Origin of the sequence: Paenibacillus sp. 23TSA30-6, from assembly GCF_014858585.1 — a bacterium.
Lineage (GTDB): Bacteria > Bacillota > Bacilli > Paenibacillales > Paenibacillaceae > Paenibacillus.
In genome coordinates this window covers 1-57,671 of the sequence record NZ_SLTL01000006.1, presented here as the reverse complement: position 1 = coordinate 57,671, position 57,671 = coordinate 1, and the positions used below count along the sequence as shown (strand labels likewise).

The window sequence follows — 57,671 nt, the reverse complement described above, 5'->3', positions numbered from 1 at the left end:
TCAAGCTGGATGATACGGCTGTACGTGGACTGCTGTCCGACTTTGGGGCCAAGCTGCATATTACGAAGCTGCACGATAGATACGCGCTTATCATTGAAGGCGACGCATTTACATTTGAAAAAGGCTTTTCACCGATTGAGCTGCTTCAACCTGAATCGTTCGAAACGGTGGCTGAGCGGCTGAAAGAGAAACGCTTGCAAGAAGACGAATTTGCCGATGGCGATACGCCGCCTTGGTAATCTGAGTAAACTGTTTACGATAAGCTGAACTCTTTATATGACATAATCAAAGGGCCTCTCAACGGTATTTTCGCCGCTGTGGAGGCCCTTTTTGTCTACAATTTCAGTTTGTTCATCTACAAGTTGAGTTTACTGATTTGATCTTTCAGCTTGTCCGCAGATTGGTGTAGCCCTTGACGTTCCTTGTCATTCAGTGGAAGATCCAAAATTTCACGTACCCCGTTGTGATCTACGATACTCGGAACACCCAGATAAACGTCAGACACTCCGTTATAATCTTCCAGCAAGGTGGACACATTAAGTACCGACCCTTCGTCTCCCAGAATGGCGGCTACGATCCGGTCGAGAGCCAGCCCGATGGCGTAAGAAGTCGCGCCTTTGGCATCTATAATTTCATAGGCTGCATTTTTGGTGCTTTCAAAAATCTCATTTTTTGTTTCTTCGCCCAGCTCCAATGGAGTTCCTGCGATGTTGGCCGTGCTCCATACAGGCAGTTCGGAGTCGCCATGTTCTCCAATAATATGGGCGTGGATGCTGCGAGGGTCAATGCCCTTTTGCTTACCAATCAAATAACGGAAGCGTGCGCTGTCCAGCAGCGTTCCCGAACCGATAACTCTGCTCGAAGGCCAGCCACTACGTTTCCAGGAAATGTAGGAGAGAATGTCCACTGGATTGGTTGCGATCAGCAAAATGCCGTGTGTGTTTACCTTGACGATATTATCAATAATGCTTTCAAAAATTTCGGCATTACGCTTGAGCAGATCAATGCGTGTTTCTCCCGGTTTTTGTGATGCGCCCGCTGTAACAATGACGATATCCGCATCACGGCAGTCTTCATAATCACCTGCCCACACTTTGACACCGCCGAGAAAGGGAAGCCCGTGGTTCATATCGAGCATTTCCCCCTGCGCCTTTTTGACGTTTACATCGATAAAGACAAGTTCTGACATGCGTTGGCGTAGCAGGAGGGTGTAACCGGTCGTTGTACCGACCGCTCCCATGCCGACAATGGCCACTCTGCTTCGTTTGTAAGGTTTTAAGCTCATAAAATCCTCATCTCCTTCTCGGGTTGAATACCTTTTCAATTTTAATAATACAAAATTTATCTTTCCAACTTAGTTTACCGTATATGTGCCCTCCACTGCAAAGAAATATGACATTTCTCCTTGACTTCAAACAGGGACTCGCCAATAATTAATCGAGTGACAGAAACACACACTAAAGCGTTGCAGTAGCAATATTAGCGTAGGACACTATGGAAAGAGGATTATGATTATGGACTTATTTCGAAAAAAGACAGGGATGCTCCCGCATGGGGAAAACGGAACGACGGGTCACTTGAAGAGAACGATGGGCGCCTTCGATCTGACTATGCTGGGTGTAGGATGTATCATTGGTACCGGGATTTTTGTGATCACAGGCAAGGCAGCAGCGGAAAATGCGGGTCCTGGCCTGATGATCTCCTTTGTTATTGCAGGAATTGCCTGCGTGCTGGCAGCCTTGTGCTATGCGGAGCTTTCATCTACGGTTCCCGCTGCCGGCAGTGCTTATGCGTATAGCTATATTGTGTTTGGGGAAATTCTGGCCTGGGTGCTGGGTTGGGACTTAATTCTGGAATACGGGGTGGCGGCTGCCTCTGTGAGTAGTGGCTGGTCTGCTTATTTTCAAGGCTTGCTGGCCGGCTTCGATATACATTTACCACTGGCTCTAACCGCAGCCTTCGATTCAGCCAAGGGAACCATTATTGACCTGCCTGCTGTGTGTATCATTATGTTGATCACACTGCTGCTGAGTCTCGGAGCCAAGGAAACGGTCCGATTTAATTTCGTTATGGTTTGTGTCAAAGTCGGAGTTGTGCTGCTGTTTATCGGAATCGGAATTTTTTATGTTAAGCCTGCTAATTGGACACCGTTTCTCCCCTATGGTTTTTCCGGTGTTTTGAGTGCTGCGGCAATCGTATTTTTTGCTTATTTGGGCTTCGATGCCATTTCAACGGCAGCAGAGGAGGTACGTAATCCGCAACGGAATATGCCAATCGGTATTATTTCCTCGCTTGCGATTTGTACAGTGCTGTATATAGCGGTCTCGGTTGTACTTACTGGAATGGTACCTTATACGCAGCTGGGGGTAAATGATCCTGTTGCGTTTGCTTTGCGCTTTATTCATCAAGATTTTGCGGCAGGATTGATTTCTGTCGGTGCGATTGCCGGGATGACCACGGTTTTACTCGTGCTGTTGTATGGTCAGACACGGCTAATCTTTTCGATGTCCCGTGATGGTCTGTTACCGATATTTTTTTCTAAAATCAATCCCAAAACTCAAACACCCATCCGAAGTACCTGGCTGGTCGGAAGCATCATTGCATTGGCTAGTGGATTTTTTCCATTACATGCACTGACGAACCTGACGAGTATCGGAACCCTGTTCGCTTTTGCCGTTGTATCGGTTGGGGTGATCGTTCTGCGGAAGAGACGTCCGGATTTGAAAAGAGGCTTTACCGTACCTTGGGTTCCGTTGCTCCCGCTTTTGAGTGCCCTGGTTTGCGTCGGTTTGATGCTTCAGCTTCATATCAGCACGTGGATTGGATTTATCGTTTGGCTTCTGCTGGGGCTACTGATTTATTTCTTCTATGGATATCACAAAAGTTTGTTAAACCGTAAATCCTAATTTGTCTGAATTTTAAAAAGCTGGCATCCTGCACTTATGTGGAGGGTGGCCGGTTTTTTTGTATGAGTGCGCGAAAAGTGTCACTTAAGGTCGTTTATGGTATAATTCTGTTTCAGATAAGCTTTTGGCACGGATTACCGCATGCCATCGAGGGAGGATTTTTATATGAAACTGCGCTGGCGTGCGCTCCTGGGGGGAGTATTGCTGCTAACAGGCATTCTGCTGGCTGGCTGTTCTTCCGAACCCACAGAAACCGTAACCAAACCTCAGGTTGAGGAACCGGATGACCAGGGACAAACGATAACTATTAATCCATCATTGACGCCGAAGGTTGGCGATCCCAATGCCAAATATGTAGTTCAGACACGAATAGCTGATTTCCATCTGATTGATGATACCAAAGGTTTCGTATGGGGAGTTACTCATAATGAGCTTCGGCTCTATTATACGCATGATGGTGGAAATACCTGGAATAATATTTCTCCTTCCGAAAACGTTCAATTTCAAGACAAGCTTGGATATGGGAAGGATATTAGCTTTACCGATTCCCGGCATGGATGGGTTGTCCGTCAAAATCTGGACAAAACCGCAACCGTCATCCTCAGAACCGCTGATGGGGGACAAAGCTGGGATATTTCAGCGCTCCCAAGCGGGGAGCATGTGAGCGCGATACAATATGTAAATCCGTCTACCGGATGGATTATGGCGTCTACAAACCTGAATGAGCAGGATCAACAAAAGTTGTTGTATCATACCACTGATGGAGGGGCCACATGGAAGAAGGTTGCGCAAAGTTCTGGCATGTCATCCAATGAGTCAAGCTCGGGACTGCCCGATCAGGGCAGCATGGCGGGAATGAGCTTTGATGGCAACAAGCAGGGTTTTGTTGCGATTAATCTGGATAGCAAAGTTAAGCTTTATAAGACTTCGAATCAAGGGAAGACTTGGACCCCGGTAGCCAGCAAGATGCAGGGTTGTCCTCAAGCAGAAGCCGAAGCTCCGCAGTCTTTTAAAGGAAATAGTTCCTCGTATTGGATTCCTGTTCTCTGTTATTTAGACAGCGGTACAAAGTATAGCGGACTGTTTACTGCTGATACAGGCACGCAATGGAACAATGTGTCTTTGGGGCTAAGCGGTAAAAGAAACTCCATTATTCCCGGCCGCACCTTTCTAAATGATAAGGAAGGGTGGATCATAACCCCAGCCGGAATGAGCCGAACAATGGATGGGGGCAAGACGTGGACAACCCTTACTGGCAGCAAAGTGCTGCCATCGAAGCTAAAGGATTACCCGCGATCGGTCAAGCTCCGTTTTGCTTCTTCTAAGGTAGGTTGGCTGCTTCTGGAACGATTGGATGACAAGAAATCACTGTTACTTAAAACGACGGATGGCGGTGCCAACTGGAGGATCCTATAACCTTCACCAGGGTGATTACCCTGTGCTTTTCCCCTCATTTTGCACGTCCTCAAAAGGTCATGCAGATTTGGGAAGAGGCACAGGGCGTTTTATTTTTAAAAAACTTAAATTTTATATGACAATATGTGAAAAAAATCACAATCTACCGGATGAGTCGCTGTTATACTGAACCTGTAAACAACGATAGGAGTGATAATCATGAGAACGAATCAGGATCATATGTTAACTCAATACTACCTTCAATTTTGTTACACTTGCCAGGATGCCTATGGTTGCACGACTGAAGAGGATTGCAAACAGTGTGCAGAGCGTTATGCGGAAACAGAAGAAAATGAAGTTCTGGATGAGACACAACGTTATCTCCAGCTTGTACATGTATAAACAGATGCGCCATTCTGATATCGCCATATGTTGAGCCTCCCGGATCATTCCGTGGGGGCTCTTGGCGTTCTTGAGGGTTGCTATCAAATTTGGGCAGGAACGTACATATACTATTACAGAAAGCTTAGGTCATGTGAGGATGCCCGGCCGTTTCCCTGTGGAATGCCTGGCGGAGAGGAGTGCGGTGCATGGGATTTGAGTCATTATGGATGTTCGATTGGCTGGGTACGGTACTGCCCGTTTTTTTCGTAGTCGTGTTGGGTATTGTCGTACTGTCTGCGGGCAAGGAAGTCATGGAATGGAGCCGGAATAAAAGGCAGCCTGTATTGACGGTCGGTTCCCGAATTACGGCCAGAAGGACACATCTCCAACAGAGGCGGCAGGAGGAACAAGGGACTCGTACCTATACTTTCTATTATGTAACCTTCGAGGTGGAGAGTGGTGACCGGATGGAGTTCAAGGTAAGCGGGGAAGAATATGGTCAATGTGCCGAGGGAGATGAGGGGCGGCTTACCTTTCAGGGTACACGGTACATCGGGTTCCAGCGTCTCAATCGCTATAGCTTGGAACAGGTTAAAATGTAGACAGCAGCTTATTTTCCCATTCATTCATAGGCAGCCCCCTGCAATACAACAGGCCAGGGGGCTGTTTTTGTTTCTTGTGCAGCACATTTTGGTACATATATACTAGGGAAATGTATAGAGGAGGAAAAGCCATGTTATTTGAGGGACAAGTTGTTATCGTAACAGGAGCGGCACATGGAATCGGAAGAGAGGTCGCTTTGGCCTACGCTGGCAAGGGTGCCAAGGTCGTATTTGCCGATCACAATGAGGAAAAAGGGGCAGCTGTTGCGGCTGCGGCACGGAATGAAGGACATCAGGCGATCTTTGTTCCCTGTGATGTGCGTAAGGAAGAAGATATTGTTGCGCTGATCCGTGCCACGGAAGAGGAATATGGCACCATTCATACGCTGATTAACAATGCAGGCGTGTCCAAATGGAAATCTCCGTATGATTTAACGGTTGCGGAATGGGATGACATTTTGAATACGAATGTACGCAGTTGCTTTATTGCGACACGAGAAGCGGCCAAGGTGATGAAACGCAATCCGGAAGGCGGCTCTGTGGTCAATATGACTTCAACACGGGCTTTTATGTCAGGAACCGGATACAGAAGCCTATGCGGCGTCCAAAGGAGCCATTGCAGCCCTTACACACGCGATGGCCATATCACTAGGAAAGGATGGCATCCGGGTCAACTGTATTAGTCCGGGTTGGATTGAGACAGGGGATTACGGGCAACTGCGTCCTGAAGACCATCAGCAGCATCCATCCGGTCGAGTGGGAACCCCTGCCGACATCGCGCGGGCGTGCCTGTATTTAACCCAACCTGGCAACGACTTTGTTACAGGCACGAATCTGGTAGTGGACGGCGGGATGACGCGTAAAATGATTTACGAGCCGTAAGCTGCCTGAAGAAATAGTCCCGAATTTCGGGGCTATTTTTTTATCTTTTTTTCGCTGGAGCTGTCACCCCTTGGGCATTTGTACCATACGATATGATATGTGATGGAGAAGCAAGGAGGGGACGCGATGGCTGTTATCAAAGCCAACTCAGGAGATGTGAGGACACTTGCCCGGCTCATGCGGGCTGAGGCCGAAGGAGAAGGAGAGCAGGGAATGCTCATGGTCGGTAACGTTGGTGTGAACCGGATTTTGGCCAATTGCCTGGATTTCCAGGGGATTCGTCTCATGAATGACATGGTATTCCAAAGCCCCGGCGGGTTTGAAGCCACTCAAAAAGGGTACTTTTATCAGAGAGCCCGAGATCGGGACATTCGACTTGCAACACGTGTAATCAATGGAGAGAAAATACGTCCGGCATCCAATGCGTTATGGTTTTTCAGACCTTCCGGGGACTGTCCGGGTACCTGGTATAACCAGACTAACACCGGCCGTTACAAGGCCCATTGCTTCTTTAGTCCAACTGCACAGGATTGCCCTGCCGTCTATTAATGCGTAACAACATGAGTTTGTATGATTTAAAACCATTTTAGGAGGAATTAACATGATTTCACAGCAAGCTTACCGTCCTGTCTCTTATCCTGCTGGCGGCGGGTTTCCCGAATGGCCTAGGTTGGCTCCAATGGGAACCATGCAGCCCATGAGCAGCTTTCCCCCTCAAGTCAATAGTGGTAGCGCAATGTCACCGACTGGCACAGTGGTACAGACTCAGACTCCACAATATGAGCAATCTTATATTGAAAATATTTTACGCTTGAACTTGGGTAAAACAGGAACCTTCTATATGACGTATGAAAATAACCGGGAATGGAACGCGAAAATATTCAAAGGTATTCTGGAAGCGGCAGGTCGTGACCACATTATTATCAGTGATCCGTCTACCGGAAGACGCACCATTCTGTTGATGGTGAATCTGGACTATGCGACTTTTGATGAGCCGCTGCTGTACCAATATCCTGGCGTCATGGGTAATCCGGGCTCGTCTCCGGTTCGATGATGTCTTCATATATATAGTTTATCCCCCAATCCTCTGCTTTACGGCGGGGGATTTATTTTATTTATATTCTTTCTCAAATATAGTAGCTTCCCTTGTGGTAAGAGGCGGAAAATGGCGATTTCCGGTCAAAATGACCGCGTTAGCCGATTTTTCTGACATACCTTGCGGATTGACTGTGTAGTGTATAACTATATAATTGAATATAAGCTGATGAATGGCTTCGTCATTCATGCGAAAATATGGCTTGTGAAAGCCGGAAGGAGTGATTGTGTTGGGAAGTTGACGCTGCTTATGATGTGTTATCGTTCTGTCTATGATGAAATTATCCGAAGGAGGTGCGCCTGTCTGCCGTAATGACGGCTGATGGGGAGCATATTGAGTGACCCTTTACCGAGTATGTTTAACTTATTTATTGTTTTTGCATTAGTATTATTGAACGGTTTTTTTGTATCTGCAGAATTTGCAATGGTGAAAGTCAGAAGCAGCCGTATTGACACATTGGTAGAGGCGGGCAACAAAAAAGCCGTATATGCCGCGAATATATTACACAATTTGGACGCTTATCTGTCTGCCTGCCAGTTGGGCATTACACTGTCTTCGCTGGGACTGGGGTGGATCGGAGAACCGGCCATTGCACATTTGATCGAACCTGTATTTACAGCCGCCGGGCTGGGACCGGTATATGTACATGGTACTGCTGTGGTCATAGCATTTATTGTGATTACGATTCTGCATATTGTGCTGGGTGAATTGGCGCCCAAAACAATAGCCATTCGTAAAGCTGAAACCATTACGCTGTATTCGGCCATGCTGATGACTTGGTTTTATAAGCTGATGTATCCATTCATATGGGCGTTGAATGGCATGGCGAACAGCCTGCTGCGTTTATTCCGTCTGGAGCCGGTATCCGAATATGACGATTCCGCGCATACGGGGGATGAAATACGCATTCTGATGAAAGAAAGCAATAAGAGCGGACTAATTGATAATACGGAATTGGCGCTTGTTGATAATATATTTGATTTTACCGACACGACCGCCAGGGAAATCATGATTCCGCGTACCGAGATGATCTGTTTGTACAGCAATGAGTCCACAGAGGAAAATCTCGCGATTGCGACGGAGAGCATGAGAACGCGTTATCCAATCTGCGCCGAGGACAAGGACCATATTATCGGCTTTATCCATATCAAGGATCTTCTGCGGGCGAACAAACTGGATACCCGTACGATGATCCGTCCGATTCTTGCCGTTCCTGAATCTACGCAAATTAGTGATTTGCTCAAACGCATGCAGCGTAGCAAGACACAAATTGCGATTCTGATTGATGAATACGGTGGTACCTCAGGTATGGTGACGCTGGAGGATATTATGGAAGAGATCGTTGGTGAAATTCAGGATGAGTTCGATCAGGAGCGTCCGGGTTGTGAGCAGATTAATGACGAGGAATTTTCCATTGACGGTATGCTGTTAATTGATGAAGTGAATGATCGCTTTGGACTGGATCTGGATCATGAGGATTATGATACAGTAGGGGGCTGGCTGTACTCGCATGTTGAGGTCATCCCCCCACAGCCGGGTCAGTCTGTAGAATTTGAAGGTTGTCTGTTCGTTGTAGAAGAAATCGAGAACAAGCGGATTTCACGTATCCGGCTGTTGAAGCAGCCAGTCCTTATGGAGGAAGCGGGAGTCTCGTAAATCAGGATTCACCAGATAAAAGAGTAGACATTCTATAATTGAACCATTCTTGAAGCGACCCTTGAACGATAGAGGGCCGCTTTTTTGATTTTGGCTTCTTTACACATGAGACATGAATTGATATGATGAACTATATTATTGTCAACCTATTATATTTTTATTTGGTTGACAATAAAAAAGGAATTTCGCCTGAGAAACGAATCTGTTAGCATGTTCATTAAAATAGGGAGGTATAACGTATGAAATGGTCCAATGAGGTTATGGATTGGTACTCGCTGGCTGAAAATGTGATCCACGGCGGCAATGTGACACTCGAAGAAGGGTTGGCGGTGCTGGAAGCGGACGATGAGGAAATTTTACCGATTATGCAAGCTGCATTTCGGGTGCGTCATCATTTTTACGGTAAAAAGGTAAAGCTCAACATGATTATGAATGCCAAAAGCGGTCTGTGCCCGGAGGATTGCGGCTATTGCTCACAATCGATCGTATCCACGGCACCTGTCAGCAAATACAGTATGCTGGACAAGGAGTCTCTGCTGGCCGGAGCCCGTGAAGCGTTAGCAAGGAAAGCAGGTACATATTGTATCGTAGCTTCCGGCAAGGGCCCAACGAATCGAGAGCTGGATCAGGTAATTGAGGCGGTACAGGAAATTACCAGTACGATGCCACTTAAAATTTGTGCGTGCCTGGGGATTCTCAAAGGAGATCAGGCCCGCCGGTTAGCAGAGGCGGGAGTCCATCGTTACAATCACAATTTAAATACGAGCAAGGCCAACTATCCGTCCATTACAACCTCACATACATACGATCAACGTGTCAAAACGGTTAAAATGGCTCAATCTCACGGGATGTCACCATGCTCCGGCGTGATTATCGGAATGGGGGAAACGAATGAGGAAATCGTCCAAATGGGTTATGCGTTAAGGGAAATCGGTGCCGACTCCATCCCAGTCAATTTCTTGAATCCGATCCCTGGAACCCCGCTGGAAGGAGCAAAGCGGACATCTCCGATCAGAGCATTAAAGGTACTGGCGCTGTTTCGGTTCATTTGTCCATCCAAGGAAATTCGTGTCGCAGGCGGACGGGAGCTGAATTTGGGGACACTGCAACCCTTATCCCTGTATGCAGCCAATTCGATTTTCGTAGGCGATTATTTAACGACAGATGGACAAGAAGTCACAGCCGATCATCAAATGATTGAAGATCTGGGGTTTGAAATTGAGATGTGTGCTCTTCCGACTGTATAATAGGAATTGTACAAACTTGGAAGGGAGCGTTGAACGATGAGCGAAAAAGTATTTATTAGTCCGGGTAAATATGTGCAAGGGAAAAATGTGATTGATAAAACGGGTGAATATGTCAAGCCATTAGGTCATACTGCTCTGGTTATTGCCGACAAGCTGGTATGGGGTATCGCAGCCGACCGGGTAGTGAAAAGTCTGGAACAGGCGGGGATTACATCGGTAAAGGTGGAGTTTCAAGGGGAAGCGTCCAAAAACGAAGTGAACCGTATTGTTGATCAGGGACGAAGCGGGCATGTCGATATTGTCATTGGTGTAGGCGGCGGCAAGACGCTGGATACCGCCAAGGCGGTTAATGAGGTGCTTGGTTCCTCGGTAGTCATTATCCCAACGACAGCCTCCACGGATGCTCCGACCAGTGCGCTATCTGTCTTGTACACGGATGAGGGTGCATTTGATACGTATTCTTTTTTCAGTAAAAATCCAAGCTTGATCCTGGTCGACACAAAGGTTATTTCCCAAGCACCACCATTGTTCCTCTCTTCCGGCATTGCGGATGCGATGGCAACATGGATTGAAGCTCGTGCCGTCATCGAGGCCCGGGCGACAACGATGGCTGGCGGCTTGCCAACCTTGGCAGCCGAAGCAATTGCGGCCAAGTGCGAAGAGGTTCTATTCGATTACGGGCTGCAAGCCTATGAATCCGTGAAGCGCAAAGTGGTTACACCTGCGCTTGAAGCAGTGGTAGAAGCCAATACGCTGCTGAGTGGGCTAGGATTCGAAAGTGGCGGCTTGGCAGGCGCACATGCGATACACAACGGTTTTACAGTGCTGGAAGGGGATATTCATCACTTGACGCATGGTCAAAAGGTGGCTTTCGGCACCTTGGTACAGCTTGCGTTAGAAAAAAGACCTTTGGCCGAGGTGGAACGGTATATCGATTTTTATCTGAAGCTGGATCTGCCTGTCACGCTGGAGGACGTCAAGCTCCAGGAAGCCTCCCGTGAGGATCTGTACCGTGTAGCTCAGGCGGCGACGAAAGAAGGCGAAACTGCTCATAATCTGCCATTTGCAGTAACAGCGGACGATGTGCTGGATGCGATTTTAGCTGCTGACCAGTATTCCCTTGCTTACAAAGCTAAAATTGGACATACGAACTAACACCAATACAATATGAAATACACGAAGAGGTCGCTAATAAGCGGCCTTTTTCCATTATTTAACTTGCAGCTTATGTTATGATTTTTACAGTACATAATTAGGAAATGTCGGAAGTATATCTACGGCTAGCCTAAAACTTGAGAGGAGTAGGGCAATGGCAAAATGGAATGTAGAAGATAATGGAACTCAGTATGAAATTGAGTACAAGCGTAGCCTCGGCGGAGGGAAAATTATTGTGAATGGAAGCGTACAGAAGGTTAAAAGCCAGAATGCTTTTTTGAATTTGGTCGATTTTCCCATTAGATTGACGAATAAAGCTGTAAATGTTGTCGTCATCGGCAACAAAGCGGATTTGGCCGTGGATGGCGTATATCTGGGTTCCAATCAGCCTTACGTGCCTGTGGCTAAAGTTCCCGGCTGGAGCTGGGCTTTTGTAGTGGTGAGCTTGGTCATAGGCTGGCTGTTTGCAGGTATCTTTGGTTTGTGCTTTGGGATATTGGGCAGCATGTTTTATGTAAAATCCGCTTTATCTATGCACCAATCCACAAATCGAAGAATCGTAAGCTGCCTTATTGTCTTTTTAATCATCAGCGTGGTACAAATTGTTTTTGGAATTTCAGTAAATCAGTGGCTTCATAATTTGTAAAATATCTGTGACTTAACCCGTTGAATGAAGAAAAAAGGCTCCTCCGCATGACAGCGGCGTGAGCCTTTTTTGTCTTTTTAGATCGCCCAGTTTCCTTTGCGGAAGATGGGTTCCTCGGTACCGTCCTCGGTGACGCCGTTAATGTCCATTTCACCTGAGCCGATCATAAAATCGACGTGTGTCAGACTGGAATTCAGGCCGTTGGCTGCCAACTGCTCCTGATTCATGTCCTTGCCGCCTTTGAGGTTAAATGCATAGGCATTGCCGATGGCCAGATGGTTGGAAGCATTTTCATCAAACAACGTATTATAGAACAAAATGTTCTTATCCGAAATGGGGGAATGGTGAGGCACAAGAGCGACTTCGCCCAAGTAGTGGGAGCCTTCATCCATTTCAACGAGATGCTGAAGAGTCTCCAAGCCTGTTTCAGCCTGCACATCGATAATGCGTCCGTTTTCAAAGGTTAGCGTAAAGTTGTCGATAATATTTCCGCTGTAGCTGAGCGGTTTGGTGCTGCTTACTTTGCCATTCACTCCGGTTTTGAGCGGGGCAGTAAACACTTCCTCGGTAGGCATATTGGCTACAAAGGTATGTCCTTGCTGATTGACGCTTTCGGCTGCAACCCACAGGTGATCTTTAGCCAATTCGATGGTTAGATCGGTACCTGGGGCCAGATAATGCAGCTTTTTATAACGTTTGGCATTCAAAATATCTGATTTGCTGGAGAGTGTTTTCAAATGCTCTTTCCATGCTTCTACCGGGTTGTCCAGATCCACACGCACGGTGCTGAAAATGGCTTCCCACAGCTTATCCATTTGTTCGGAAGCTGGCAGATTCGGGAATACTTTGGCAGCCCATTCTTCGGAAGGGTAAGCAATCAGAGCCCAACTGAATTTGTCGGCCATTTGTAGTTCGCGGTATTGGCGCAATTCATGTGAACGCACACGCTGAGCTGCAGTAATGCGACTGGACGGGATACCTTGAAGCAAATCAGGATTTTCTGCTATGATATGCAGTACCGCTGCACCGTTCTCGACCTCTTCGGTCATTTCAGCCGCATACCATTTGGGAGGAATATTAAAAGTCTCATCAGGAGCCAGTTCATATTGCAGGCGAGTGATGGCTTCGTCGCTCCATTTTACCTTAACCAGCTTGGCTCCGACGGTATACGCGGATTTGACAATAAGCCGCACAAGTTCAGCGGACAGGATGGGAGCATGAACGATGAGTGTTTGCCCAGGCTGGACATTAGCCCCCACCCGAACAGCTAACTCGGCATATTTTTGCAATTTTTGTTGAAAATCTGACATGTAACTTTCCTCCATTTCACGAAAAGGCCCTTAACAGGGCTTGGGGTTGCCTGCGCAGTTTTTTGCAAATTCCACACACGGCTTATATATTGTACAATGTAACGAAAAGGTTCACAAATCCATTTTGGTACATTTTGGCGAAAATGAAAGGGCGGATAGATGAATGACGGATCAAAATGCACCTCAGGAAGTACAGGAAGTACATATTCAGCAGGCACAAATGACTAGAGATGAGAATGGTGCATACTTGGGTCAGGTCGTGTTTGGAGTAGACGGACAGACTTCTGTATACGAAATTACGTTCCATAGCAAAAGGGGCAAGGAGTGGGATTACAGTCTCCATTTTGCAGGGGAGCCACGGGTAGAGGAAGAGATGCTGCATATGGATGCATGGATTGAAGAGAATGATGATTTGTTTGATTATTTGCTTGATGCGGCATGGAGTAAATTACCCGAGTAATGTAAACATGGTCTATTTTCGTGACAAGCGGATTATATTTAGCAGTGTCCGCATAATCTGCCGACAAGGGGGAAGCCTATAGGTCGATAATGACAGCAAATTCCATGTGAATGGGGAGGATGACGGTTTGGCAAATCATCTGTTCACCGAAGGAATGACGGCAAATGAAGAGGCTGCTCCCGATCTTCTGAGCTTACGGACGCTGTTTGTAAATGTGTGTTTTATCGGGGAGCCGGGAAGTCGATCCTGGGTACTGGTGGATACGGGGATGGCGGGGTTTACAGACTCGATTATTCGCTTGGCTGAGGAACGGTTCGCTGGCCCTCCCGTTGCTATTGTGCTCACTCACGGGCATTTTGACCATGTGGGATCGGTCATTGAACTGGTTCAGCATTGGGGTACCCCTGTGTATGCGCACCCGCTGGAGCTTCCTTACTTGACGGGGATGAAGGATTACCAACAACCTGATCCCAGCGTGGGTGGAGGTCTGCTGTCGAGCGTTTCCTTTTTATACCCCAATGATGCCATTGATCTGGATGATCGCATCACCCGTCTGCCTGAGGATGGCAGTGTGCCTGGTGCGCCTGGGTGGAAGTGGCTGCATACACCTGGACATACGCCGGGTCACATATCGCTTTTTCATGAACGCAGACGGTTGCTAGTAACTGGAGATGCTTTTATTACAGTAAAGCAGGAATCGGCGCTGGCAGTTATTTTACAGGAAAAAGAAATACACGGTCCGCCTGCATATTTTACGACAGATTGGCAGGCTGCGCAGCGGTCAGTGGAACTGCTGTCCGGTTTGAAGCCAGAGATTGCTGTTACGGGACACGGTCACTACATGCAGGGTAATGAGCTGAAGACCCAGTTGGAACGACTGGCGGAGGATTTTGAGCACATGGCTGTACCCAAGCAGGGGCGCTATGTGTAGTGACGTGGAAAGGACGATGCCTTACGGGGCATCGTTTTTTTGTGTTGGCATGGAATTTTTTTGCTCAGCATGGTATAGTCAAGCCAAAAGCTAAACGCTTTCATTAAAACATCGTCATTCATCAAGGAGGATTTTTGATGACACATCAGCATGCTGCAATTGGTGACCTTTATTATGGAATACCGGCGATTCGCCTTAAATTCGGGCGTTATGAAGCGGTAGCCCTGCCGGGAAACGGCGCAAATCTGATTTCTTTTCGTGACAATGAGACAGGATATTCATTTCTCCGCGAGCCGGAAGCTGACAGCATAGAGGCTTTTAAACAAAGTCCGTCAGTCTATGGGATTCCTTTCCTGTTTCCTCCGAATCGGTATGAGGATGGCAAATTTCTGTGGAATGGAGTTACATATGAACTGCCGATCAATGAAACGGCGACCCACAACCATTTGCACGGCTTTTTACACACCGTCCGGTGGGAGGTTGAGGACTACGGATCTGGAGAACAGGGCAGCTATGTGGTAATGAATCAGCATGTGAGGGAAGGACATCCCATGTTCCGCTATTTGCCGTTCACCTTTACCATCAAGCTGACATACAGCTTGGACGAATTTGGACTGCATCAGCGTTATGTGATCCACAACGAGGGTGATCAGCCGATTCCAAACCTGTATGCCTTTCACACGGCAATTCGGGTTCCATTCGTACCGGAGAGTTCGCCGGAAGACTACAAAATTAAGGTTACCATCGGTGAGCGTCGCGAGTTGACGGAGCGGTTGTTAGCCACAGGACAGTTCCAGCCATTGTCACCGGAAGAGGAACTGCTGAAGACAACGGGAGTGAGTCCCTATTTTGCATCGATGGACAATCATTACACGGTAGCTCCGCAAAATGGACGCAACTATATGGAACTGACACACAGTAAGACAGGCGCTACTCTCGTATACGATGTAGGCACGGCCTATAAGCATTGGATGATCTGGAATAACAAAGCGAACAAGGAATTCATCTGTCCTGAGCCGCAAATGAACATGATCAATGCACCGAATCGTCCGGACTTGCCTGCGGAGGAGATCGGATTGATTGCACTTGCTCCAGGCCATATTTTTGAAGCAACCAGCCGTTTATATTGTGTCACACCTGCACGTTCGAAATCCTAGCCTATATTTTATCGGAATAAGCCTGTATCGTGTCCAACGGTGCGGGCTTTATTTTGTTGATGGGAGAGGTGGAGAAGACAAATATTACAGGCAGAAGTCAGTTTAGTGAGGAAAGGAACATGAAAAACAGGTTGCAGGATGGCAAGTAGTCATAGTATGATACAAAACAGGAGATGATCAGATGAATCAGGAAATGATGCCTTTTCAAGCTGTCAAACGCAAGCAAATCGCTGATGAAGTGGCTGAACAGTTGCAACGAAAAATAGCTACTGGTGAATGGGATGTGGGTACAAAAATTCCGACAGAGCCTGAGCTGATGAAGCTTTTTGGAGTAGGACGTTCCACGGTGCGTGAAGCGGTCAGCGTTCTCGTACATGCCGGTCTATTAGAGAAAAAACAAGGACACGGAACTTTTGTATGCCAACCGACGACTTCCCAGGAGCCTCTTGATTACCGACTGAGTCGCGCTGAAATAATTGAAGTCTACGAGGTGCGGAGTGTGTTAGAGCTGGAAATTGCCAGACTGGCTGCTTTACGACGTAAGGATGAAGATTTACGCTTGATGCGCGAGGCGCTGGACCGTCGTGCCGTGACATTGGCCGCTGGAGATTTGAACGGGTATCTGGATGCGGATATCACTTTTCACTTGGCTGTTGCCGGGGCTACACGTAATAAAGTGCTTACAGATGTGTATCGCAGCTTTGTAGAGGCGATTCGGAAGGCGCTGAAAAATCTCGTAACCGATCCGGCGATGCAAAATCCTTTTACACTTCAGCATGAGAAAATATATGAAGCGATCCGCGATCAGGATGCCAAGGCTGCCGAGCTGTACAGTATTCAGCATTTGGATGGCACCAAGCTGGAACTGCAAAAGCATATGGGAAATTCATAATTTTTTTAATCTTAAACATCAGATGATCGGATGAATAAATTGAATTGTAAATCTTTTATATCGAACATCTCCTAAAAAAAACCAAAGGTGGGTTCTGAATGCGCAAAATATGGGTGTTGGACACAACGTTAAGAGATGGAGAACAATCACCAGGAGTTAGTCTGACCAGTACAGAAAAGGTGGAAATCGCCCTTCAACTGCAAAAATTGGGCGTAGATCGGATAGAAACCGGTTTTCCGGCTACCTCGCCAGGTGAGATATTCAGCATGCAGGAGATTGCCAAACAGGTTACCAACTCAACCTTGGTTGGTTTTGCACGTTCGAAAGAGCAGGATATAGATGCGGTCAGAGAGGCACTGCGGGGAGCGGAGGACGCCTGTCTTCATCTGTTTTTGGCTACCTCACCCATTCACCGCCAGCACAAGCTGCGAATGGATAAGACGAAGGTACTGGAGACCGCAGCCGCAGCCATTCGTTATGGACGAAAGTATTTTGATAAGGTGGAATTTTCGGCGGAGGATGCCAGTCGTACTGAACTGGACTTTATTTGCGAGGTCGTGGATATGGCGATCCGTGCTGGAGCAACGGTCGTCAATCTGCCGGACACCGTTGGGTATGCTTCGCCGGATCAGTTCGGCGAAATGTTCAGAATCGTAAAAGCCCAGGTGCCGGGCATCGAAAAAATACAGCTCAGCACCCACTGTCATGATGATCTCGGCATGGCAACAGCTAACACATTGGCGGCCATCCGTAATGGTGTAGATCAATTTGAAGGCACAATCAATGGCATCGGGGAACGTGCCGGAAATACACCAGTGGAGGAGGTCGCGCTGGCCCTTGATACCAGAACCGAGCTTTATGATGCAAAAACGGATCTCATTCTGGAGGAATTGTATGCCACCAGTCGCCTGGTGAGCAAACGCACGGGGATGTCCGTACCAGGAAACAAGGCCATTGTTGGAGCGAATGCTTTTGCTCACGAGTCCGGTATTCACCAGGACGGGATGCTTAAGGAGCGTACGACATATGAAATCGTGTCCCCGGAGCGCATCGGCTTGAAGACGAGTAAGCTTGTACTCGGCAAGCACTCGGGGCGGCATGCGTTCAAGGAAAAGCTGGCGGATATGGGGTTTGATGCTTTGACAGAGGAGCAGCTTCAGGAGGCGTTCCGTAAATTCAAAGCCTTGACGGACAAGAAAAAACAGGTGCTGGATGAAGATTTGCTCGTCCTGATGGATGAGAGTTGCAGTGCCTCCCCACAGATTTACACGCTGGATGCCATCCAGGTATCCTATGGCAATCAGTCGATTCCGGTAGCATCCATTCGACTGATTAAACAGGATGGAACAGCTATTGATGAAGTGGCGATGGGCAACGGCTCCGTAGACGCGATTTTTCATGCTATAGACAAGGCCAGTGATGAAGAAGTGGAATTGGAGGATTATTCGATCCAATCTGTAACGTACGGTAAGGATGCGCTCGGAGAAGTGCATGCTGTTCTGAGACAAGGAGAATACACCGCCCGTGGAAGAGGCACAAGTACAGATATTCTGGAAGCCAGTGCCAGAGCTTACATCGACGCGCTGAATAAGCTGCTGGGCAGAAAAGAAGTTCGAGCTAAAGGCAACATCACCATTAGCTGAACCGACCTCCCCGGTATGTCGCTGACGATACATTCCTCCTCCGGCCTAATCGTAAAAAAGCGCTTGCAATATATATGATAACCTTTGAAATTTAATGTATAATAGGCAAGGAAGTCACCATATTTTGTCTGAATTACATAGGCCAAGAGGAGGAAATGAATTGAACTACCGCATCGAAAAAGATACGTTGGGTGAAATCAAAGTACCGGCAGACCGTCTGTGGGGAGCGCAAACACAGCGCAGCAAGGAAAATTTTCCGATTGGCTCGGAGAAAATGCCGTTAGAGGTTATTCAGGCGTTCGCAGTGCTCAAGAAGAGTGCAGCGATCAGCAATTATAAGTTGGGCAAGCTGTCACAGCAGAAGCAGGACGCTATTATTTATGCGGCGGACGAAATTCTTGCTGGTCGGGTCGATGACCATTTCCCATTGGTCGTATGGCAGACAGGAAGCGGTACGCAATCCAATATGAATGTGAACGAAGTGATTGCTCATCTTGGAAGCCAATGGCTGCAAGAGCAGGGACAGGATGCAACGCTGCATCCCAATGACGATGTGAACATGTCGCAAAGCTCGAATGATACATTTCCGACGGCGCTTCATGTAGCAGGTGTCATTGCAGTGGAGGATCACTTGCTGCCTGCTATTGATAAGCTGAAAGAAACCTTCCGGCAGAAGTCAGAGCAATTTAAGGATATTATTAAAATCGGTCGTACTCATTTGCAGGATGCCACGCCGCTTACACTGGGTCAGGAAATCAGCGGCTGGTATGCCATGCTGGACAAAAGCAAGCGAATTATCATCGACACGGTGCAATATATGAAGGAGCTGGCGATAGGCGGTACAGCCGTGGGCACGGGTATTAACGCTCATCCGGAGTTCGGTGACCGAACCTCTGCGGAAATTTCCACCTTCACTGGCAAAATGTTTACGTCTGCACCAAACAAATTCCATGCGCTGACCAGCCATGATGAAGTGGTTGCCGTACACGGAGCAGTTAAAGCACTCGCTGCTGATTTAATGAAAATCGCCAATGATGTTCGCTGGCTGGCAAGCGGTCCGCGTAGCGGCTTGGGCGAAATTACAATTCCTGCCAACGAGCCAGGCAGCTCAATCATGCCGGGCAAGGTCAATCCGACCCAGAGCGAGGCACTTACGATGGTTGTAACGCAGGTCATGGGTAATGATGCCGCTATCGGCTTTGCTGCGAGTCAGGGGAATTTTGAGCTGAACGTGTTTAAGCCAGTCATTATTTATAATTTCCTGCAATCCGTGAATCTGCTAGCCGATTCAATTGTTGCCTTTAATGACAACTGCGCGATTGGTATTGAGCCGGATCTCACTAAAATTGAACACAATTTGAACAATTCGCTGATGCTGGTGACAGCATTAAATCCGTATATCGGATATGAAAATGCGGCTAAAATCGCCAAACTCGCGCATGCCGAAGGACTGTCTCTCAAAGAAGCAGCTCTGCGTAGTGGATTGTTGACCGAAGAGCAGTTCGACCAATATGTCGTACCGGCGAATATGATTCAGCCTAAAGCATAAAGGAGAATTTCGCAGTTCAAGCCCTATAAAATCAAAAAATCCAGCTCATGGAGTGCCGATTAGCACAGCTCATGAACTGGATTTTTTGATTTTATATATATTTTTTTATCTAAGATTAGTAATCTGTGTGATTTGAGGGTATATAGATAAAAGGCGAAAAAATGAACATCTATTTTCAAGATAGGAGAAGCCGTCGTATGGAACAGACAACTATTATTAATTTTATTGTGCTTTTGCTGTCCGGCTTGCTGCTGGTCGGCGTACTGACTACCAAATTTTCCAGTCGTTTCGGCATGCCTGCGCTCGTATTGTTTATTGCCGTCGGCATGGTGCTCAGTCAGTTTATTTATTTTGACAATGCGTTTATTACGCAATTGGTGGGGATTCTCGCGCTCATCGTTATTTTGTTTGAAGGCGGGATGCAAACGAAGTTTGCAGATGTTAAGCCAGTCATTCGACCTGCGATGTCATTATCTACGCTTGGCGTCATTATTACGACGGTGGTCATTGGCGTTTGCGCCAAGTTTATTTTAGGCGTGAGCTGGATGGAATCCATGCTGTTCGGCGCTATTGTCGGATCGACGGATGCGGCAGCGGTGTTTTCTGTTTTAGGTGGTAAAAACATCAAAAAACGAATTACATCCACGCTGGAAGCGGAGTCCGGCAGTAATGATCCGATGGCCGTATTCCTCACGGTAACATTGATTGAGCTGATACATCACCCTGAGCAATCCATTTGGGTACATATTCTACTATTTTTGTGGGAAATGGGTTTTGGTCTGGTCGTTGGTTTTGTGCTCGGACGCATAGCTGTATATGCCATTAATAAAATGAATTTTGATTCATCCGGTCTGTATCCCGTCATGGCGCTGGCATTTGCGGTCTTAACGTATGCGGCGGCATCCTTACTGGAGGCAAGCGGCTTGCTGGCAGTATATGTCATGGCCATCGTGCTGGGTAATTCGGACCTGACCTACAAGCGGTCAATTATTCATTTTAACAACGGCTTCGCCTGGATGGTGCAAATCATGATGTTCGTCCTGCTGGGACTGCTGGTTTTTCCCGATCAGTTGCTCGGTATTGCGTGGCAAAGTTTGGCGCTTTCCTTTATTCTGATGCTCGTAGCCCGTCCAATTGGCGTGTTCCTGAGTCTGCTTTTCTCTCGATACTCTATACGCGAAAAGACGCTGTTATCCTGGGCAGGGCTAAGGGGAGCGGTACCGATTGTACTGGCTACCTATCCACTGCTGGATGAAATGGATGTGGGGCCGATGTTTTTTAATGTCGTATTCTTCGTCGTGCTTACCTCCGCCATTATACAAGGTACGACCATTTCGTGGCTGGCGGTGAAACTCGGCTTAATGGACCCTAACGAAACGTCATCACCTTCGCTCTTGGAATTGGTATCTCTAGGGAAAACCACATCGGAGATCAATCACATTCAAGTGCAGGAAGGGATGTCCATTGTGGGCAAAGCAATTCAGGACATGCAGCTTCCCGATGACATTTTGTTCACCGCTATTATTCGAGAAGAGCAAATTATAGCTCCGAGAGGCACAACTGTAATTAAGCCGGGAGATACCCTGTATGTGCTCAGTCCGAAGCTCAAGCGACAACAAATGAAAGAACTGTTTATGCTGCTTGAACCAGAGGCAGCACCGTAAAAGGGATTGCAATGGCAACGAAACAGGTTGCGAACCAACGTGATTTCTAACGTAATTTTCCAAATAGTCCTTCACATTGATGTGGAGGGCTGTTTTATTGTGTTCTTTTTCGGTATGATGAATCTGTTAAAAAATTGACACTATCATTCTACAAAATTAGTTTATGATATTGTCGTTAGATGTCGCTGCCGATATGTTACCCTCTGAGGATAAGAATCAGCAGCAATGGCTGTCCTGAAAAACAAACCATATCAGCTCATTGAGAGAACGGTTATATTCAAGGCAGAAGTCAGCATACAGGAGAGATGGCGAATGAAACCGGAAGTCTTGCCACAGCGTGCAACAGCTCGCAGGCAGAAAAACAAAAAAAAGAAACGAAAAGGAAAATTTGGTCGCTTTATGGGGCGGCTTTTTATTGTACTACTGCTCGCTGGAATCGGGGGCAGCGCGTGGCTGTTTTTAACACCATCTGGCAAGGACATGCGCTACTTGGCTGCGGATACGCTGATCACTACACAACATCGTCACTGGGCAAAATATTTTATTGGTGAGGCGGAGGCGCAGAAGCGAGTGGCCGAATATTCGGCCCGTTTCGAGCAGATGGGCGAGGAGAAGGACAGACATACGATCAAGCTGCCTGATCTGACACCGACCAAGGTGCAGCAAACGCCACTGGTTGAAGTTGAAGAGGTATCTGGCCGCAATTATCACGGCTATGTAATGACGGTGCCTGACCCGACTAAAATCAGACTCGGGATTCCTGCCAATATAGGCAAGGGAGAAAGAGTATCCAGTATGGTAGAGCGCTTGGGAGCCGTTGCAGGCGTAAATGGTGGCGGCTTTGCCGATCCTAACTGGAATGGGAATGGCTTTAAGCCGATCGGCGTTGTTATTTCACAGGGCCAGCTATACTACAACGATATGGGAAAAAACGCTTCTGCCCAAATCGTAGGGATTGATAAGCAAGGCAAAATGGTGGCCGGGCATTACTCGCTGTCCGAGCTAGCCAAAATGAACGTGCAAGAAGCAGTTACCTTTCAGCCACGCCTGATCGTGAACGGTAAAGGTCTCATTCGCAATGCAAGTGAAGGATGGGGAATTGCTCCCCGTACGGCAATGGGGCAAAGAGCAGACGGCGCGATTATTTTTGTGACCATCGACGGCCGTCAGCCGGGTTACAGCATCGGTGCCAATTTGTATGATATGCAAAACATTTTACTTAAACACGGAGCGGTTATCGGTGCTAATCTGGATGGTGGATCATCGACTGTGCTCGTCAAGGATCATGCCATTGTGAATAAACCTTCTTCTGAATACGGCGAGCGGTATTTACCGACAGCGTTCCTCGTATTCGAGCATCCCGAGACCGTTAATATTCCGAATATCTGGCAAGGTTTGAATCCTGGAGACATTGATGCAGCCAAGAAGAGATAGAATTGGAATATAATAAGTGCGTACCGTGGAAGTGAAAAAACGACTTCCCGGTACGCGCTTTTTTTGATGAAATTTAAGCGTCATTCTCTGCTTCGAGAAATACAGAAATCAAAATACGGGCGTTGTTTTCTCCAATGTTTTTGGCATAATGCGGAATGGCTGCTCTCCAGCTAAAGGAATCTCCTGCTTCGAGGGTAGCCGAATCCTCGCCTTGCTCCACATATACCGTGCCTTCCATAACAAAATGAATCTCATCGCCCGCATGAGCATGCTCTTCTTCCGTGGATGAGCCTGGCGGCATGTCCACCAGCATCATTTTGACGTTACCCTGCCCCCCCAAATGGTTCACTTGAAGCTTATTTTTGCCATAAACCGTTTTGCGGCGCTCGTCCTTCCGAATCACTTGCATTCGTTCCTCTTCTTTGAGCAGCAGAAAAGCGAGGGGTACCTTAAGTGCATTAGCAATGCTGTCCAGTGTAGCAATGGAAGGGGAGGTTTTATTGTTTTCTACTTGACTCATAAAGCCTTGAGATAATCCGGTTCGTTCGCATATTTGCTGGATGGATAAATTTTTACGTTTACGCGCGGCGCGTATGTTGCATCCTATACCCATGGAGTGTTCCTCCTTCAAGGAAATATAATGTATACTAATTTATTATTTATTATACCAAATATTTTGTTGACAGACTATAGTTTCTTATGATAAATTCACATTACAAAATAATTATTCCTATTACTAATAATTTGAGCTTGACTCGTACTTATATAAGTTACAACTTAGAGCAAGATCATTTTATTTTTTTACCCAAATTATTAGTAATATAAAATAATTATTATTATGTGCTCATACGAGTGCAAAAAAATATTCAGAATGGAGAGATAAATATGAGTTCAGCAAGCAGAAACATTTCAACAATAATGAGGGTGGCTTTGGGTATCTTGTTTTTGGCGCACGGAATTGCTAAATTTCAAATGGGGCTGGGCAATGTAGCTGGCTGGTTTTCCAGTATTGGTGTCCCAGGATTTTTAGGTTATGTCGTTGCAGTAATTGAGTTAGTCGGAGGAATTGCTTTAATTCTTGGGTTGTTTACTCGTTATGTCTCTGGACTTTTTGTTATTGTATTGATCGGAGCGATTTTCACAGCAAAATTGTCCGGTGGTTTGATGGGTAATGGGCAGGGAGCAGGTTATGAGCTGGATATTTCCTTTATTCTGGTAGCTCTGCATTTGGTATTTGCACCAACGACTCGTTTGTCACTGGATTCTTTGTTTAGCCGTCGTACCTCATCAGAACAGTAATTTATCATTAGCGTAGTCCTCCAATCCATGTAGAAAGAGGGAAATCTCATGACAGCACATATTCATGACAACACCAGAATCGGGCAGGTTTCATTAAAGGTTAGTAACTTGGAGCGCTCTATTCAATTTTATACCGAGGTCGTTGGTTTTCAACTGCTGCGTCAAACGGCGGATACTGCTGAATTGACAGTCGACGGAAAGCATCCGCTGCTGACCCTTAAGTTTATTGAAAATGCAGTTATTCTTCCACGCCAATCCGCAGCCGGATTGTATCACTTTGCTATTCTTGTACCGAACCGCGTGGCTCTGGGCCTGTCACTGCGTAATCTGCTTGCTCATGAGATTGAAATCGGACAAGGGGACCATGATGTAAGTGAGGCTCTGTATATCCATGATCCAGATAATAACGGGATAGAGATCTATGCGGATCGTCCTCGTGATCAGTGGAAGAAAGATGCTAACGGATATTACATTATGGGAACAGATCCTGTGGATGCAGAAGGCTTGGTCGCTATTTCCGAGAATTTACCTTGGCAAGGGTTGCCCGAAGGAACGGTAATTGGGCATGTTCACTTTCATGTGTCTAATTTGCTCAAGGCGCAGCAATTTTATTGCGATGTGCTCGGTTTTGATATTACATGTCGCTATAGCTCGTCTGCTTTGTTCGTATCCGCAGGTGGTTACCACCACCATATGGGCTTGAATATATGGGCAGGGGAAGGGGCGCTCCCAGCTCCCAAGCATGCTGCAGGCCTGGATTATTTTGAACTGATTGTGCCGAATCAAAAGGAACTGGAGGCCGTTGTCGTCCGTTTGACTGCGGCAGGATATGGAGTGGAGGAACGCGATGGTGCCAAATACGTAGCTGATCCGTTCCGCATTCATATCAAACTGGTTACCGACGGCCAAACCGTTTAACATATCAGGAAAGTAAAGGAAGAGGGTATTCCCGTAAGCCACATAGGCTGGGAATACCCTCTTATTCGTGAACTAAAACAAGCTCCAATCCAAATCCCGCGACATGGTCTCCAGCAAGTGTACACCCGCTGTACTGTTACCCATGCGGTTCAGAGAAGGTCCGACCAGTCCAATGCCATATCGTCCGGGCACCATCGTCATAATGCTGCCAGATACGCCACTTTTGGCGGGCAGTCCGACCTGAATAGCGAATTCTCCGGATGCGTCATACATGCCGCATGTGGTCATAAAGGTTTTGGCGATCTGTACATAGCGGCGGGGAAGCAGCGGTACACCCGTGACCGGATCACGTCCATTGTAGGCTAATACGAGTCCCATGCGTGCCAAATCCGTACAATTCAATTTTACAGCGCAATGCCTAAAGTAAACCTCCAGCACATCCTCAACATGTCCGCGCAGAATTCCCTTTTCCATCAAGAAATAGGCAAGGGAACGGTTCAAATGGCCTGTAGCAGATTCCGAATCGTAGACATCCTGGTCATATTCCAGCTTGTCATTACGGGTAAGCAGACGGAAAAATTGCAGGACACGGGCAAACTTCTCTTCAGGACTGTTTCCGCGAATCAAAGAGGACACGGCGATGGCTCCGGCATTAATAAGCGGGTTAAACGGGATGCCCGGCTCGACCAGCTCCAGCTTCAGCATGGAATTAAAACGGTCTCCGGTAGGCTCCATACCGACCTTGGAGAAGACAACATCTTCACCATTATCCATCAAGGCCAAAATAAGCGTGAATACCTTCGAGATGCTTTGCATCGTAAAGCTTATTTCGGTATCTCCGGCTACCACGGTCTCGCCGATTCCGTTCATCACAACAACACCCAGCGCGTCGGCCGGGGCTTTGGACAATTCGGGAATATACGCTGCCACCTTGCCATGAATATACTGATGACGGCTTTGTTCCACCCATTCCGGCAGTTTGGTCTGTAGTCTCTGCCACTCCGATGTCATTTCTTTTCCTCCAGTCGAGTAACCATCCTGTGGTATTGTTATTGTAGAGCAAGATGTGATAGCTATACGCCTATTCTAAAGATATTTCTGGTCGAAAGACAAGATATTATTGAACACAGTGAAAGGAGGCAGTTGACTTGTCATCTAACAATGTACACCTGCTGTTCTCTCAGTCCGCTGCTGGCTCGATGAAAGTAGGCCTTTCGGGAGCAGGATTGCGTTATGAGAGTGAAGTACTGTCTTTTAATGACCTATTTTCCATAGGGCCGTTATGGAAGCTGGAAGCACCAGAAGGACAAGAGAACCGTCACAACTGGTTGGCTGAACGGATCGTGGATTATGAATTTTTCCATTACGCAAATTGGGAGCACCGCATTGAACAGATGACGGCTACTCTTACTGCAATTTCTGGTGATAAGTCGATCACGATCTGGTGCGGCTCTAATGCTCACGAGCAGATCGGATTACGTTTTGCATTATACCTTTTGCGGAATAGAACTGCTCCTATCGGGGTCGTAAATGTAACAGATTCCATGGAACGGGAGCCGAGTGATCCTCTATACATGGAAAGTAAGTTTCCTCTATCCATGAACGTGGTGTATTCGAAAGAAATTGCACGGTTTATAACGCAAAATAAAGATAAAATTCATGCTTTAAGCATGGAAGATCGACATCGACATGAACAAGATTGGCTGGAGCTTAGTGAACAGGAAAGTGTGCTGAGATTATGGGAAAATGACCATATCGATCATGTGCCAGAAGATTACTTTGATCAGGCTTTGCTGGATTTGATCGGTCAACTGCGGGTAGAGGATAATCGGCAATATGTACACGCGGGAAAAATAATAGGTGAGGCTTTAACACAATGGCCACAGCTAAGAAGCGATACTTTTTTGGAATACCGGATTCAACAGTTGATCGCTCAGGGCAGACTCGAATTTCTGGAAATGCCTGAAATGTCGGGAATGCAATATTGCTATGCTGTGAAAATAAAAGCGTAAAACGAAGGGAAAAAGCATACTATTCTGTCACCTGATGTCATTTCTTCATCTCCAGCTAAATTCTCATTTTAATGTAAAGTTGTGATTATAGTTATCCATAAACGACTTCTACGTTCCATACATACTCTTTTTTTTGGCATAAGATTATACAAAATTTTATAATTTTTTGCTGCATTCCCTATCAGTTAGTTTCGAAAAAGATGCCTGTAGAGCAAACCTTAAATCGTATGAATGTTAATGGGAGAAGGAGATGAGGCGGAGCATGTTACACGGTACGTTAGCGAATTACCCGCGGGATACAACGATTCATCAGTTATTTGAGGGGGAGGCCGAGCGCACACCGGAGCAAGTGGCCGTTGTATTGGGAGACAAGCACTTGACGTATGCTGATCTGAACAAACAGGCTAATCAGCTTGCCCGGGTTCTGCGGAACAAAGGCGTAAATAAAGGCGACCCCGTCGGGATTATGGCCGAATGCTCATTGGAAATGATCGTCGGTATTTTCGGGATTTTAAAAGCCGGGGGAGCCTATGTGCCGATTGACCCGGAATACCCCAAGGAACGTATACGCTATATGCTGAAAGATTCTGGTGCAAAGCTCCTGCTAACCCGGCTACCAATTGAACAACAAATGGAGTTCAACGTTCCTGTAATGGATTTGTTGGACAAGCGAAATAACAGTGAAGAAACAGGGAATATCACCTCCATTCATGGCTCAGATGCACTAGCCTGCATTATGTATACGTCAGGCTCTACGGGTGAACCGAAGGGAAACCTGACGATGCACTACAATATTACACGTGTTGTCAAAGAGACAAATTACATCCAATTCGCGGCAAAAGATCGAATCTTGCAATTGGCCAGTTTTTCGTTCGATGGTTCTACATTTGGCATTTACGGGGCACTGCTCAACGGAGCCACCCTCGTTTTGACCCCACAAGCCCACATCATGAATGCACGTGAGCTATCGAGTGTACTGCGGACACAACAGATTACAAAATGCTTCATCACAACAGCACTTTTTAATGCATTGGTGGATATTGATCCGGATTGCTTTGCCACACTTGAAATCTTGCTATTCGGTGGTGAAAAGGTGTCAGTCAGCCATGTGCGCAAAGCATTTGCCCGTCTGGGCTCTGGTCGTTTAATTCATGTCTACGGACCGACCGAGAGTACGGTATTTGCAACGTTTTACCGGATTGATCATTTGGATGAAGCTGCAAATACCGTACCGATCGGTAAACCCATCAGCAATACCTCGGTTTACATCATGGATCATGACCAGCATCCTTTGCCACAAGGAGTTGCAGGTGAACTGTACATCGCTGGCGATGGATTAGTGAAAGGTTATTTGAACCGTCCAGAGCTGACAGAGGAAAGGTTTATTCCGTTTCCAGGGGTGCCGGGGGGCAGGTTGTACCGAACCGGAGATTGGGCAAAAGAGCAAGCGGACGGAAACATTGAATATATCGGCCGGATCGACGAGCAAGTGAAAATACGGGGCTACCGAATTGAGCCGGGGGAAATTGAGGCACAGCTATTAAAAATAAAGGATATACAAGCAGCGGTTGTTATCGTGCGTGAAGATGGGAACGGACAGAAGCAACTGGGAGCGTACTTTAGGGCAAGCCAAAGGTTGACGGCAGATGAAATTAAAAACACGCTTTCTGCAAAGCTGCCGAATTACATGATTCCGTCTTTTTTTATGCAATTAGAGCAGATGCCACTGACACGGAATGGAAAGCTGGATCGCAAGGTACTGTTGTCCTTTGAAGACAATGGACATACCATGGCAGCAAACATTTCTCCTGAGGCAGGGCTAGAAGCCAAGCTGATGGAAATCTGGCAGGATGTATTAGGTATTCAGCAGTTCAGTGTTGTAGACAACTTCTTTGACCTTGGTGGACATTCTATTCATGCGCTTACGTTAATGTCAAGGATGGAGGGTGCTGGATATCATACCACTTTGACAGATATTTACCACTATAAGACGATCCGTGCGCTCGCTGCATATCTTCAATCGGCTCAAGAAAGTGAAAGAACCTTGAAGCAGCAGGGCACTATAGAAACCAAGCAAGAGTTGATTTCCTGGCTGCACCAAGAAACAGATGGCGTATACGATCTAGTGAAGTATCAAGTGAGGGATTTTCTTCACGAAGTGAGAGATATTCGGGTGCTTTACTTCAACTCCGTGGACGACGTTAATCCTGTCATGCGGATCATAAACGGGAAAGTCGCTAAAGAACTGCAGCCGCATTATATTGTACCACTGCATCAAAAAGTAAAAATGGATAATCAATACCAGGTTATCGATGAAGAGGAGTTTGTCCAGCGTCTGGACTTGAAAACCATGGACACGGATCAGGCGGCAAGGTTGCGCGAGCAGTTGGAAGACGATTATTTAAAAAGAGATCAGTGGGTTAAAACGGGGCAAGTGGCACAAGAATATCCGCTAAGTGGAATTCAACAAATGCAAATTTCATTTCATACACCGCCGAGTATTGGCCTATTTAGGCTGGACGAGTATGTGAATTATGATTTTTTGAATCAGGCTTATGCTCAATTTGTACAAAGTCAAGGATTACTGAGAAGCATTCCTGTGCAAAGAGATGAATGGACGTATTGGAGGGAATACGTCCTTCCCGACGTCGATTTGCCAACACTCACCATCCTCGACGTAACGGACTGCAATCCATATGGCCCCTTTATGGAAATGATAAATGACTACATGACGAATACCCGATACACCGGAGAGCATACTTTGTTTCAGATGTTTGTGCTAAAACGAAATCTGCGTGAGCATGTTGTTATTACGCTTTATCATCATGCGATATGCGATCGGGTGACTTCGGAAGTAGCTGAACGACAGGTAATGGCTTGCTACAGGAGTCTGCTTCAAAACGAATCCCTTCCTACGGATGAAGTAAAGCCCTATAAGGATTATGTAGAACAAATCCAAAGCGGACCCAGCGGAATCACTGAACAGGCATTGATATCCGACTTTCATCTGGAAGCGTTCCAGCAAAGCAAGCAGGACCTGTTACAAACTCCGAAGCTGAGAACGAGCACAGAAGCCTATCTGTTTAGCGTGAGCATCCCGGCTAAAAACCCATCCTTGGAGTTTGCGCTCTCTATCTTTACAAGGGGCTTGCAAATCTATTTAGGTATGGACCAGTTGCCATTGTTATTTTTATATGATGGAAGAAGGTACGATGAGGCGACATATTATAACACGGTCGGTGAGTTTATTGATTTTGTGCCTATGCTGATGGATATGAAGCAGAATCCGGATGAAATGCTGCTGTCTGTCAGAAGCAGGCTAGATTTATTAAAACGCCACACGATTAATTTTATGAACCTGCTTACAGGACCTGCCTATAAAAACAGGTGGGAACGTGCCAGAACACTTGTACAGTTTGGGAAGCAGTATGAGCAGCTAGATGTATTCATGTTTAACTATTTGGCCAATAGCGCAAAGGAAGGGTTGCAGTATAGCCAATTTTACGATGATACGGTCATAAAGCAACCGAATCCGCTGCCGATCTATTCGCTGTTCAACTGCATCGCTACCTCCTATACAGACGGTCTTATTTTTTCGATGCGGTGCAGTTACGAGATAGAGGTTGAGGAAGTCAGGGCTGCTTTTTATCAGGCCGCCGGTATAGCATCTCAGATAGGGGAGGTTCAATAAGTGATCCAACCTTACTTTCCTTTATTTTCCCATCGCAGGGGGGAAGCCGGACAGCCTGAAGACAAAGATCAAGTCCTTTACCATATTCGTTTGGAAACAAGACAGGTCAAAACGATCATGGAGTTTGTACAGCAGCATCAGTTGGGTATGCCTTCTTTTATCGCAGCCATATGGTCTGTGCTTTTATCCCATTACGCCAATCAATATACAGTACCTGTTTTATATTCCATGTTATCAGACAAAGAGGGGACACGACATTGTCAGGACTATCCGCTTTTTATCCATATTCAGAAGGAAGATCATCTTCTCTCCTTGATGCAAAAAATAAAGGCAAAATGGGATAAGCGAGATAGCAGCATTAAGTGGAGTGAGGATCTTTCACAGCACATGAAAGTGGATTCCCCATCAGAAAAAGATGAGGATTTTTTCAATGTGGGCATCGTAGAGACTTGTGGTGATCTCTCGCATTCAAGTTCGAGCACAAAAGCACTAGCTTCTCTATGCGGTATAAATCAGCCTGAGATTGCGCTCTGCTACCGTCATGGTTCGGAAAGATTAGAGTGCGCAATACAGTATGATAGCAGGCATTTTGGTAAAAAGCAGATCGCTAATCTCGCAGGCCACTTTCAGATACTGCTGGCCAATGCACTCCATCTTCCGGAGAAAGCGGTACTCCTTCACCCCATACTGACAACGAAAGAATACGAGCAGATACAACAATGGAATGATACGGAACAAGCATATCCTTTGGATAAAACCGTGGTTCAACTGATTGAGGAGCAGGCTGCCAGAACTCCCGATGCAATCGCATTGGAGTTTGAAGGGCAGAAGCTGACGTATTCGCAGTTAAATCAGCGGGCTAATCAAATCGGCCGCGTGATTCTAGAGTCGGTTTCCACAGGAGAGGATGGCGCTTTACAACCCGGCACGCTGATTGCCATCTTTATGGACAGAAGCGCAGATGTAATCCCGACAATGCTAGGAGTTATGAAGGCAGGGGCCGCTTATCTTCCGATCGATCCCCAATATCCTGGAGAACGGGTTCGATTTATTTTAGAAGATGCGCAGGCCAAAATGATTATCACGCACAGTCAACTGGTAAATAAGCTAAATTCATCTATGAATCAAATGAGTATGAAAGCGCATTCGCTTATTTGTGTAGATGAATGCCTGGTGCAGCAGTACGATCATCCCGACGAGAATTTGAATATTCAGGTTAAACAGAGCGACCTGGCCTATGTCATCTACACATCCGGCTCCACTGGAAATCCGAAGGGGACGCTTATTGAGCACGCCGGGCTGGTTACGTTAATCCCTTACCTTGTTGAAAAGTTTCGTATTACCCCTGACTCCAGAGTTATGCAATTCGCTTCCATCAGTTTCGACGCTTCGGTCTACGAATGGATCGGAACGTTAACAGTAGGCGGGACACTTGTTGTGCTGTCGAATGCGGAGCTGCCTCCATATGTGGATATTTCAGATGTACTCGAAGAGAAAAATATCCACATTGCCATGCTGACGCCATCTGTGCTGCGAACTATGAAACCAAGAGAACTGCCTGAACTGCATACAATCGTATCCGCGGGAGAACCCTGTACGCCTGATATTGTGAATTATTGGGGAAGAGGACGACTGTTTGTGAACGCTTACGGGCCGACCGAAGTGACGATTTTATGTTCCACCTCGGTATGCAAACCAGAGGCAGAAATCACGATTGGCAAACCCGCCTATAACAAACGATTGTTTGTATTCAATCCATTTGGTAATTCTGTGCCGGTCGGTGTTCCCGGTGAACTATGGGTGGGCGGCATAGGGCTTGCCAGAGGATACCTGAATCGTGAGGAGCTGACCCAGGAGCGTTTCGTTCACAAAGAGATGAGCATCGGAAATGAGTATTCACAGCGAGAGCGGTTATATCGAACCGGGGACGTCGTGAAATGGACGCCAGATGGTGAACTGGTATTTATCGGCCGTAGTGATGAACAGATTAAAATCAGAGGCTACCGTATCGAACTGGGTGAAATAGAGCATCAGCTTCGCCAGCACCCTGACATCCGTCAATGTGTCGTTCGAGCCTGGAAGGACGAGTCCTTCCATAAACTGGTGGCTTACTATACTGCCTTAAAAAGGCTGACTGAGGCTGAATTGGCCCAGTATGCAGGCTCTATTTTACCTGCTTATATGGTTCCTGCTTATTTTTGTCAGCTGGATTCAATCCCCGTAAATACAAGCGGGAAAGTTGATCGTCAAGCTCTTCCCGATCCGACCACATTATTTGTCCCTGCTGAGAATGCTGCGGAAGCAGGGGAGGGCAGTTTCGAAAAGCGACTGCTTTGCATTTGGCGACAAATTTTAAAAAGAGGAGATATCGGTGTAAACGATCATTTTTACGCGGCCGGGGGAGATTCAATTCTTGCCATTCAGGTCGTCTCTATGGCCAGAGATCACGGTATGATGCTGACCCCAAGACAAGTTGCAGAGCATCCAACTATCAAGGAATTAGCCGCTGTGGTTACTTGGACAGAACGTGAGAAGAAGGAAGATAGTATGGTTGATTTGACAGGCGAATTTGGTCTGACGCCGATCCAGCACTGGTTTTTCGAGCAGCAGTTCAAAGAACCGCATTATTTCAATCAATCCCAGCTGTTTCTACTCCGTGGTTGTGATCCCGTAAAGCTGGAAACGGCCATCAAACAATTGATCAGACTTCATCCAGAGCTTTCGATGCAGCTCGTAGCTGGCAAGCACGGATATTCGCAGCGCTACCGAACGGATACCACCATTCAGCTTGCCGGTCACACTATTCAGCAAATCGCTGATCCCGAATCTGAAATTTCAAGCATATGCGATGCATGGAACAGACAACTGAATTATGAGACAGGCCCGATGATTTGTGCAGGCGTAATCCAAGGTCATCCTGACGGTCAAGTCCGCTTTTTTATGACGATTCATCATTTGGTTATTGATGGCGTGTCCTGGAGAATATTGGTTCATGAATTGGATCAATTGTATCATGGCTCAGAACTGCCTCCTGTTTTAAATCCATACAAAATGTGGCATTATGCATGGATGGATTATTCCAAACACCAAGATACTTTAAGTCATATTGAATATTGGAAAAAAGTACAGCTTCAAAGTGCAGCATTTGTGCTGCCGATAGACCATTGCCCTGATCATAGAATGAGCAGTGAATCTTCGGAATTGGTTACAAAGCTTACTCCCAACGATACGCAGCTACTTTTGTATCATTGCTCCCAGGCATATCATACCGAGATCAATGATCTGCTGCTTACGGCCTGGTCGCTGGCTCTCTCCGCTTGGTCTGGGCAGAAGACGATCGCGTTTCGGTTAGAGGGTCATGGACGTGAGCATTTTGTAGCCGATATGGATCTGACAAGAACCGTCGGCTGGTTTACCTCAATGTTTCCGGTGTGCATTCGGATGACGGACAATTGCAGCTTGGGGGCGACGATTAAATCTGTCAAAGAGCAGTTACGTTCTATTCCTCACCGTGGCATGTCATACGGTGCTTTGAGATACTGCCATCCGAACGAAGAAGTCCGTTCCGAGCTAACAGCTTCCGAGCCACAGGCTCTATTCAATTATTTGGGTCAATTCGATCAGGCAAATACGAGCGGGCTAGAGCAGTGGATAGGTTTTACACGTGAAGCAGCACAGGACCATAGCTCGCCGCTTAATCATGGAACAAGCCTGTTGGAACTTAACTGTTCCATCGTTCATGGACAACTGCATTTGTTCATGAAATATAGCAAACGTCACTATGAAGAAACGACCATTACTCAGTTAATAAATACTGTCATATCACGTTTGCTTTCTATCATCGAGCATTGCAGCCAGGCTAATTACGAAGAGTTTACACCAAGTGATTTTCCATCGGTGTCACTGGAGCAGCATTTGCTGGATCAGATTGTAAAGACCTATTCTAAGCAATATGGTCTGAATAAAATGATGCATTTAAGTCCTTTGCAGGAAGGACTGTTGTTTCATTATTTAGAGTATCCGGCATCCGATCAATACTTTGTGCAGGTTAATTGGAAATATCGTGGGAGGCTGGAGGTAAACCAGTACCGGGAAGCCTGGGACAGTGTCATTGCCGAAAATGATTGCTTGCGGGCATGTTTCATTTGGGACGCGCTGGACAAGCCCGTACAATGCATTATCCAAACAGCAGAATGGGACTGGACGTTCTTGGATTTTGGAGCAGAGCAACCCAAGCGGCAACAGGAATGTATTGAACGGTGGATGGAGATGGATCGCAATCGTCGTTTTGATCTGAGCCAGCCTGCGTACCGCATCACATTGATTCAGACTGCACCGGAAGAATGGACGATGCTCTGGAGTTATCACCATATTTTGCTGGACGGTTGGAGCCTGCCGCTACTGCTAAACCGGGTTCATGAACTCTATGCTTGTAGATTGCAAAATAGAATGCCACAGCGCAGCTTGTCCCGCTCTTTTGAAGCGTATATTCAATGGCTGAATGATAAGGATCGCACAGAGGCCGAGTTATTCTGGAAGGCTTATTTGGCCGAAGTAACGGAGCCGACCCTGCTGCCGATCGAGAAGGGAAGTACGATTCCCGATGTACATCAACCGATTAAGAACCAGCAGATCCAGACCCTTCAAATGGATTCGAGTCTAACCAAACGTATAGCCACTTTTGTACAGCAAACACAGGTTTCGCTCAATACCTTGGTGCAGTTTGCATGGGGGAAAGTGCTACAGGTCTATCATGATGCAGATACAACCGTATTCGGCATGGTCGTTTCCGGGAGGGGATCGGATCTTGCAAAAGGGGATCGCATTACAGGTATGCTGATTAATACGTTGCCCTTGGTCATGCACTGGAATGTGGAGCAAACCATCACAGAATATGTAAAGCACCTACACCGGACGATTCAGAAATTGAATGACTACTGCTATGTGAGCCTGAACGAACTGAAGAGGTGGAGTGCTATTCATGGTCATGCCATGTTTTACAGCATCGTGGCCTTCGAGAATTATATGAACGACTACCGTCAGCCTGAACATGGTTTGGAAATGTCAGCTATGGAGGAACGAGAGAAAACCAATTACCCGATGACTATCACCATTGCCAATGACGGGGAACAGATCACTGTCAAATTTATTTACGATGCGGATCGCTTGAAGCAAGCAATGGTTTGTCGCCTAGCTGAGCATCTGCTAAATACATTGCACTATGTGCTGGAACATCCGAGTCACTCTGTCGGAGACGTGTGTTTTATAAGCAAGGACGAATATGATCAAGTCGTCTATGACTGGAACGATACGTATACAGACTATCCCAGAAATCGTTCGATTGTTGACTTGTTTCAGGAGCAAGCGAGGCTGCGTCCTTCACAGCCGGCAGTAATTGCACACAACAAGGTTATAACTTACCGCACCATGAACCAAATGTCCCAGCAGATTGCCCATTTGCTAGTAGATGATACCGACAGTCATGGGAAGTTGATCGGGGTTTATTTGCCGCGATCCATCGAGTTCATTGTCTCCATTCTGGCGATTATGAAAGCGGGATGTGCTTATGTGCCGATAGACCCCGATTTTCCGGCAGAAAGAACCCGCGAATTGATCGAGGACGCTAAACTGGACACCATCATCACCTCACATAAAGGAGCGGAAGGTATCTCGAAAGCCTGTAATGGAATCCATTTAAAACTGATTGATATAGAGCGTTTTGACCAGACTGGAGTAGTACCACAAGAAGAGAAGGAGCCTATAACTGCTCCTAATGACCTTGCGTACCTACTGTATACATCCGGCTCGACGGGAAAACCGAAAGGCGTGATGGTAGAACATCGCAATGTCATCCGCTTGGTTAAAAACACCAGCTATATCCCGTTTTCCTCTGACATCAGGTTGCTTTATACAGGTTCGCCTGTTTTTGACGCTTCCACGTTTGAAATTTGGGGGACATTGCTAAATGGAGGTCGTCTGTTTGTAGTTTCAAAGGATGACCTTCTCAATATCCAACTGCTGGAGCAACGCATGAAGGAGTGGGAAATTAATACATTATGGCTAAGTTCCGCCCTGTGTAATCACTGGATTGAAGAAAATGAAAAGATGTTTGCTGAACTTAAATGGTTGGTCGTGGGCGGGGAAGTTTTATCGGCTAAGCATATAAATCGTATCCGGCTGGCCTGTTCAGAACTTTCGATTCTCAATGTATATGGTCCAACGGAGAACACCACGTTTTCGACGAGCTATCGGATCAAAGAGACTTTTGAGCAAGATATCCCCATTGGCAAGCCGATTAGTAATTCAACTTGTTATATCCTGGACAAACAGGGTCGTATTCAGCCTATCGGGGCGGTCGGGGAACTATATGTAGGAGGAGACGGGGTTGCGAGGGGCTATTGGCTGCAAAACCAATTGACACAGCATGCGTTTACTCCGAATCCCTATACTTCTGCCAAAGATCGTGAAAGAGGAGAAAATCGGGTTCTTTATCGTACAGGAGATCGGGCGAAATGGCTACCGGACGGTAATATCGAATATATTGGACGGGTTGACAATCAGGTGAAGCTTCGCGGCTATCGAATCGAACCTGGCGAAGTCGAGTTCCGTCTTGGCCGCTATCCTGTCGTGAAAGAATGTCTGGTTGCTGCCCGCGAGCTTCACGGTGAATTACGGCTGATCGCTTACTATACAGCGGAAGAGGAGGAGCGGGAGGGAGAGCTTCATACGTTTATGGCTGAGGGGCTTCCGGCTTATATGCTACCCTTCCGTTACATTTGGCTGAAGTCGTTCCCATTAACGGCTAACGGGAAAATCGACCGTAAAAAGCTTCCTTTACCGAAAAGCCAGAACAGCCATAAAGAACTAAATTCCAGTCCAAAAACTGAATTGGAACAAACCATTGAAGAGATTTGGAGCAAGGTTCTGCAACTTGAGACTATCCGTAAGGATGAAGATTTTCACACGTTGGGAGGGCATTCGCTTCATGCGCTGCGTATAGCCAGTTTGCTGCAAAAAAGCGGATATTCGGTTACAGTCAACCAAATATTTCGTGAACAGACCATCGAACGTTTGGCCCTTGCATTGAGCAAAGCTAGGACGGATACTGCAACTGTCCTTTGTTCGGATAGGAATATCCCATATATTCAGACTATAAGAAAGGTGTACCCGAATGATGGATTTCCGCTGTCTGCTGTACAAAAACGTTTTTTTCAAAGAGATCTGCTGAATCGCAACATGTTTAATGTACCTTACCTGGCTCTGCTCAAGAAATACATCCCCAGACAATTGCTGGACTCGTCGCTGGAGGCACTATGGAACAAACATGCGGCGCTACGCTTGTCATTTGCTCAGCTGGATCATAATGAATGGTATCAATATGAGCAGACCATGAGTGTGGAAGAGGTTGTTTCTTATGTAGATTTGCAAGCGGTCCCGGGCTCACATGACGCCTGCATTTCGGAATACTGCTCGAATGCTCAGCATGGATTTGACATCGGGGCTGGACCTTTATGGAAAGTCGTGCTGTTTGACCATTATTGCGGAGAGAAACGGCAGGTGGTATTGCTCCTGTTCCATCATTTAATTTTTGACGGGATATCCATAAACATTTTTTTGGAAGACTTGAGGCATCTTCTATTACTGGAAAAGGGGAGTGATTGGCTCCTGCATAGGGAGGAAGAAAGCAGCTATCGGGATTGGTGCGTGGGATTAACACAATATGCGGCAAAGGGCCTTCCTCCTGACGCATCAGCCTTCTGGGCCAAGGTTGTGGAAGGCGGCAATTCTTTACAGGTTGACACGGAATCGGAGACACGGCCTCTCCACCGTCATATGACTACCATAACACAAGATTTGCTTGAAGGAGAGGAACATATTCGCCTTTTAAAAGCGGTGGCTGTCAAGCAGCATACTACACCGCTGAGCTTGATACTTACGGCATTGTCGCAGGCTTGTTTCCAATTGAAAAGGCAATCGGATTTGCTGCTCCATGTGATGTCTTATCAGCGTGAGTCCTTTTTGCCTGGGATTGTAATTGATCGTACGATCGGTTTTTTTGCCGGAGCTTATCCCATTCGAATTCAGATCCCGGAAGAGGGGTTATCTAAAAATGGGGAGGTTGTACTGGAGCATGTTAAGCGCACATTACAGCATATTCCATCTGAAGGACTGGATTACTTTATTCTACGATATTTGATACAGGATATGAATTCCCATACGGAGCCGCTAAAAGACGGAACACACATGCTTTTTCATTATCAATCCGAGGAAATGAACGGGCTGGCTGATGATTTGTACGAGCCTTTGGCTCTTCCTTACGGAAATACGAACGCGGCGGACAACCCCTCAGCTTACAAGCTAAATATGACGGCTAGCCTTAAACATGATCGGTTAAGTTTAACCTGCTATTACAGTTCACTGCATTATGAAGACCGGACGATTACTGAGTTTGTACGCTTAATATCCGGCTATCTGTGCCAAAGCATTGGTGTTCGTCCAAATACTATGATAGTGAAAGGAGACTTCCTGCTATGAAAATATACGAATTTTGCCCTTTTTTTAATGAAAACCGGATTGCTGATATCAAAATAAAAGAAAACGCCTGCTGGATTGACGAGCTGCATGTGATCGAAGCCAACAAGACGTTCAGCTATTTGGAGAAGCCCCTCAACTTTAAAGCGGATGTTCTTGGCCCCAAAGTAATTCATCATCCATTTCATGCCGATGAGCTGTTTCGCAAACCAGAGAAGGAATCATTATATTTTAATGTGGATAGCTGCGGTGCGGATCACTTTGACCGCTGGTACTGGCGTCTGCTTAGCTACAACAGCGCGTTTCATAACGAAGCTTGCCAAAGAAACCAAAGTGCCTCTATTTTGCGGGATAAGGTTGAGGACGATGATATAATCATTTTGGCTGATTTCGATGAGATCATTGATAGCCGGATGGCGGATCGTTTAGTTTCAGAAGTAAAGAAGCATGAGATTATTACGATAAAAATGCACTACTCTGTATTCTTTCTGAATCTTTTTTGCCAATCCAATCATGGCGCCCCTCATTGGAGCTATCGCGTATTTGCCATGACAGGTCGGTATTTTAAAAGTATGCCATTCTCATCTGACTATCTCAGGAAGAAGGGGATTGCTGAAGCACTGTACCAAGACATCTATTGCCTGGAAGAACCAGCCGGATTCCATCATTCGTGGCTTGAATATCAGAAAACCGCGCTCCCCAAGCTGCAGGCATTTGCCGCCAATGTAGAGGATAAAAGTATATTGAATACAGATTATATTGATCAATGTTTGCATGATAAAAAACTGTACTATATCGATACCGAGCTTTATGTTGATAACTCAAAATCGTTTTTGAGCAGTTTACAGGAGCTTGAAATAGAAGATCTTTGGTATAAGTAAAGGAAGCCAGGTTTAGCTGGCGGAGAAGCCCGGTCGATACAGAACGAGGGCTTCTCTTTTCTTTTTTTAGACATAGGAATGCGGTGTCCTTTATCTGGATTGGAGACGTATTTCATGAAGATGCTGTTGACGAAGCATGATTTATATATTACTCTATTGATATTAACATTTTGTTTTTATCAATTAGATAAAATAAAAAAATATTTAGATAGGCTGTTTTCGCTGCTTGATTTAGAAACAACTATTACCCAAATATAAACAGGTAGGTGACGCAAGTGACAGATATATCGAAGCACAATCATAACGGCTTGACGGAGGAACAATTTTTGACCGCATATGATGCCAATCAGTATGAGCGTCCATCGGTAACGGTGGATATGCTGCTTTTTACCGTGATGGATCAGCTCCAGCACAATTACCGCAAGCTGCCGGAGAAGACACTCCAGCTACTTCTGATCCAGAGGGGGGAGCATCCGTTTCTGGGACAGTGGGCGTTGCCAGGCGGCTTTGTAGGGATGGATGAAAGCCTGGAAGAGGCTGCACGACGTGAGCTTAAGACAGAAACGAATGTAGACCGGATTTATATGGAGCAGCTATATACGTGGGGAGATGTAGCACGTGATCCACGTACGCGGGTCATCAGCTGCGCTTACATGGCATTGGTAGACCACGATTCACTGGAGGTACAAGCCGGAGATGATGCTGCGGATGCCCAATGGTTTGAGTTGGACTACAATGTGGCTCAGGAGACGCGGACGAATCAGTCGGACGGTTACAGATGGGAACAAGACATTAACATTATATTGAAGCACGGGGATATTCACCTGTCAGCCAAAGTAAAAGTGACTGAAATTCTCAAGGGGAAAACCATTGAGGTCAAGCGAGAAGTGCTGAAATCCCAAGGAATTGCTTTTGACCATGCCAAAATTATTGTGTACGGAATTGAGCGTTTGCGCAGCAAAATAGAATATACAGATATCGCTTTCCACCTGATGCCAGCCCTGTTTACATTGAGCGAGCTTCAACAGGTATATGAAATTATTCTGGGTAAGGAGCTGTTGGCCGCAGCCTTCCGTCGCAAAATAGCCGAACTCGTGGAAGAGACGAATGAATATAGAAAGGCGGCCGGACATCGTCCGTCCAAGTTATACCGATTCAAGCCCCGGTCGCGTTTTATGTAGCATGAAGTAATATGAAATGAGGAATTAACGTGGAAAAGTTTACATTTTGAAACATACCATGGACACCCGGAGCAACCGGGATATTCGATCACATATGGCGCAGGAAACGCTATCTATTTTGGAGAATGGATATTATACGAATACCAAACAGGCACAATTGAATATTGCACAAGAGGTAAGCAATGCCATCACAGGCTCGAAACTATATGCACCGTCCCAGCTTGTGGCTGTAAAACAAGAGGCGGAGGAAAAGATTCTTCTATCAAAAGGCGCATTAGAGTCTTCTCGGCTGACGCAACAGACGATTCATGAGAAGATGGAAGTTACGGGAGAAAGCACATTGGAGGCGGCGTATAGGCTCCAGGTTTCGGAGAAGCTGGAGCACGTGGCGTGTCTGAATTTTGCATCAGCCAAAAATCCGGGAGGCGGATTTCTCGGAGGAAGTCAGGCACAGGAGGAAAGCTTGGCTCGTTCGTCAGCATTGTATCCCTGTATTTCACAAATGGAAGAGATGTACCAGCACAACCGGAAGCTGCGGAGCTGTTTTTATTCGGATTATATGATTTATTCGCCTGATGTTCCGGTGTTCCGGGATGATCAGGGAATGCTGCTGGAGAAGCCGTACCAAGTCGCTTTCCTGACCGCACCTGCTGTTAATGTTGGAGTCGTGCGAGAACGGGAGCCAGAGCAGGTAAATCGGATTGGCGAAGTGATGCTGGAGCGAATCCGTTACATACTCAGTTTGGCTGCGCAAAACGGGGTAGAGCATCTTGTGCTGGGAGCCTATGGCTGTGGGGTATTCCGCAATAAGCCGGAAGAGGTTGCCGTCTGGTTCAAGCAAGTGCTTGTAGATGAAGGATATGGATTGTTGTTTGACCGGATTGTTTTTGCGGTGCTGGATCATACAGCAGGACAGCGTACCTTGAACGCCTTTAAATACGGCCTTTCCTAAAGCTGGGGGACGTGTTTCAAAAACCATATACAGTGATAAGTTATAAAAAAGGAGAGTGCTGAATGAATCCAAATGAGAACGTCACCTGGCATGCGTCAGACGTTGACAAGCAAGCGCGCCAGCTTCTGAATGGACATAAAAGCCCGGTACTTTGGTTTACGGGGCTGTCTGGCTCGGGAAAATCAACGGTATCCTCCACACTGGAAAAAGCACTATTTGCACGAGGCATACACACGTTTATTTTGGATGGGGATAATGTTCGGCATGGTTTAAATCGCAATCTGGGTTTCCTGCCCGCTGACCGCAAAGAAAACATCCGTCGTATTGCTGAAGTAGCGAAGCTGATGTCACATGCGGGGGTGTTGACGATTTGCGCTACGATCTCTCCTTATCGTGAGGATCGTGAAATGGTAAAGGATATCTTGCAGCAGGAAGGCTGTTATGAAATTTATATCCAGTGCAGTCTGGAGGAATGCGAGCGACGTGATCCCAAAGGCATGTACAAGAAGGCAAGAGCCGGAGAAATACGCCATTTTACCGGTATTGATGCGCCTTATGAAGCACCTTTGGAGCCTGAACTCATCGTATTCACTGAAGGCCGGGAGATTACCCAGTCGGTTCAGGATATACTGGATTTTCTCGACAGAGAGCAGCTGCTGCTCTAATCTTCGTCAAACCTTTTTCAAATCTTCCTGAAATCTTCATTATCTAAAATGGAATTCATGTTTAAATAGAATAGACCTCTCGATCTTGAAGCCGTCTGAATTTCCCCCTGGTTTTTTCAGATATTCGGCACCAGAGGCGGGAGGTTTTTTGATTACAGCATATATCCAACCAATTCATTCAAGAGGTGATTTCAATGATGAGTAAACAACCAACCAACCTGACTACCAGCTGGGGCGCTCCTGTCGGTGATAATCAAAATTCCATAACGGCTGGATCACGCGGGCCTACATTGATTCAGGATGTGCATCTGCTGGAAAAGCTCGCGCATTTTAACCGGGAACGTGTGCCGGAGCGCGTGGTTCATGCCAAGGGCGCAGGGGCGCACGGATATTTTGAAGTCACTAATGATTTATCTGCCTATACAAAAGCAAGCTTTTTATCTGAGGTGGGCAAGCGCACACCGATGTTTATCCGTTTTTCTACGGTTGCCGGTGAGCAAGGCTCATCCGATACGGTACGCGACCCGCGTGGTTTTGCGGTGAAGTTTTATACGGAGGAAGGCAACTACGATCTTGTAGGCAACAACACACCTGTATTTTTCATCCGGGACGCTATCAAATTTCCGGACTTTATTCATACGCAAAAACGTCACCCCCAGACTCATCTGAAAAACCCTAATGCCGTTTGGGATTTCTGGTCCTTATCTCCTGAATCGCTGCATCAAGTAAGCATTCTGATGTCCGATCGCGGCATTCCCGCTACACTCAGACATATGCATGGATTCGGTAGCCACACATTCAAGTGGGTCAATGCCGAAGGGCAGGCGGTATGGGTGAAATATCATTTTAAAACAGAGCAAGGCGTACAAAATCTCGATGTAGAACTGGCTGCCAAAATTGCCGGTGAAAACCCAGATTATCATACCGAAGATCTGTTTAATGCCATCGACAAGGGCGACTTCCCTGCATGGAAGCTTCATGTACAAATTATGCCTGTGGAGGATGCGGACACATACCGCTTTGATCCATTTGATGTGACGAAGGTATGGTCGCAAAAGGATTACCCGCTGATCGAAGTGGGACGCATGGTGCTGGATCGCAATCCCGAGAACTATTTTGCAGAAGTAGAGCAGGCAACGTTCTCTCCGGGTTCGTTCGTTCCAGGTATTGAAGCATCTCCGGATAAAATGCTGCAAGGACGCCTGTTTGCCTATGGAGACGCACATCGCTACCGTGTAGGCGCAAATCACAATTCGTTGCCGATCAACCGTCCACATGCGGAAGTACACAACTATCAACGTGATGGTGCATTGCGCAGTGACGACAATGGCGGCGGATCGGTCTATTACGAGCCCAACAGCCTCAGTGGACCCAAAGAGTCACCAGCACACAACATCGTTCCTTTTGAAGTATCAGGTGAAGCTCAAAGTGTAGCTTATGACCATCATGACCATTACACTCAACCGGGTGACCTGTACCGTCTGCTCAGCGAAGAAGAGCGTGCGCGTCTGGTACAAAACATCGTGGGTGCGATGAAGCCAGTGGAAAGTGATGAAATCAAGCTGCGTCAGATTGGACATTTCTATAAGGCTGATCCTGATTACGGTCGCCGTGTAGCCGAAGGCTTGGGCTTGACTGTTCCGCAAGGCGAATAGAAGTGTCTGCAACTCCCAAACACAAATTCCCTTAATAAACATAAATAGGATGTCTCAACGCCACGTACATGGTATGGGACATCCTTTGCTTTTGAGTACGTTGTAAAGCAGGTGTTTGTGGTGGACGCTCCGCGAACGGAACGTTGCTCCAATCGCTGTTGTCTCCAGATTTATTGAATCACACTAAGCGGTGTAAATCTGGAGACAAAGGCGACCGCTACCGCTTTTCCGTAATCGTTCCGTCCTCTCCGCTGCTTTTAGGTGTGCCAATCTTACAAACCGAAGGAAAAATTCTAAAACTAGAAAAGCCGCAAGCCTCCAATAATCCGAGGTTTTGCGGCTTATTTTTGTGTGTTTTGGTGTTTAAAAATATAATGATGTAAACAGCATAGAGCAAGCGGAGAGGACGGAATCGTTCTGTAGAAGCGTCAGCGATCGTAAGAATGATCCGTCCGCGTAGCTGTTATAGAAGCGCACGCATTAACACGTTCGTCAGCACTATAAGCTGCTATATCCTATGCAACCGAGGCAAGTAGATCATAAGAAACAGTGACCGTCCTAATGCAAACACGATAAAGGACAGCCAAAGTCCATGATTCCCATAATGAGGAACGCACCAGAAGAGAGCGATCAAAAAGCAGACCAATGAAATCATCATAGAATTACGGATGGGGTACGTTACCAACATCCCCGTAAACACACCGTAGAATACCAGTCCCAGTCCGGCAGCTAGCGGAAAGGCCACAAGCCAGCCATTGTAAGGGCCTGTAAGGCTAATCACTGTAGCATTATCCGTAAACAGTGAGATAAGCGGCTCTTTCAGTGCCAAATACAATCCTCCCGTCACTACGCTGGTAACCAGCGTCCAGAACCAGGACAAGTGGATAACTCTTTGGAGCATTTTCCGATCTCGGGCACCACGGGCCTGCCCCGTCATGATGCTGCTGGCGTTAGCAAACCCGTCAAAAAAGTAAGCTATAATGTAGTGGATCTGCAACAAAATAGCGTTCGCTGCCAACTGATCGGTTCCAAAGCTCGCACTGCGCGCCGTAAACAGATTAAACATCGTCAGCAGACAGGCTGTACGAATCATGAGATCAAGGTTCGTCGCCATGACACTTTTCAACTCTGAGACTCCAAACCATCCTCGCCAATTCATCGGCCCGCTTCGCTTCCATTCTCTCCAAATCGATGAACGGAACACCAGCACAAGACCAAATACACATGCAAGAACTTCCGCAATCAGAGTAGCGCTTGCCACACCAGTGACATTCCAATGCATGATTTGTGTGAATACAATAGCCAATACCATATTGATTACATTCATCGAAATTTGCAAAAACAATGTCGCCTTCACGCGGGACAAACCCATCAACCAGCCGAGCAGCACATAGTTCACCAGTGTAAGAGGGGCTCCCCAAATACGAATGTTAAAATAAATCGCTGCCTGCGCCGCCACATCCTGAGCAGGATGTATTAACTGTAGAGAAGCTAGCAGGATCGGCTTTTGCAACACAATGAATGCCGCACCGATGAGTAAAGCAATGGCCAGTGGGCGCATGAGAGCGGCTATGCTCTGGCCGTTATTTTGTGCCCCCGCGGCTTGTGCCGTGAAAGCTGATGTGCTGACTCGCAGAAAGCCAAACAGCCAATATAAAGTATTGAAAATGAGAGTACCCACTGCTACACCGCCTAAATATGCAGAATAGCTCAAATGACCGATTACTGCTGTATCCACCGCACCGAGCAGCGGGGTTGTAATCGTCGAAATAATTAAAGGGATAGCTAAAGCAAGATAGGCTCGGTGGGAAGGCAACATGTTGAAAAAACCTCCAGTAACGATTGTGTATAGGGATGGCGATCCGAATGAAATAATGCTTCTTTGGAAAAATGCTCAAGCACACTGCCATCTTTCATGACCATGATTCGATCACTCATAAAGTGCACAGCCGCCAGATCATGGGATATAAACAGATAAGCCAGCCCAAGCTCATCCTGTAAATCCTTGAGCAGATTCAAAACGGTGGCTTGTGTGGTCACATCCAAACTTGCTGTTGGCTCGTCCAATACGATAAAATCCGGCTCTGTGCTGATGGCGCGCGCGATGGTTACACGCTGCTTTTCCCCACCGCTGAGCTGATGTGGAAACTTATCCAGATAGCTGGCTGGAAGCTTTACCATACCAAGCAGATGTTCTGCTATATCCCGACGTCCTGAGGGCATACCCGCCATAAAGGAAGGAACATAGTACTTGAGCTGGTCCAGTGGTTCCATCAGTGATTGCAGGATGGTTAGTCTGGGGTTCATAGCCGCAGCAGGATGCTGAAATACCGCACCCAGCCTGCTGCGAATCCGTTTTAATTCGCTCCGCTTTAACCCCCGGAAAGACTGTCCATCCAGTCTAAGCTCACCTTGATCAAACGGGTCCAATGTCAAAATACAGCGAGCGAGTGTGCTTTTCCCACTGCCACTTTCTCCGACGACGCCCAGACATTCTCTGGGTGAGATCGACAGTGCAACATCTTGTAGCACTGTTTTGCCTCCCGCGTAAGCCTTCGTCAAACCAGAGACGGTAACGACAGGATTAGACGTGTCTTGCCGCTGAGCGCAGGTGGCTTGATCATTCATGTAAAGCGCTCCTTTCCGATGCGATCTGTTCTTCGGTGCTGTTGTATGGCAAACGTGCTGGAGCGCCCGGAGCCAGCGGCGGAATAGCCGCCAGTAGGCGACGTGTATACGTGTGGGCCGGATGATTCAGCACCGCTTGCGTTTCGCCAGTTTCAACCAGTGAACCTGCACGCATCACTGCGATTCGATCCGCATACTTGCGTACATGCCGCAGGTCGTGAGTGATCCACAAGACGGAAATACCTGTTTCCGTCCGGATTTGGTCAATGAGCTGGAGCACCCGATGAGCTGTGAGCGTATCCAGCGCGGTTGTTGGCTCGTCCGCAATGAGCAACTTTGGCTCCAGCAGCAGTGCAGCCGCAATAGCCGCCCGTTGCAATTGACCGCCGCTGAGCTGGAACGGATAGCTGCGGTACACACGCTCGGCGGGAAGCTGTACGCGCTCCAGCACCTCGATACAGCGCTGCTTACGCGCCTTGCGATCTTGTTTGCCGTGAGCGCGCATCAGCTCGTCCAGTTGGCTGCCCACACGTAAAAAGGGGGTGAAGGCCCCGTGATAGTCTTGAAAAATGTAAGATATTTCACTACCAAGCAAGGAACGTCTTTGTTTAGCGGATAGGGCTAGCAAATTATTGTCCTTCCACGCAATGATTCCTTCCGCTTTAACAGAAGAGGGGAGCAGGCCACCAATAGCGAACGCAGTCATGCTTTTGCCGCTACCGCTTTCGCCGGCAAGTGCAAACCATTCCCCCTGACGAACGGCAAGTCCCAGTTGCTCTACAATTATTTTTGCTTTTGATCGAATTGTCAAGCCTTCAATAGTCAGCATGTGCTGTTCACTCCTCCGTCCGGGTTTTAACATCATAACGGTCGCGCAGCTTGTCTCCAAGCACGTTCGCCAGTAGCACTGTTAGCACGACAGCTATCCCGGGAACCAGCATTAGATGGGGAGCCATTTGAAAATACACTCGTCCTTCATTCAGCATGGTGCCCCATTCGGGTATTGGCGGCTGTGGACCTAAGCCCAAAAAGGATAGGGAGGCAATCATTAAAATGATTTTGCCAATATCCAGCGTAGCCAGTACCAAAACATTCCCAATTGCATGGGGGAGAATATGCCGCATGACAATCCGCAGGGAGGAGGTACCCGCCAGTATGGATAACGAAATGTAATCCTTTTGCTTTTCAGCCAGAACGGTACTGCGCACCAGCCGTGCATAACCAACCCATTTTACCGCAGTCACCGCGAAAATAAGATTCACTAAGCCTGGTCCGAGCAAGCCGCTCAGTACAATGGCAAAAATATAATCAGGTAATGTCATGAAGGCATCGACCACCCGTTTGAATACACGATCCATCCAGCCTCCAATAAATCCTGAAAGCAGACCAAGAGGAACCCCGACAACCAGTGAAACGGCCAAAATCAACAAACCGGTTCCGACAGTCGTCTGAACTCCTGCTATCACTCTCGATAACACATCTCTTCCCAAATGATCGGTTCCCAGCCAGTGCGTAGCGCTGATCGGTTGAAGCCGATTCCCCATCTGGATACGATACGGATCTTGCGGAGCAAGGAACGGAACGACTGTAATTGCTGCAAGAATGAGCAGGATGGAGAGCGACACGATCCATGCTTTGGACAATCGTGTCCTGGTGAGCCGCCTGTTTTCCGCATGTACGGATTTTATCATGATAAACGTTTCTCCTTCAAAGCGATTTCAGGATTGACCCAACGGTAGGACAGCTCTACCAAGATATTAATACATACAATGAACATGGCCATAAATACGGTATAGCCCTGAATAATGGGGTAATCTCTCGCGGCAATAGCATCTACAATCCATTTGCCCAGCCCCGGATAGGCGAATAGCACTTCAATCACGACCGTGCCTCCCAGTAGGCTGCCTATACTCTCACTGAATACCGTTATGAGTGGAACAAGACTGTGACGGAACATGTGTCTGAAAAAAATGCGAACTGGGCTGATTCCACGGGCTTGTGCCGCTTTGATAAAATCTTGCCCCGAGCTTTCAATCAGACTTGCGCGGATCATTCGTACATAGACGGCCGCCATTGCCAATCCCAAGGTAAGGGAAGGGAGTACCAAATGAAAAACGGTTCCTTCACCCATAGACGGCAAAATGCGCAATTTAACCGCAAACCACTCGATAAACAAAAGCCCCAGCCAAAAACTAGGAATCGAGGAACCGATTAAGGCAAACACACGACTTGCACTGTCAATCCAGCGATTACGGTACAGCGCAGCCATCGTTCCCAACGGGAGAGCTATCAGCAGCATAATGAACAGAGAGCCTCCGGTCAGCAGAAGTGTATAAGGCAGTTTTTCCATAAACTCTGTAAATACCGGACGATGGGTTAAATAAGATTGTCCAAAATCAAACTGAAGCAACTGAACCAGCCACTTACCATATTGCACAGGTAATGGCTGATCCAGCCCCAGTTGGCTGCGCATATCTGCAATTTGCTGATTGGACACTGCTACATCATCTACTCGGAGAATGCTCCGGACGGGATCGCCCGGAACAAGCTTAAGCAGACAGAAGCTCACAAAGGAAAGAATAAGAAAGAACAATACAAGTTCAAGAAACTTTTTGGCGATGGATTTGAGCATGCTAGTTCACATCCAGGTCCTGGGTCAGCAGGTAGTATTCACTTTGGCTTGTTACCCAGTTAAGTACGTAATTGCGATAGGCCACTACGTTGTTGGGATGGACCAGAAAGGATTGCAGATTTTCTTGGTCAATCAGCGTGACAGCCTCCAGCGCCAGCTTGTTGCGTTGTTCCTCATTCACGGTTGTGTTCAGTTGTGTAATCATAGCCTCCAGTTCTGGTACACGCACACGCCCGTAATTCAATGCTCCCTCAGGCATGTAAGCCGCGTTCAGAAAATAGCTTGCATCACCGCGCGGGGCTGTAATGCTACTGTAAGTCGCTAAATCCCAATCCTGATGAGCGGCAAGATATTCGTCAATATTATCAACCTGACGGATATCAATCGTAATGCCGAGCTCCTTAGCGTTAGCCTGAATCAGTTGTGAAATGAGTGGAAGCTCCGCTCTCGACTGGTAAGTTAACAATGTGAGATGAAGTGGCTTGCCGTCGGGGTTCGTAACTTTTCCGTTCTGCACCGTATATCCAGCTTGCTTGAAGCCTTCTCGTGTGGCATTCAAATCAAACTTTCTCGTAATATATTTCGGTGAAAAAGGAAAGTCCGACAAGAACGGGCCTTGAGCAGGGGTTCCCTGACCGGACATGATACCGTTGGCAATCTCATCCCGATGGATCAGGTTATCGAATGCTTTACGCACAGGCGTCTTTTTCAGATCAGTATTGTTCATATTGTAAATAAGTTGATGCGTCCGCAGACTAGGAAGCGAATCAACCTTAACGGTGGAATCAGCTTTCAGCAGCTCCAGACTTTCAATTGGCGGACGATACACAATATCGGCAGTTTTGGCCTGAAAAGCAAGCTGACGTGCATTGGCGTCTTCGTTAAACATGAACTTTGCATGCTTCAACTTTACTTCACCGTTCCAATATTGATCATTGCGATCCAAATTCAGTTCACTTCCGGCACGGAAACTGACAACCTTGAACGGTCCCGTTCCCGATGGGAAGTCACCTGTAGCTGTGGTGTCTATAATAGCGGTATTCGGATGAACCAGCTCAGATACAAATTCGGGGAAAGGCTTGTCTGTCGTAATACTCAAAATCTGTCCGTCTGCATGAATATCACGGATATGCAGCGCATTTTTGAGCGATGGATTGAGCTTCTGTGCTCTTTCCAAGGATGCTTTGACAGCAGCGGCATCGACGGCTTTACCGCTATGGAAATTCACGCCCGGTCGGATGTTGAAGGTCCAGTGCTGTCCGTCCTTGCTGTTCCATTTCTCTGCAAGCCAAGCTTCCAGCTTGAGATCCTTGTTCACTTTGATCAGTGTTTCACTTACTCCAGCCCGAACGGCTGTGTAATTTACATCCGCATGAGGATCTATAGAAGGGCTTTGCACATTGAACAATAAGGTCACACTTTTATCTTGTGGTGCAGCCGATGGAGATGAAGCGCATGCTGCCATTATCACCACCATTACCGCAGGTATAAATAGTTTAAAATACGTTCGCTTAAACAACAGGGAATCCTCCTTAATAGTAATCGTAATTTTTACACTTTACTTCATGAATCATATCGTAACCAAATGGGGGAGCTTTGTAAATATGTAATTGTATGAATATGTATATAGAGTTATAAGAAAAAGGCTGCTTAACCAAGAGTGAGTTGGTTAGCAGCCTTTAAGTTTTTTAAGATATTTTTAGTTTGAGATATAAAGAATTTATTAATTAATGCATGGGAGCTTGAGCAGCCCCTTTTTCTACATGAACTCTGCGAATGAAGAACGCAAGAATTAATCCAATTACACTGACAATCATGGCAAAGAAGAAAGAATTCTGTGATCCAAACGCCATAGCATTCGCCAATTCTTCTACAGATTTCGGCATACTGGATTGACTCAAATAGCTTTCCATGCCCTTGGAGAGAATGCTAACCGCCACGGCTGTACCGATTGCACCAGCAACTTGCTGGAGCGTACTCATAATAGCTGTACCGTCCGGGTACAGATCCATCGGCAACTGATTCAGACCGTTCGTCTGAGCAGGCATCATGATCATGGAAATACCGATCATCAGGCAGCTATGCAGCACAATAATGAGTACGATAGCTGATGTCGTCGTAATGCCGGATAGGAAAAACAAGACAGCGGCAACGATCACAAGTCCCGGAATAACGAGCCATTTTGGACCGAATTTATCGAACAGGGAGCCCATGATGGGTGACAACAGACCGTTGATAATTCCGCCGGGCAGAAGCACCAATCCTGCAGACAGCGCGGACAGGGCCAGCCCTTTTTGCAAAAAGAGCGGGAGAATCAGCATTGTAGAAAGGATCGTCATCATACACAGGAAGACCATCACAACGCCGATAACAAACATCGGATATTTAAAGACGCGCAAATTCAACATAGGCTGCTTCATTTTTAACTGGCGTACAGAGAACAGAATCAAAGATACCAATCCGATGATCAGAGGGAGCAAAACAACCGGGCTAGCCCAGCCTTCGCCGCCTTCTCCTGATTTACTGAAACCGAACACAACGCCACCGAAGCCAATAGAAGACAGCAGAATAGATAAAACGTCAATTTTCGGTTTTGTAATCTCTGAAACATTCTGCATAAACAAGATACCGCAAATCAGCGAAAGAATCAGAAACGGAAGGGAGATCCAGAAAATCCAGTGCCAGGACAGATTTTGCAGCACCAGACCCGCAATCGTAGGTCCAACCGCAGGAGCAAACATAATAACCAATCCGATGATCCCCATAGCTGCGCCTCTCTTTTCAGCCGGGAAAATGATCAAAATGGTGTTAAACATCAACGGCAATAAGAGCGCCGTACCGACGGCTTGAAGAATGCGAGCGATCAATAACACCGTAAAGCTTGGTGCTAACGCAGCAACGAGACAACCCGCAATAGAGAACAGCAGTGATGTGACGAAAAGCTGTCTTGTCGTAAAGGTTTGAAGCAGCAAGCCCGATACAGGTACCAAAATACCGAGTGTCAGCAGAAAGGCCGTGGTTAGCCATTGGGCTGTTGCTGTTGTAATGTGCAAAATCTGCATCAAATCATTCAGCGCAATGTTCAACGCCGTTTCACTGAACATTCCGATAAAGCCGCTAAGCAGCAGGGCAATCATAATAGGCAGTACCTTGAACGTCTTGGGATCAGACGGAGGGCTTGTTTGACTCATTGTACTCATGTTGTTTTTGTTCCTCCAATAAAATTGATGGGTATTGAATTATAGTGATCGGTCTATATATAATAAACGTGAAGTTATTTTTTTGTCAAAATAAAAATTGTAAATATTATATTAATGAAGGATGCTGTATATGGCTGCTAAACCCGAATCATATGAAAATATTGTACAAACCGCTTCGAAGCTCTTTTTTCATCAGGGCTACCACGCTACCGGACTCAATCAGATTCTTGCGGAGAGTGGCTCACCGAAAGGCTCGCTTTATTATTATTTTCCGCGTGGCAAAGAGGAATTGGCTTTGGAATGCATCAGAAGAGGGAATGAGTTTATTAAGCAAAAGTTGAAAGAAACGCTATCAGGGAAAGAGGACCCTGTGCTCGCCATACAGGATTTCATCCGCAATACAGCTGAGGAAGCGGACCAAACGAACTTTAATGGCTTTATGCCTATGGGATTTTGGGCTGCTGCGGAAACTTCCTGCATCAGCGAATCGTTGCGGCGTGCCTGCGTGAATACGTTTACAGATTGGCAACATATCTATATGGAACGTCTTCAGACAGCGGGATGGACAGAGGAAAAGGCACATAGTCTGGCGGTACTTATTATTTCCATGCTGGAAGGCGCCTTAATTCTGGCCCTTACTCAGCAGAGCAGCGCACCTATTTATAATATAGCGAATTACATTCCACAGCTGATCAAATAAAAAAGGATATGGAATTGCTCCCTGGCTGACCAGCTTTGAGAACCGATTTTCTTGTTCGTGAGAAAATCGGTTCTTTTTTATACGCAAGTGACACGATTTAACTCAGATTCCCAGCACCAAATGATGAAAAGTATGGTAAAATAGAATGAATTTGATTTTGCAGTAAAGGAAGGGTGAAAGCAAGTGGCAAAGGCGAAGGTGGCCAAACGGCCTACCCGGGATGAATTTGTGCTGGAGGAAATCGGGAACCAGCTTGCAGAAGCACAGCAAGAGCAATCCGAAGTCGTGTTGACCGTATGGGGACGTCAAGAACCAACCCGCGGGCAGATCGTTAAAATGGACCCGAGAACGGGCAGGGTTCATGTAGAGAGTAATGGTGAAACGGACAAAGTTCCTTTTATGGACATTATGAGTGTAAATTACCCAAGAGATTAGTGGAGGATTTGTCTATAAGATTACATAATATAAAGGAATGAAATCATGACAAAGTGGGGCGCCCCTTTTTCAATCTCCGTCAGATGACTATTACGAAAGCTTGGAGAATTTCGGAAAATAACATTTTACAATACCAAATAAAAACACGGCTTTCCAAGGTTACAGAGGCCCCGGAAAGCCGTGTTTTTACGTAAAATTATTTTTGTATGTGCCTATGTAGCTTTAACAGGAGTAGCATGATCCATACGCGCTTCCGCCTTCTTCAGCACCTTACGGTCAAAGATGAAAGGACCGAACGGCAGCAGCGAGGCAATCAAAGCTATAAGCCCTTGTAATACCGTCAATTTGCGAAAAATCAACATGGCTACAATTGCAACTACATAAGCCACGAACAGTACCCCATGGATCATCCCCACCCAGCTTACCATTTGCGGCATCCCGGCTGCGTATTTAAGCGGCATAGCGATACATACAAGCAACAGATATGAAATCGCTTCAATATTACCAATGACGCCAAACGTCTTAAAAGCATTTTTAAACATGAATAAACCTCCCTATTTCTTATTCCTATTACTTAAAATTTAATATAGCCTATAAAACGCTTTGGTTAAACGGTAGAAAGTTACGATATATCGAATATTTACAGCTTTTTCTTCGTTTTAGAGGATAATACCCCAAAGATATGTCTGGATTTTCACATTTACATGAATGGAATTAAAGCTTAGACTGGGCTGCTGGACAGATACGAGAGTGAAGGATGGATAGAGCGTGTACGCTTCGGATTCAAAATAACGGATAAGCAGGTAGGTAATGGGATATAAGCATGATTTTTGTTTACACAAAAGAGACAGTTCTTACAAGCTTGTTCCTTTTCTAACTCAATCTATAGATTGAAACTATGATTCGATGCATAAAATAGCATTAGAATTTATAGATCAGATGATATAAAATCAAGTCATAAGGAATGATCGTACTAACAAACATTCGATATTCCTAAAAGTGAAAAAAATCACATATGAGAATGTTTTACTAAAATTTAAAATGAACATGAAATCTGCAAACTCGCAAGGAGGAAGAACAATGAACCACTATCCTGCTATTTTTGAACCTCTGACCATACGACGCATGACCTTGAAAAACCGGGTTGTTATGCCCCCGATGGGAACTAACTTTGCTGCCATGGACGGAAGCTTTGTTCAGGATCATATTGACTATTACGTGCAACGGGCCAAAGGTGGTACTGGTCTGATAACAGTAGAAAATGTTTGTTTGGATTTCCCAATGGGTACGAACGGAACAACCCAGCTGCGTATGGATAACGATCAGTTTATTCCCGGACTGTTTAGACTAACAGAAGCCCTGCACTCCTATGGAGCTTGCGTCTCTGTCCAAATTAACCATGCGGGTGCTTCGGCCTATGCTGGACGATTGAATGGAGTTCAACCCGTATCTTCTTCGAATATTCCTTCTAAAAAGGGTGGAGCGATTCCAAGACCTTTGCAAAAAGAAGAAATTTACGCCATTGTGCGCAAATACGGAGAAGCAGCAGGAAGAGCGCAACGGGCCGGCTTTGACTGTGTGGAAATTCATGCAGGTCATTCCTACTTGCTGAGTCAGTTTCTTTCGCCGATGTATAATAAACGTACGGATGAATTTGGCGGCAGCGCAGAAAACCGTACCCGTTTTACCAGATTAGTCATTGATGAAATTCGTTCCGTGGTGGGCCCATTCTTTCCTATTTGCTTACGTTTTAGTGCGGAAGAGTTCACAGAAGGTGGGAACACACTGGAGGATACACTGGAGTTACTGGAGTATCTTAATGATGAGGTAGATATTCTGAACGTTTCTGCTGCTCTGAATGATTCCATTCAGTTCCAGATTGATGGGATGAACCTGCCGGATGGTTGGCGCTCTTATATGGCCAAAGCGGTAAAAGAAAAATTCGGAAAGGTCACGATGACCTCAGGTAATATTCGGAGCCCACAAGCTGCGCAGGATATTTTGGAGAGAGGTGACGCCGATCTTCTGGCTATGGGCAGAGGCTTGATTGCAGAACCGAACTGGGTGCTTAAAGTGCAGAACGGCTACGAGCATTTGCTTAGAAAATGCATTTCCTGCAACATCGGCTGTGCCGATCATCGCATTTCCAAGAGCAAACCGATTTGCTGTACTGTAAATCCTGACCTGTTCAAGGAAGCTGAATACCGGAAACAACGCGTTAGGAATAACGTCCAAGTTGTTGTTATTGGTGGGGGGACCGCTGGGATGGAAGCAGCATGTACGGCAGCCGAAGTAGGCTGCAAAGTAACCCTCTTTGAAGAAAAAGCAGAACTGGGTGGCTTGGCTCGTGATATTGCCCGCTTGCCGGACAAAACGCGTATCAATGATTTCCCAGATTATCTGATTCAACGCACCAAACAACTGACCAATCTGGATATTATCACAGGAACCCAAGCAGATCTGGCGATGATTACTGCTTTGAATCCTGATATTATTGTCAATGCAACGGGGGCCACACCACTGCTTCCACCAATTGCAGGTCTGCATGCTCAACTGGGCAAACCGGGCACAAAAGTATTCTCTATCTTTGATCTTTTGCACAACATGGAGAACTTCCAGGAGTTTGAAGGCAAACGCATTGCTGTAGTCGGTGGCGGAGCCGTGGGATTGGACGTTGTCGAATATTACGCAGAGCGTGGCGCTCAAGAAGTTTCCATTATTGAGATGATGCCCTTACTGGGCAAAGATCTGGATATGATTACCCGGATTTCCATGATGAAAATGGTGGAAGAGCGGGAAGTGAACGTTCATACGGAAACTGCTTTGACAGAAGTGTGCAGCGACCGTTTCAAAGTAAAACACGGAGAACAGGAGTTTGAGATTCCTTTTGACCTCGGTTTCGTATGCTTGGGTATGCGTTCATTCAGTCCGCTTATGGACAGCTTGCTCGAATATGGTAAGGAACATCAAGTAGAAGTCGTTAATATCGGGGATAGCAAACAAGCTCGTCGTATTATTGATGGCACCCGTGAAGGCCGGAATATTCTGAAAACCATTCAGCGGGTAGACGAATTTAAAAATGAGTTTTCTTATTCTTACTAATCTGGCGGTACAAAGTGATGGGTATTCACTATGACAGCTCATTTAATTTTAAGGTTGAAGAGACAGCATTGTCTTTTCAGCCTTTTTTATTTGGCATTTATCCTAGTACCTTGGCCGAATCAAATTTCAGGATAGAGGTGCTTTAATTTCCCTCTCGCTTGCTCAGTTGTAAATTGCCA

44 protein-coding genes and 1 pseudogene (1 of these 45 running past the window's edge) are annotated in these 57,671 nt (G+C 46.5%); 33 read left to right on the top strand and 12 right to left on the bottom strand.

Features of this window, described 5'->3' with window-relative positions:
* On the top strand, positions 1-239 hold the final stretch of the coding sequence (locus E0698_RS07185) for a DUF3900 domain-containing protein (RefSeq protein ID WP_025684297.1). Its footprint begins 865 nt before the window's first position; only the last 239 of its 1,104 coding nucleotides appear in the window; its start codon lies beyond the left edge, outside the window; the stop codon is at positions 237-239.
* A 116-nt stretch (positions 240-355) separates the two neighbouring features.
* Here the strand turns inward: E0698_RS07185 and E0698_RS07180 are convergent, their stop codons facing one another.
* Complete coding sequence (locus E0698_RS07180; protein ID WP_134914662.1) at positions 356-1,285, bottom strand: L-lactate dehydrogenase; 930 nt, start codon at positions 1,283-1,285, stop codon at positions 356-358.
* A 229-nt stretch (positions 1,286-1,514) separates the two neighbouring features.
* Between E0698_RS07180 and E0698_RS07175 the strand changes: the two genes are divergently transcribed.
* The 11 genes and pseudogenes from E0698_RS07175 to E0698_RS07125 all read left to right on the top strand — a co-directional run bounded on the left by E0698_RS07175 (position 1,515) and on the right by E0698_RS07125 (position 11,969).
* A complete protein-coding gene (locus tag E0698_RS07175; protein WP_192511100.1) occupies positions 1,515-2,906 on the top strand; it encodes an amino acid permease in 1,392 nt (463 codons plus the stop codon).
* Between the two features lie 165 nt (positions 2,907-3,071).
* The gene (locus tag E0698_RS07170; protein ID WP_192511099.1) at positions 3,072-4,322 is read left to right on the top strand and encodes a WD40/YVTN/BNR-like repeat-containing protein; all 1,251 of its coding nucleotides are present in this window, start codon (positions 3,072-3,074) and stop codon (positions 4,320-4,322) included.
* A gap of 198 nt (positions 4,323-4,520) precedes the next feature.
* Entirely contained in the window at positions 4,521-4,703 is a 183-nt protein-coding gene (locus E0698_RS07165) for a hypothetical protein (RefSeq protein ID WP_025684293.1), read from the top strand.
* 188 nt (positions 4,704-4,891) lie between these two features.
* Positions 4,892-5,287, top strand: coding sequence for a DUF2500 domain-containing protein (locus tag E0698_RS07160; protein WP_014281575.1), 396 nt, complete (start codon positions 4,892-4,894; stop codon positions 5,285-5,287).
* A 110-nt stretch (positions 5,288-5,397) separates the two neighbouring features.
* Positions 5,398-6,169, top strand: a pseudogene (locus E0698_RS07155) (SDR family NAD(P)-dependent oxidoreductase).
* A gap of 126 nt (positions 6,170-6,295) precedes the next feature.
* Positions 6,296-6,718: a cell wall hydrolase gene (locus tag E0698_RS07150; protein ID WP_134914666.1), complete on the top strand. Its 423-nt coding sequence runs from the start codon at positions 6,296-6,298 to the stop codon at positions 6,716-6,718.
* Between the two features lie 52 nt (positions 6,719-6,770).
* Positions 6,771-7,223 (top strand): spore coat protein GerQ, encoded by a 453-nt coding sequence (gene gerQ / locus E0698_RS07145; RefSeq protein ID WP_134914667.1) that lies wholly within the window; start codon positions 6,771-6,773, stop codon positions 7,221-7,223.
* Between the two features lie 396 nt (positions 7,224-7,619).
* Positions 7,620-8,921: a hemolysin family protein gene (locus E0698_RS07140; RefSeq protein ID WP_192511098.1), complete on the top strand. Its 1,302-nt coding sequence runs from the start codon at positions 7,620-7,622 to the stop codon at positions 8,919-8,921.
* A 239-nt stretch (positions 8,922-9,160) separates the two neighbouring features.
* Positions 9,161-10,168 carry a biotin synthase BioB gene (bioB, locus tag E0698_RS07135; RefSeq protein WP_192511097.1) on the top strand — a complete coding sequence of 336 codons (1,008 nt, stop codon included), beginning with the start codon at positions 9,161-9,163 and terminating at the stop codon, positions 10,166-10,168.
* Between the two features lie 36 nt (positions 10,169-10,204).
* Positions 10,205-11,323: a glycerol dehydrogenase gene (locus E0698_RS07130; protein WP_192511096.1), complete on the top strand. Its 1,119-nt coding sequence runs from the start codon at positions 10,205-10,207 to the stop codon at positions 11,321-11,323.
* A gap of 154 nt (positions 11,324-11,477) precedes the next feature.
* On the top strand, positions 11,478-11,969 hold the full coding sequence (locus tag E0698_RS07125; RefSeq protein ID WP_134914671.1) for a hypothetical protein: 492 nt from the start codon (positions 11,478-11,480) through the stop codon (positions 11,967-11,969).
* 77 nt (positions 11,970-12,046) lie between these two features.
* Here the strand turns inward: E0698_RS07125 and E0698_RS07120 are convergent, their stop codons facing one another.
* Entirely contained in the window at positions 12,047-13,279 is a 1,233-nt protein-coding gene (locus E0698_RS07120; protein WP_192511095.1) for an aminopeptidase, read from the bottom strand.
* 163 nt (positions 13,280-13,442) lie between these two features.
* On the opposite strand from E0698_RS07120, the gene E0698_RS07115 reads away from it, so the two are divergent.
* The 8 genes from E0698_RS07115 (at position 13,443) to E0698_RS07080 (ending at position 23,009) form a co-directional block, all read left to right on the top strand.
* Entirely contained in the window at positions 13,443-13,739 is a 297-nt protein-coding gene (locus E0698_RS07115) for a hypothetical protein (protein WP_134914673.1), read from the top strand.
* Between the two features lie 127 nt (positions 13,740-13,866).
* Positions 13,867-14,670 carry an MBL fold metallo-hydrolase gene (locus tag E0698_RS07110; protein ID WP_192511094.1) on the top strand — a complete coding sequence of 268 codons (804 nt, stop codon included), beginning with the start codon at positions 13,867-13,869 and terminating at the stop codon, positions 14,668-14,670.
* Positions 14,671-14,807: 137 nt separating this feature from the next.
* On the top strand, positions 14,808-15,827 hold the full coding sequence (locus E0698_RS07105) for an aldose 1-epimerase (protein ID WP_134914675.1): 1,020 nt from the start codon (positions 14,808-14,810) through the stop codon (positions 15,825-15,827).
* Between the two features lie 181 nt (positions 15,828-16,008).
* Entirely contained in the window at positions 16,009-16,719 is a 711-nt protein-coding gene (locus E0698_RS07100) for a FadR/GntR family transcriptional regulator (protein WP_134914676.1), read from the top strand.
* Between the two features lie 98 nt (positions 16,720-16,817).
* On the top strand, positions 16,818-18,362 hold the full coding sequence (locus E0698_RS07095; protein WP_192511093.1) for a 2-isopropylmalate synthase: 1,545 nt from the start codon (positions 16,818-16,820) through the stop codon (positions 18,360-18,362).
* Positions 18,363-18,522: 160 nt separating this feature from the next.
* Complete coding sequence (gene fumC / locus E0698_RS07090) at positions 18,523-19,911, top strand: class II fumarate hydratase (protein ID WP_192511092.1); 1,389 nt, start codon at positions 18,523-18,525, stop codon at positions 19,909-19,911.
* 197 nt (positions 19,912-20,108) lie between these two features.
* Entirely contained in the window at positions 20,109-21,575 is a 1,467-nt protein-coding gene (locus E0698_RS07085) for a potassium/proton antiporter (RefSeq protein ID WP_192511091.1), read from the top strand.
* A 312-nt stretch (positions 21,576-21,887) separates the two neighbouring features.
* Entirely contained in the window at positions 21,888-23,009 is a 1,122-nt protein-coding gene (locus E0698_RS07080; RefSeq protein WP_192511090.1) for a phosphodiester glycosidase family protein, read from the top strand.
* A gap of 73 nt (positions 23,010-23,082) precedes the next feature.
* On the opposite strand, the gene E0698_RS07075 is transcribed toward E0698_RS07080, so the two are convergent.
* Positions 23,083-23,622 (bottom strand): helix-turn-helix domain-containing protein, encoded by a 540-nt coding sequence (locus E0698_RS07075; RefSeq protein ID WP_192511089.1) that lies wholly within the window; start codon positions 23,620-23,622, stop codon positions 23,083-23,085.
* Positions 23,623-23,894: 272 nt separating this feature from the next.
* Here E0698_RS07075 and E0698_RS07070 point away from each other — a divergent pair, with 272 nt between their 5' ends.
* Together E0698_RS07070 and E0698_RS07065 are read left to right on the top strand one after the other, a co-directional pair.
* Positions 23,895-24,308 (top strand): DoxX family protein, encoded by a 414-nt coding sequence (locus E0698_RS07070; protein ID WP_192511088.1) that lies wholly within the window; start codon positions 23,895-23,897, stop codon positions 24,306-24,308.
* A 48-nt stretch (positions 24,309-24,356) separates the two neighbouring features.
* Positions 24,357-25,226, top strand: a complete 870-nt coding sequence (locus tag E0698_RS07065) for a VOC family protein (RefSeq protein ID WP_192511087.1) — start codon at positions 24,357-24,359, stop codon at positions 25,224-25,226.
* 72 nt (positions 25,227-25,298) lie between these two features.
* On the opposite strand, the gene glsA is transcribed toward E0698_RS07065, so the two are convergent.
* Positions 25,299-26,237: a glutaminase A gene (glsA, locus tag E0698_RS07060; RefSeq protein ID WP_192511086.1), complete on the bottom strand. Its 939-nt coding sequence runs from the start codon at positions 26,235-26,237 to the stop codon at positions 25,299-25,301.
* A 137-nt stretch (positions 26,238-26,374) separates the two neighbouring features.
* On the opposite strand from glsA, the gene E0698_RS07055 reads away from it, so the two are divergent.
* From E0698_RS07055 to katA, 8 genes are all read left to right on the top strand, one after another.
* Positions 26,375-27,238: a DUF1835 domain-containing protein gene (locus E0698_RS07055; RefSeq protein ID WP_238353900.1), complete on the top strand. Its 864-nt coding sequence runs from the start codon at positions 26,375-26,377 to the stop codon at positions 27,236-27,238.
* Positions 27,239-27,500: 262 nt separating this feature from the next.
* A complete protein-coding gene (locus tag E0698_RS07050; RefSeq protein ID WP_192511085.1) occupies positions 27,501-30,929 on the top strand; it encodes a non-ribosomal peptide synthetase in 3,429 nt (1,142 codons plus the stop codon).
* A complete protein-coding gene (locus E0698_RS07045; RefSeq protein ID WP_192511084.1) occupies positions 30,930-39,464 on the top strand; it encodes a non-ribosomal peptide synthetase in 8,535 nt (2,844 codons plus the stop codon).
* A complete protein-coding gene (locus tag E0698_RS07040; protein WP_202894809.1) occupies positions 39,461-40,342 on the top strand; it encodes a hypothetical protein in 882 nt (293 codons plus the stop codon). The genes E0698_RS07045 and E0698_RS07040 overlap by 4 nt, the downstream gene beginning before the upstream one ends.
* A 275-nt stretch (positions 40,343-40,617) precedes the next feature.
* Positions 40,618-41,523, top strand: a complete 906-nt coding sequence (locus E0698_RS07035; RefSeq protein WP_192511083.1) for an NrtR DNA-binding winged helix domain-containing protein — start codon at positions 40,618-40,620, stop codon at positions 41,521-41,523.
* Positions 41,524-41,569: 46 nt separating this feature from the next.
* Positions 41,570-42,475, top strand: coding sequence for a TIGR02452 family protein (locus E0698_RS07030; RefSeq protein ID WP_192511082.1), 906 nt, complete (start codon positions 41,570-41,572; stop codon positions 42,473-42,475).
* Between the two features lie 62 nt (positions 42,476-42,537).
* Positions 42,538-43,140 (top strand): adenylyl-sulfate kinase, encoded by a 603-nt coding sequence (gene cysC, locus E0698_RS07025; protein WP_192511081.1) that lies wholly within the window; start codon positions 42,538-42,540, stop codon positions 43,138-43,140.
* Between the two features lie 197 nt (positions 43,141-43,337).
* Positions 43,338-44,795 carry a catalase KatA gene (katA, locus tag E0698_RS07020; RefSeq protein WP_192511080.1) on the top strand — a complete coding sequence of 486 codons (1,458 nt, stop codon included), beginning with the start codon at positions 43,338-43,340 and terminating at the stop codon, positions 44,793-44,795.
* A gap of 508 nt (positions 44,796-45,303) precedes the next feature.
* Here katA and E0698_RS07015 read toward each other — a convergent pair.
* The 7 genes from E0698_RS07015 to E0698_RS06985 form a co-directional block, all read right to left on the bottom strand.
* The gene (locus E0698_RS07015) at positions 45,304-46,614 is read right to left on the bottom strand and encodes an MATE family efflux transporter (protein WP_192511079.1); all 1,311 of its coding nucleotides are present in this window, start codon (positions 46,612-46,614) and stop codon (positions 45,304-45,306) included.
* Positions 46,581-47,423 carry an ABC transporter ATP-binding protein gene (locus E0698_RS07010; protein WP_192511078.1) on the bottom strand — a complete coding sequence of 281 codons (843 nt, stop codon included), beginning with the start codon at positions 47,421-47,423 and terminating at the stop codon, positions 46,581-46,583. The genes E0698_RS07015 and E0698_RS07010 overlap by 34 nt, the downstream gene beginning before the upstream one ends.
* On the bottom strand, positions 47,416-48,252 hold the full coding sequence (locus tag E0698_RS07005; protein ID WP_192511077.1) for an ABC transporter ATP-binding protein: 837 nt from the start codon (positions 48,250-48,252) through the stop codon (positions 47,416-47,418). Before E0698_RS07005 ends, E0698_RS07010 begins: the two co-directional genes overlap by 8 nt.
* A gap of 7 nt (positions 48,253-48,259) precedes the next feature.
* Positions 48,260-49,114, bottom strand: coding sequence for a nickel transporter permease (gene nikC / locus E0698_RS07000; protein ID WP_192511076.1), 855 nt, complete (start codon positions 49,112-49,114; stop codon positions 48,260-48,262).
* A complete protein-coding gene (nikB, locus tag E0698_RS06995) occupies positions 49,111-50,055 on the bottom strand; it encodes a nickel ABC transporter permease (RefSeq protein ID WP_192511075.1) in 945 nt (314 codons plus the stop codon). The genes nikC and nikB overlap by 4 nt, the downstream gene beginning before the upstream one ends.
* A 1-nt stretch (position 50,056) precedes the next feature.
* Positions 50,057-51,574 (bottom strand): nickel ABC transporter substrate-binding protein, encoded by a 1,518-nt coding sequence (gene nikA / locus E0698_RS06990; protein WP_192511074.1) that lies wholly within the window; start codon positions 51,572-51,574, stop codon positions 50,057-50,059.
* A gap of 208 nt (positions 51,575-51,782) precedes the next feature.
* On the bottom strand, positions 51,783-53,246 hold the full coding sequence (locus E0698_RS06985) for a DHA2 family efflux MFS transporter permease subunit (RefSeq protein WP_192511184.1): 1,464 nt from the start codon (positions 53,244-53,246) through the stop codon (positions 51,783-51,785).
* Between the two features lie 139 nt (positions 53,247-53,385).
* Between E0698_RS06985 and E0698_RS06980 the strand changes: the two genes are divergently transcribed.
* Positions 53,386-53,955, top strand: coding sequence for a TetR/AcrR family transcriptional regulator (locus tag E0698_RS06980; RefSeq protein ID WP_192511073.1), 570 nt, complete (start codon positions 53,386-53,388; stop codon positions 53,953-53,955).
* Between the two features lie 183 nt (positions 53,956-54,138).
* Positions 54,139-54,390, top strand: a complete 252-nt coding sequence (locus E0698_RS06975; RefSeq protein ID WP_192511072.1) for a YolD-like family protein — start codon at positions 54,139-54,141, stop codon at positions 54,388-54,390.
* Between the two features lie 212 nt (positions 54,391-54,602).
* Here E0698_RS06975 and E0698_RS06970 read toward each other — a convergent pair whose 3' ends face one another.
* Positions 54,603-54,932 carry a DUF3817 domain-containing protein gene (locus E0698_RS06970; RefSeq protein WP_134914689.1) on the bottom strand — a complete coding sequence of 110 codons (330 nt, stop codon included), beginning with the start codon at positions 54,930-54,932 and terminating at the stop codon, positions 54,603-54,605.
* Positions 54,933-55,470: 538 nt separating this feature from the next.
* Between E0698_RS06970 and E0698_RS06965 the strand changes: the two genes are divergently transcribed.
* Positions 55,471-57,492, top strand: a complete 2,022-nt coding sequence (locus E0698_RS06965; RefSeq protein ID WP_192511071.1) for an oxidoreductase — start codon at positions 55,471-55,473, stop codon at positions 57,490-57,492.
* Positions 57,493-57,671: the final 179 nt, after the last annotated feature.

Excerpts from the sequence above, each read along its gene's own strand:
- E0698_RS07180 (WP_134914662.1), bottom strand. The coding sequence starts at position 1,285 with ATGAGCTTAAAACCTTACAAACGAAGCAGAGTGGCCATTGTCGGCATG.
- E0698_RS07175 (WP_192511100.1), top strand. The coding sequence starts at position 1,515 with ATGGACTTATTTCGAAAAAAGACAGGGATGCTCCCGCATGGGGAAAAC.
- E0698_RS07170 (WP_192511099.1), top strand. The coding sequence starts at position 3,072 with ATGAAACTGCGCTGGCGTGCGCTCCTGGGGGGAGTATTGCTGCTAACA.
- E0698_RS07165 (WP_025684293.1), top strand. The coding sequence starts at position 4,521 with ATGAGAACGAATCAGGATCATATGTTAACTCAATACTACCTTCAATTT.
- E0698_RS07160 (WP_014281575.1), top strand. The coding sequence starts at position 4,892 with ATGGGATTTGAGTCATTATGGATGTTCGATTGGCTGGGTACGGTACTG.
- E0698_RS07150 (WP_134914666.1), top strand. The coding sequence starts at position 6,296 with ATGGCTGTTATCAAAGCCAACTCAGGAGATGTGAGGACACTTGCCCGG.
- gerQ (WP_134914667.1), top strand. The coding sequence starts at position 6,771 with ATGATTTCACAGCAAGCTTACCGTCCTGTCTCTTATCCTGCTGGCGGC.
- E0698_RS07140 (WP_192511098.1), top strand. The coding sequence starts at position 7,620 with ATGTTTAACTTATTTATTGTTTTTGCATTAGTATTATTGAACGGTTTT.
- bioB (WP_192511097.1), top strand. The coding sequence starts at position 9,161 with ATGAAATGGTCCAATGAGGTTATGGATTGGTACTCGCTGGCTGAAAAT.
- E0698_RS07130 (WP_192511096.1), top strand. The coding sequence starts at position 10,205 with ATGAGCGAAAAAGTATTTATTAGTCCGGGTAAATATGTGCAAGGGAAA.
- E0698_RS07125 (WP_134914671.1), top strand. The coding sequence starts at position 11,478 with ATGGCAAAATGGAATGTAGAAGATAATGGAACTCAGTATGAAATTGAG.
- E0698_RS07120 (WP_192511095.1), bottom strand. The coding sequence starts at position 13,279 with ATGTCAGATTTTCAACAAAAATTGCAAAAATATGCCGAGTTAGCTGTT.
- E0698_RS07115 (WP_134914673.1), top strand. The coding sequence starts at position 13,443 with ATGACGGATCAAAATGCACCTCAGGAAGTACAGGAAGTACATATTCAG.
- E0698_RS07105 (WP_134914675.1), top strand. The coding sequence starts at position 14,808 with ATGACACATCAGCATGCTGCAATTGGTGACCTTTATTATGGAATACCG.
- E0698_RS07100 (WP_134914676.1), top strand. The coding sequence starts at position 16,009 with ATGAATCAGGAAATGATGCCTTTTCAAGCTGTCAAACGCAAGCAAATC.
- E0698_RS07095 (WP_192511093.1), top strand. The coding sequence starts at position 16,818 with ATGCGCAAAATATGGGTGTTGGACACAACGTTAAGAGATGGAGAACAA.
- E0698_RS07085 (WP_192511091.1), top strand. The coding sequence starts at position 20,109 with ATGGAACAGACAACTATTATTAATTTTATTGTGCTTTTGCTGTCCGGC.
- E0698_RS07080 (WP_192511090.1), top strand. The coding sequence starts at position 21,888 with ATGAAACCGGAAGTCTTGCCACAGCGTGCAACAGCTCGCAGGCAGAAA.
- E0698_RS07075 (WP_192511089.1), bottom strand. The coding sequence starts at position 23,622 with ATGGGTATAGGATGCAACATACGCGCCGCGCGTAAACGTAAAAATTTA.
- E0698_RS07070 (WP_192511088.1), top strand. The coding sequence starts at position 23,895 with ATGAGTTCAGCAAGCAGAAACATTTCAACAATAATGAGGGTGGCTTTG.
- E0698_RS07065 (WP_192511087.1), top strand. The coding sequence starts at position 24,357 with ATGACAGCACATATTCATGACAACACCAGAATCGGGCAGGTTTCATTA.
- glsA (WP_192511086.1), bottom strand. The coding sequence starts at position 26,237 with ATGACATCGGAGTGGCAGAGACTACAGACCAAACTGCCGGAATGGGTG.
- E0698_RS07050 (WP_192511085.1), top strand. The coding sequence starts at position 27,501 with ATGTTACACGGTACGTTAGCGAATTACCCGCGGGATACAACGATTCAT.
- E0698_RS07040 (WP_202894809.1), top strand. The coding sequence starts at position 39,461 with ATGAAAATATACGAATTTTGCCCTTTTTTTAATGAAAACCGGATTGCT.
- cysC (WP_192511081.1), top strand. The coding sequence starts at position 42,538 with ATGAATCCAAATGAGAACGTCACCTGGCATGCGTCAGACGTTGACAAG.
- katA (WP_192511080.1), top strand. The coding sequence starts at position 43,338 with ATGAGTAAACAACCAACCAACCTGACTACCAGCTGGGGCGCTCCTGTC.
- E0698_RS07015 (WP_192511079.1), bottom strand. The coding sequence starts at position 46,614 with ATGTTGCCTTCCCACCGAGCCTATCTTGCTTTAGCTATCCCTTTAATT.
- E0698_RS07010 (WP_192511078.1), bottom strand. The coding sequence starts at position 47,423 with ATGAATGATCAAGCCACCTGCGCTCAGCGGCAAGACACGTCTAATCCT.
- E0698_RS07005 (WP_192511077.1), bottom strand. The coding sequence starts at position 48,252 with ATGCTGACTATTGAAGGCTTGACAATTCGATCAAAAGCAAAAATAATT.
- nikC (WP_192511076.1), bottom strand. The coding sequence starts at position 49,114 with ATGATAAAATCCGTACATGCGGAAAACAGGCGGCTCACCAGGACACGA.
- nikB (WP_192511075.1), bottom strand. The coding sequence starts at position 50,055 with ATGCTCAAATCCATCGCCAAAAAGTTTCTTGAACTTGTATTGTTCTTT.
- E0698_RS06985 (WP_192511184.1), bottom strand. The coding sequence starts at position 53,246 with ATGAGTCAAACAAGCCCTCCGTCTGATCCCAAGACGTTCAAGGTACTG.
- E0698_RS06980 (WP_192511073.1), top strand. The coding sequence starts at position 53,386 with ATGGCTGCTAAACCCGAATCATATGAAAATATTGTACAAACCGCTTCG.
- E0698_RS06970 (WP_134914689.1), bottom strand. The coding sequence starts at position 54,932 with ATGTTTAAAAATGCTTTTAAGACGTTTGGCGTCATTGGTAATATTGAA.
- E0698_RS06965 (WP_192511071.1), top strand. The coding sequence starts at position 55,471 with ATGAACCACTATCCTGCTATTTTTGAACCTCTGACCATACGACGCATG.